The organism is Moritella sp. F3 (genome assembly GCF_015082335.1).
In the GTDB taxonomy this organism is placed as follows: domain Bacteria; phylum Pseudomonadota; class Gammaproteobacteria; order Enterobacterales; family Moritellaceae; genus Moritella.
Genome location: NZ_BLRL01000016.1, coordinates 57672 through 98132, shown reverse-complemented (window position 1 = coordinate 98132; position 40461 = coordinate 57672). Strand labels below are relative to the sequence as shown.

At 41.0% G+C, this 40461-nt stretch carries 30 protein-coding genes (1 of these 30 cut by a window edge); 14 read left to right on the top strand and 16 right to left on the bottom strand.

The window, feature by feature from the left end:
* The first annotated feature begins 9 nt into the window (after window positions 1-9).
* The 7 genes from JFU56_RS23125 (at window position 10) to JFU56_RS19770 (ending at window position 13259) form a co-directional block, all read left to right on the top strand.
* Window positions 10-4920: a type I secretion C-terminal target domain-containing protein gene (locus tag JFU56_RS23125; protein WP_198438982.1), complete on the top strand. Its 4911-nt coding sequence runs from the start codon at window positions 10-12 to the stop codon at window positions 4918-4920.
* A 52-nt stretch (window positions 4921-4972) separates the two neighbouring features.
* Window positions 4973-7159 carry a type I secretion system permease/ATPase gene (locus JFU56_RS19795; protein WP_198438981.1) on the top strand — a complete coding sequence of 729 codons (2187 nt, stop codon included), beginning with the start codon at window positions 4973-4975 and terminating at the stop codon, window positions 7157-7159.
* Window positions 7156-8523 (top strand): HlyD family type I secretion periplasmic adaptor subunit, encoded by a 1368-nt coding sequence (locus JFU56_RS19790; RefSeq protein WP_198438980.1) that lies wholly within the window; start codon window positions 7156-7158, stop codon window positions 8521-8523. Before JFU56_RS19795 ends, JFU56_RS19790 begins: the two co-directional genes overlap by 4 nt.
* A gap of 34 nt (window positions 8524-8557) precedes the next feature.
* On the top strand, window positions 8558-9949 hold the full coding sequence (locus tag JFU56_RS19785) for a TolC family outer membrane protein (protein ID WP_198438979.1): 1392 nt from the start codon (window positions 8558-8560) through the stop codon (window positions 9947-9949).
* Window positions 9949-10593, top strand: coding sequence for an OmpA family protein (locus JFU56_RS19780; RefSeq protein WP_198438978.1), 645 nt, complete (start codon window positions 9949-9951; stop codon window positions 10591-10593). Before JFU56_RS19785 ends, JFU56_RS19780 begins: the two co-directional genes overlap by 1 nt.
* A 70-nt stretch (window positions 10594-10663) precedes the next feature.
* Complete coding sequence (locus tag JFU56_RS19775) at window positions 10664-11308, top strand: transglutaminase-like cysteine peptidase (RefSeq protein WP_198438977.1); 645 nt, start codon at window positions 10664-10666, stop codon at window positions 11306-11308.
* Between the two features lie 4 nt (window positions 11309-11312).
* Complete coding sequence (locus JFU56_RS19770; RefSeq protein WP_198438976.1) at window positions 11313-13259, top strand: EAL domain-containing protein; 1947 nt, start codon at window positions 11313-11315, stop codon at window positions 13257-13259.
* A gap of 115 nt (window positions 13260-13374) precedes the next feature.
* Here the strand turns inward: JFU56_RS19770 and JFU56_RS19765 are convergent, their stop codons facing one another.
* From JFU56_RS19765 to JFU56_RS19755, 3 genes are all read right to left on the bottom strand, one after another.
* On the bottom strand, window positions 13375-14004 hold the full coding sequence (locus JFU56_RS19765) for an SHOCT domain-containing protein (protein ID WP_198438975.1): 630 nt from the start codon (window positions 14002-14004) through the stop codon (window positions 13375-13377).
* Between the two features lie 147 nt (window positions 14005-14151).
* On the bottom strand, window positions 14152-14946 hold the full coding sequence (locus tag JFU56_RS19760; protein ID WP_198438974.1) for a 2OG-Fe(II) oxygenase: 795 nt from the start codon (window positions 14944-14946) through the stop codon (window positions 14152-14154).
* Window positions 14947-14960: 14 nt separating this feature from the next.
* The gene (locus tag JFU56_RS19755) at window positions 14961-16295 is read right to left on the bottom strand and encodes an aldehyde dehydrogenase (RefSeq protein ID WP_198438973.1); all 1335 of its coding nucleotides are present in this window, start codon (window positions 16293-16295) and stop codon (window positions 14961-14963) included.
* Between the two features lie 110 nt (window positions 16296-16405).
* Here JFU56_RS19755 and JFU56_RS19750 point away from each other — a divergent pair, with 110 nt between their 5' ends.
* The 3 genes from JFU56_RS19750 to JFU56_RS19740 all read left to right on the top strand — a co-directional run bounded on the left by JFU56_RS19750 (window position 16406) and on the right by JFU56_RS19740 (window position 18660).
* Window positions 16406-16762 (top strand): helix-turn-helix domain-containing protein, encoded by a 357-nt coding sequence (locus JFU56_RS19750; protein WP_198438972.1) that lies wholly within the window; start codon window positions 16406-16408, stop codon window positions 16760-16762.
* A gap of 80 nt (window positions 16763-16842) precedes the next feature.
* Window positions 16843-17529 (top strand): DUF1007 family protein, encoded by a 687-nt coding sequence (locus tag JFU56_RS19745; protein WP_198438971.1) that lies wholly within the window; start codon window positions 16843-16845, stop codon window positions 17527-17529.
* Between the two features lie 3 nt (window positions 17530-17532).
* A complete protein-coding gene (locus JFU56_RS19740) occupies window positions 17533-18660 on the top strand; it encodes a nickel/cobalt transporter (protein ID WP_198438970.1) in 1128 nt (375 codons plus the stop codon).
* Between the two features lie 103 nt (window positions 18661-18763).
* On the opposite strand, the gene JFU56_RS19735 is transcribed toward JFU56_RS19740, so the two are convergent.
* The 7 genes from JFU56_RS19735 to JFU56_RS19705 all read right to left on the bottom strand — a co-directional run bounded on the left by JFU56_RS19735 (window position 18764) and on the right by JFU56_RS19705 (window position 26452).
* On the bottom strand, window positions 18764-19924 hold the full coding sequence (locus tag JFU56_RS19735) for a metal ABC transporter solute-binding protein, Zn/Mn family (RefSeq protein WP_198438969.1): 1161 nt from the start codon (window positions 19922-19924) through the stop codon (window positions 18764-18766).
* 111 nt (window positions 19925-20035) lie between these two features.
* Window positions 20036-20896: a metal ABC transporter permease gene (locus JFU56_RS19730; protein ID WP_198438968.1), complete on the bottom strand. Its 861-nt coding sequence runs from the start codon at window positions 20894-20896 to the stop codon at window positions 20036-20038.
* Entirely contained in the window at window positions 20893-21699 is an 807-nt protein-coding gene (locus JFU56_RS19725) for a metal ABC transporter ATP-binding protein (RefSeq protein ID WP_198438967.1), read from the bottom strand. The genes JFU56_RS19730 and JFU56_RS19725 overlap by 4 nt, the downstream gene beginning before the upstream one ends.
* Window positions 21700-21992: 293 nt before the next feature.
* The gene (locus tag JFU56_RS19720) at window positions 21993-23063 is read right to left on the bottom strand and encodes a hypothetical protein (RefSeq protein ID WP_198438966.1); all 1071 of its coding nucleotides are present in this window, start codon (window positions 23061-23063) and stop codon (window positions 21993-21995) included.
* Window positions 23044-24624 carry a Na+/H+ antiporter NhaC family protein gene (locus tag JFU56_RS19715; RefSeq protein ID WP_242066035.1) on the bottom strand — a complete coding sequence of 527 codons (1581 nt, stop codon included), beginning with the start codon at window positions 24622-24624 and terminating at the stop codon, window positions 23044-23046. The genes JFU56_RS19720 and JFU56_RS19715 overlap by 20 nt, the downstream gene beginning before the upstream one ends.
* 138 nt (window positions 24625-24762) lie before the next feature.
* On the bottom strand, window positions 24763-25386 hold the full coding sequence (locus JFU56_RS19710) for a glutathione S-transferase family protein (protein WP_198438965.1): 624 nt from the start codon (window positions 25384-25386) through the stop codon (window positions 24763-24765).
* Window positions 25387-25423: 37 nt separating this feature from the next.
* A complete protein-coding gene (locus tag JFU56_RS19705) occupies window positions 25424-26452 on the bottom strand; it encodes an NADP-dependent oxidoreductase (RefSeq protein WP_198438964.1) in 1029 nt (342 codons plus the stop codon).
* Window positions 26453-26791: 339 nt separating this feature from the next.
* Between JFU56_RS19705 and JFU56_RS19700 the strand changes: the two genes are divergently transcribed.
* Window positions 26792-28231, top strand: a complete 1440-nt coding sequence (locus tag JFU56_RS19700) for a MipA/OmpV family protein (protein WP_198438963.1) — start codon at window positions 26792-26794, stop codon at window positions 28229-28231.
* Between the two features lie 154 nt (window positions 28232-28385).
* On the opposite strand, the gene JFU56_RS19695 is transcribed toward JFU56_RS19700, so the two are convergent.
* Both JFU56_RS19695 and JFU56_RS19690 read right to left on the bottom strand, forming a co-directional pair.
* Complete coding sequence (locus tag JFU56_RS19695; protein WP_198438962.1) at window positions 28386-30314, bottom strand: monovalent cation:proton antiporter-2 (CPA2) family protein; 1929 nt, start codon at window positions 30312-30314, stop codon at window positions 28386-28388.
* 2 nt (window positions 30315-30316) lie between these two features.
* Window positions 30317-30889 carry an NAD(P)H-dependent oxidoreductase gene (locus tag JFU56_RS19690; protein WP_198438961.1) on the bottom strand — a complete coding sequence of 191 codons (573 nt, stop codon included), beginning with the start codon at window positions 30887-30889 and terminating at the stop codon, window positions 30317-30319.
* A 314-nt stretch (window positions 30890-31203) separates the two neighbouring features.
* On the opposite strand from JFU56_RS19690, the gene JFU56_RS19685 reads away from it, so the two are divergent.
* A complete protein-coding gene (locus JFU56_RS19685; RefSeq protein WP_198438960.1) occupies window positions 31204-32235 on the top strand; it encodes a DUF2860 family protein in 1032 nt (343 codons plus the stop codon).
* Window positions 32236-32322: 87 nt separating this feature from the next.
* On the opposite strand, the gene ggt is transcribed toward JFU56_RS19685, so the two are convergent.
* Window positions 32323-34143: a gamma-glutamyltransferase gene (gene ggt, locus JFU56_RS19680; protein ID WP_198438959.1), complete on the bottom strand. Its 1821-nt coding sequence runs from the start codon at window positions 34141-34143 to the stop codon at window positions 32323-32325.
* Window positions 34144-34436: 293 nt separating this feature from the next.
* On the opposite strand from ggt, the gene JFU56_RS19675 reads away from it, so the two are divergent.
* The gene (locus tag JFU56_RS19675; RefSeq protein ID WP_198438958.1) at window positions 34437-35357 is read left to right on the top strand and encodes an aldo/keto reductase family oxidoreductase; all 921 of its coding nucleotides are present in this window, start codon (window positions 34437-34439) and stop codon (window positions 35355-35357) included.
* A gap of 22 nt (window positions 35358-35379) precedes the next feature.
* Here JFU56_RS19675 and JFU56_RS19670 read toward each other — a convergent pair whose 3' ends face one another.
* The gene (locus JFU56_RS19670; protein ID WP_198438957.1) at window positions 35380-35928 is read right to left on the bottom strand and encodes a thioesterase family protein; all 549 of its coding nucleotides are present in this window, start codon (window positions 35926-35928) and stop codon (window positions 35380-35382) included.
* 803 nt (window positions 35929-36731) lie between these two features.
* Between JFU56_RS19670 and JFU56_RS19665 the strand changes: the two genes are divergently transcribed.
* Window positions 36732-37502: an oligogalacturonate-specific porin KdgM family protein gene (locus JFU56_RS19665; protein ID WP_198438956.1), complete on the top strand. Its 771-nt coding sequence runs from the start codon at window positions 36732-36734 to the stop codon at window positions 37500-37502.
* A gap of 113 nt (window positions 37503-37615) precedes the next feature.
* On the opposite strand, the gene JFU56_RS19660 is transcribed toward JFU56_RS19665, so the two are convergent.
* Window positions 37616-39658, bottom strand: a complete 2043-nt coding sequence (locus JFU56_RS19660; RefSeq protein WP_198438955.1) for a diguanylate cyclase domain-containing protein — start codon at window positions 39656-39658, stop codon at window positions 37616-37618.
* 317 nt (window positions 39659-39975) lie between these two features.
* Window positions 39976-40461, bottom strand: partial view of a DeoR/GlpR family DNA-binding transcription regulator gene (locus JFU56_RS19655; RefSeq protein WP_198438954.1) — the 3' portion only. It continues 300 nt past the right edge of the window; only the last 486 of its 786 coding nucleotides appear in the window; its start codon lies off the right edge, out of view — the gene reads right to left on this strand; the stop codon is at window positions 39976-39978.

Below are 40461 nucleotides of genomic sequence, written 5' to 3'. Positions count from 1 at the left end.
TGACCGACAGTGATCGCGCAAACGACAAGTGACACGAGCCCTGTGATTACTGGTTCAGCGGTTATTGCAGACGGTGAATCACTGTCAATTACAGTGAACGGCGCGACATATAACAACGTGACAGTGACCAACGGGAACTGGAGCATTGATACACAAACAGCATCTGTTGATAGTGGCGTTTTAGCGGCATTTGTAGATGGTGAAACTTATGATGTAACAGCGACGGTTACTGATGCAGCCAGCAACACTGCGGTTGATACAACCAGCGGTGAAGTCACGATAGACACCACGGCGCCAAGCGTGCCGACAGTGATCGCGCAAACGACAAGTGACACGAGCCCTGTGATTACTGGCTCAGCGGTTATTGCAGACGGTGAATCACTGTCAATTACAGTGAACGGCGCGACATATAACAACGTGACAGTGACCAACGGGAATTGGAGTATTAATACACAAACAGCATCTGTTGATAGTGGCGTTTTAGCGGCATTTGTAGATGGCCAAACTTACAATGTTGAAGCAACTGTGACTGATAGTGCAGGAAACGAATCTATTGATAGCACCAATAGTGAGTTGATCATCAATGCTGCGCCAACGACTGTCGATAGTATTATTAATTTGGTTGAAGACGTTGCTTATATATTTAATGAAACGGACTTTAACTTTACAGATACCCAAGGCGATACATTAGCTAGTGTGCGTATTGATTCTTTAGCTTCAGAAGGTGACATTCAAGTATTCGTAGGCAATACCTGGGTTAACGTTACTGAAGGACTGGAAATATCAATCAGTGATATTAATGATGGTAATTTAAGGTTTGTTAATGACGAACATGAATCGGGTTCAGATTACAGTAGCTTTGAATTTAGTGTTTCTGATGGTCATGAATGGAGTAATTCAGCTACAGGTTCAGTAAATGTTGAAGCTGTTGCTGATGCACCAACAATTACGCTTTCTAATAACGTCATTGACCCTGCAGATTACATACCACCGCAAGGTTCGGGCTTACTCGTTGAAACATTTAGTAATGTAACTGCTTTTACTATCGCTGAAGTATCCGGCTCAAACGCGGGTTATATGGAACAGGCGCTTGCTAATGAAACACCCACTTCGACAGGTAGTTTATCAGAGTTAACTGATAATGGCGGTCGAATAAATTTACCTACAGATACAGCTGTTCGAGCGACAGGTTTAGTGTATTTGGAAGCGGGAACAAGCTATGAATTTACTGGCTATCGTGACGATACCTTCCATATGGAAATCGGTGGGGATGTCGTATTTTCTCAAGGGTATGACAGCTGGGGTAATTATACATCTTCTGCTTATACGCCTGCTGAATCTGGCTATTATAGTTTTGAAATGTATGGTTATAACGGCTCTGGTGTTGGGTCTTATGATGTTAGCGTTAAAGTTAACGGTGGTTCAGCACAAGAATTATCTGTGTTACCAACTTATAAAGACATCGATGAAATCAACAGTTTAGGTGCGCAACATAGCGGTCATAATGACGTTAATAATGATGGAGGCTTCTATCCAGTTCGCTTAAATGAAGGAATGGAAGGGCAGGATATCCAACTATCGACAGTAACTGCTGCGCTTGTTGATGTCGATGGCTCTGAGTCCCTTGGTCTCGTTGTTAGTGGTGTTCCGATTGGCGCTGTCATAAGCGATGGTACTAACTCAGTGACCAGCGATGGCAGTGACATTGATATCAGTGATTGGAGCCTCGCCGAGCTAACTTTCAATGGCACAGCTACAGGTATCTCTATTACGCATACTTTAAGCTTCACAGCTACGTCAACAGAGACTAACGGTACTGGCAGTAATGAGACGGCATCAACAACTATTCAACTTGATGTTATCGTCTTAGACAGTGAACCTACTGCAGTTGATGATCTTGATAGCGTTGGTTACGGCGGTACTATTTACGGTAATGTTATTACAGGTGCTGGCGGGCAAACTGATGGTGAAGATCAAGTCAGTGTCGATACTGTTAGTTTAACGGAGGTTAATGGCCAAGGTTTCCTTAACGGTGAGTTAACTCTGAATACAACTAATGGCACGATAACATTCCAAGATGATGGTAGCTATGTTTATACTTCTACGCTGTCTGAAACTAAGGTTGCTAGCGGAAATCTTGAATCACCTAGCTGGACTAATGCTGGAATTGATATCCATGGTTTGTATGGAAGTACTGCTGATGCTTATGACGTTTACACTGGCGATGCGATCCATGTCGGACTAAACGTGAATAATTTAGTTGGTACACCTAATAATGCTCACTCTAACTCTAATACCAATGGTATTGGTGTCGCTAGTGGTAGTGGTGCCGTTATTAACGATGATGACTCGCTGATATTGTCGCTAGGCACTAGTACAAACAACATTAGTCTAAGTTTTGGCCAACTCAACACTGTCGAGTATGCAAGGGTTTATGGTTATGACGCGGGCGGCAATGTTATTGGATTCCGTGATGTTCGTGGTTCAGGAAATCAAAATGTCACCGAAACGCTGCAATTTGGTAGCGATGTTAGTTACATTTCAATTACCCCGACAGGTAACTCCAGATTTGTATTAACCGGTGCAACGTTACAAGGTGACTCTGGTAATGTTGATGATGAAACGTTCGATTATGTGATTACCGATTCTGATGGAGATACGAGCGAAGCAACTTTGACGGTTGAGCATGCAGGTGATTCAACAGCATTTGATGATAGTGGCACTGTGTTTGAATCTGGATTAACAGGCGGAACGTCAGAAGGTAGTTCGGTTACAGCCCTTACTGGTAACTTACTCGATAATGATGCTGGCATTGGCGCGTCAACAATGATTACAGCGGTCGATGGTATTACGGCTAGCGCAGGAGCATCAACGATAACTGTGAGTATGGATCAAGGTACACTGGTTGTTTATGTTGCAGATGATGGTAGCAATAGGGCGGGCGATTACACCTACACACTCGATACTGCCGTTAATGTAGCTGGTGATGGAACAACAGACTCGATTACTTATCAATTGACAGATCAAAGCAGTGGCCATCAAACCACTGCACAATTTGACGTGAATATTGTTGATGATGCTCCGGTTGCTAATGATGTCGAATTAACTCTTGAAGCCGCATCCGAAGCATACACAGTTAACTTAATCGTAGTGTTAGACAAATCTGGTTCAATGGGAAGTGCTGCAGCGGGAAATTCTGGACCTAGCCGTATGGATTTAGCTAAAGAAGCTATTGCTAGCATGCTTTCTGAATACGATAAAGTAGGTAATGTGAATGTTCAATTTGTTACTTTTAGTAGTAGTGTTATAGAGTCTGAGTGGTTTGAAGATGATCTTAATGAGGCTAGTAACTACTTAGATGGAATTCAGACCGGAGGCGGTACACACTACGATAAAGCGCTTGATTCCGTGATGGATAATTACCAAGTTCCGCAAGGGAATATCGCAGATAAATCACTTGTTTATTTCATCTCTGATGGTGCTCCTAGTTCAAATCACGGTATTGATACTACTGCCAAAATAGCTTGGGAAAACTTTATTGATAATAACAATATCGATACGTCATTCTCGATTGGCATTGGCGGTTCTACCTCACTAAACGAGTTAAATCCGATTGGCTATCCGAATACTAATGAAAATGGTGATGTTGAACCGAACACAATTAGAATATCGTCAGCTGTGGAGTTATCTGATACTTTATTAAGCACAATTGATAGCGGAATTCTTAGTGGTAATGTTTCATTGTTAGCGGCGAGTGGTAATGCTGGCGCTGCTCTAGGTGCTGATGGCGGCTTTATATCCGAAATTACAATTGATGGCGTTACTTATTACTATCAACCGGGTGATGCAACGTCTGAAATATCAATCGATACAGCTAAAGGTGGCACGCTGACCTTAGATTTAGCGACATTAGAATATAGTTACAAAATTGAGTTAGATAAAAGTATCACTGGCGAACAAGATATTTTCAATATTACTATTGTAGATAACGATGGTGATAGTACGCAGCTTGATATGATTATCAATTTGGAGTATCAAGCCAATCTTGACGCTAACCGTGATTTAATCTTAACCAATCAAAACGGATTAACTATATTAGAAATTCCGACATTGGCATTGCTGCATAACGATACGAAAGGTTTATCAGGTAATATCTCAGCGATTAGCAATGAGACGGACACAACAGTTATTACTCATAATTCGCAGTACGATATGGTTGAAGTAACAGTTACTTCAGGTAATAACCTTGACGACGTTAGTTTCGACTATACATTAAATAATAATGATGCAAACGATCAAGCAACAGTCAACTTTAAAGAAGTTAGTGGTTTAACTATTACCGGTAGTAAACTCGATGAGATTTTACTCGGTAGTGACAGTGCAGATATATTAATTGGTAATGGCGGTGATGACGCTTTAGTTGGTGGTGCTAATAGCGATGATTTAAGAGGCGGTACTGGTGATGACTTACTCATGGGTCAAGAGGGGGGAGATACATTAATTGGTGGTGACGGCGAAGATACGCTAATCGGTGGTAGTGGTGATGATATACTTACAGGTGGTGCTGGTATTGATACAGCAGTGTGGTTTGATGGTGATCAAGGTACAGAGCAAGCTCCAGCTACTGATCACATTACCGATTTTGATATTGCTGAAGGTAAGTTAGATTTGAGTGATTTACTGCAAGGTGTTGGAAGTGATGATCTAAGCAATTATTTAGACATGAGCTTTACAAATGAAAGTGATGGTAGTGTTACGACAACGATCAATATTCACACTGAAGGTAATGGCGCCGGTATCAGCCAAGTGATCATTTTAGATAATGTTGACTTAAGTACTGCTTATAGTAATGTCGACCTTACCAGCCCAGAAGGTATAAATAGTATATTGAATGACTTAGACGACCCATTGGTTTTCTAAACCATTTCAACTTTTAGTCATTGAATGATAGTAGTTAAATTTAAGGGAATAAATGGCAGTGCAGGCAGTAACCAATACAGCGTCAACACCACAGTGGAATATCCATCCTTCTCAACAGGTTGTTGAGGATCCACTGCTGGATTGTTTAATTTTATTGACTGAGCATTTTGGTAACCCATGTTCGGGTGAATCGTTGACGGCTGGCTTATCTATATCGGGCGCCCATTTGTCTCCTGAACTGGTGCCTCAAGCTGCATCTCGAGCTGGCTTAAGTGCAAAATTAAGTCAAAAAGGGTTGAATGAATTACCACGCATGTTATTGCCGTGTATTTTACTGTTAAAAGACCAGCAAGCTTGTGTGTTACAAGAGTTAGATTTTGGCGCTGATAAAGCTGTTATCTCCATGCCTGAAACGGGTGGCGAAGTATTACTGACTATCGTTGAATTAGAAGCCATCTATGTTGGTTATCTGTTTTTAGTTAAACAACAATACCACGGTGATCGTGAATTTGATGTTCACCTGCATGACACTAAAAAACATTGGTTATGGCAAACGGTTAAATCTTCGAGTTCTATTTATCGTGACGTTATTATTGCCTCGGTATTGGTTAACTTATTTGCCTTAGTATCACCGCTATTCGTCATGAACGTATATGATAAAGTCGTGCCTAATTTAGCGTTTGAATCACTTTGGGTTTTAGCTATTGGTGCAACGGTTGCTTATATTTTTGACTTCATCATGAAGCAGTTACGTGGCTATCTTATCGATGTCGCGGGTAAAAAAGTTGATTTAGAAACCTCTGCGAAACTATTTGCTAAAGTGATTGGCATGCCATTAGAAAAACGCGCATCGAGTGTCGGTGGTATGGCCAAACAACTCAGCGAGTTTGATAGTGTACGGGAATTTTTATCTTCCGCGACGATTACAGCCTTAGTTGATTTACCTTTCGCTATCTTATTCATGGCTATTATCTGGCTCGTTGCCGGAGACTTAGCTATGTTCTCGGTTATCGCTACCTTGCTGATAATTGGTTATACCTTAATGATACAACCCCGTTTACGTAATGCGATTGAAGAAAGCAATAAATTTTCTAGCCTACGCCATGGCCATTTAGTGGAAAGCCTCTCTGTTCTAGAACTGATTAAAGCCAACGGCGCTGAAGGTGTAGTACAACAAAGCTGGCAACAAATGCTTGGGCACATATCTACTTGGCAGCTTAAAGCGAAAGTGATCACTAATTCTGTTGCAAATGTGGCGAGCTTGATTGTGCAAGTGTCTGTGATTGGGGTTGTCGTATTAGGGGTATATCGCGTTGCTGAAAACGAGATCTCGATGGGGGCAATCATTGCCGCAGTGATGTTATCTAGTCGTGCTATTTCACCAATGGCTAAGATTGCTTCACTAATGACTCGTTCTAATCAAACCATCAGTGCAATGCGTCAACTCGATGCGATCATGGAGCAAGTTGATGAGTTTGAAGATAAAGCACATCTCCCAAGTCGCAATAAACTCGAAGGTAGAATAGGTTTAGAACAACTTGGTTTTAGTTATCCAGACATTGATAAACCGAGCTTATACCCTCTGTCTTTACAAATTAAACCAGGTGAGAAAGTCGCGATCATTGGTCGTAACGGCTCGGGGAAAAGTACCTTAGCTAAATTATTATTAGGCTTATACCAACCAACCACAGGCAGTTTGCAGTTTGATGGCATGAGTCAACAACAGATCCACCCGAGTGATCTACGCCGTAACTTCGGCTATTTACCACAAGATATCACCTTGTTCCACGGTACGATTAAAGAAAATATTTTGTTTGGTGCGAAACAAATCACTGAATATCAATTGATCCGAGCAGTGCAGTTCTCTGGTGTGAATATGTTTACCGATCTTGACTCTCAAGGCCTAGATCAACAAGTCGGTGAAGGCGGTAAAGCCCTATCTCGTGGTCAGCGTCAGTCTATTGCGTTGGCGCGAGCAATCTTAAATGACCCACAGATTCTGTTATTAGATGAACCGACAGCCAGCCTTGATGCACGCTCTGAGAAGCAATTTATTAACTCAATGCAACTCATTGCTAAAGATCGTACACTATTGTTGATTACACATAAAATGCATTTATTACAATTGGTTGACCGAATAATTGTATTAGATAAAGGTCGCTTAGTCGCTGATGGTCCAAAAGCACTCATTCTTGAAAAGCTTAAAAGTGGTGCTTTAGTTCCAGGAGCGACACAATGAAAATAAGTAAGCAAGATCTCGAGATGGCAGATGACGTTTATGGTGCGTTGTTAACGCAAAGCCCGCGTATTCATCGATTAACAATATGGGCCGTGACCGCTTTTGTATTTAGCTTTATCGTTTGGGCTTATTTTGCCAAGTTAGATCGTGTTACCACAGGTATGGGAAAGGTGGTTCCTTCTTCTCAAATCCAAATAATCCAGAGTTTGGATGGTGGTATTTTACAAGAACTATATGTACAAGAAGGTGCATTAGTGACGAATAACCAAGCTTTAGCGCGTATCGATGATACCCGTTTTAGAGCAGATCTAGCGCAACAACGTCAGGAAGTTGATAGTTTACGTGCTGACATTATTCGGTTGCGTAGCGAATTGAGCAGTATCTTGGTAGCCGATGTACCGAATTGGAAATTACAAATTAAGATAACGAAAACGGCACTTATTTTCCCTGATGATTTACAAAAAAACTTACCGTATTTAGTGACGCGCCAGCAAGATGAATATCGCGCTCGATTAGATAGCTTAACGAATCTGGTCGCGATTCAAGGGCAACAGATCCAACAACGTGTTGAAGAAAAACAAGAATTAAAATCGAAGATTAAAACCCTTGAAATAAGTTATAAACTCGCCGCTCGTGAGTTAGAACTAACGCGGCCATTAGCGAAAAAATTTATCATTTCTGAGGTTGAACTACTTAAGTTAGAGCGCAGCGTTAATAGTATTAAGGGTGAATTAAATTCAATTAAGTTGATGGTACCAAAGTTAAAGTCAGAGATGGCCGAAGCGGTGCTTAAGCGACGTGAGGCTGTGCTAAATTATCGCGCGGATGCCAGAGCACAACTAAATGAATTACAAAGTAAGTTTTCTCGCATAACAGAAGCTAAAGTGGGCGTGGAAGATAAGGTTAATAAAGCCCTGATTGTCTCACCAGTCGTTGGCACAATTAAAACAATCCATATTAGGACTCTAGGTGGTGTGGTTCAGCCTGGTCAAGCTTTGCTAGAGATAGTACCAACAGAAGATAAGTTATTAATTGAAGCCAAGATTAAGCCTAAGGATATTGCCTTTGTTCATTTAGGTTTAGCTGCGGTGGTAAAAATAACGGCTTATGATTTCACTCGCTATGGCGGTTTAAAAGGGGTTGTTGAGCACATCAGTGCTGATACGACGCAAGATGAAGACGGTAATAGCTTTTATATTATTCGCGTTAGGACGGATATTTCTGATATTCAGGGCAATCATGAAATGCCGATTATTCCAGGAATGATGACCTCTGTTGATGTCATCATCGGTAAACGAACTGTACTTGAGTACATACTAAATCCAGTGTTGAGAGCCAAAGCAGTGGCGCTCAGGGAGCTTTAAATTGCACATGAATACATATTATAAGGACAACAAGATGCCAATTAGCGACACTTTATGTCAGCCTAAATTGTTCACTAAAGGGTTATTTTACCCAGCGCTTATGTGCTCTGTGATTGGCTGGTCTGCAGCTGTTAATGCACAGTCTGTAGAAGAAGCGGTAGCGATGACATTAAGCACTCATCCAGATATTCGCATTGCTTTTACTAAATTTAAAGTGCGCGAAGAACAAGTCCAGCAAGCTGAAGCGGGTTATTTACCTAGCATTGATGTGACCGCTGGTTATGGTTATGAATATACTAATAGCCCTGGGACACGTGCTACAGCAGATGAAACTAAAGATCTTAATCGCGGTGAGTTTGGTGTCAGCCTTAAACAAAGTTTATTTAGTGGTTTCCAAACCAGTAGTGATATTAGCCGTACAAGTTATGCGACGAGTGCAGAACAATGGCGTTTATTTAGCACCGCTGAAGATGTCGCATTAGATGTTACTAAAGTGTATACCGACCTACTAAAGAGTCAGCGCATTTTAGAATTATCTGAGCGTAATTTATCGACGCATAAAACTATTTTTGGTCAAATCGAAGAACGTACCAGCTCGGGTTTAGGCAGTATTGCTGATTTATCACAAATCACAGGCCGGTTGGCGCGTGCACAGTCTAATGTTATTTCAGCAAAGAATAATTATTTGGATAAGCAAGCGCAATTCATTCGAGTGACAGATCAGCGACCGGATAATTTAGTCGTCCCTATTCCTGATATAGAACTGTTACCAGTCAATCGTGAAACGGGTTTACGTGATGCCCTCGTTAATCATCCTGTCGTTAAATCATCGAATAATGATATTACCTCGGCGCGTTATCAGCATGATGCTGCCAAGTCGAATTATTACCCGAAAGTGACGTTTGAAGTCGATGCCAATTTTAATAATGACCTTGATGGTGTCGATGGTAATGGCGTCGGTGGCCATAGTAATGATGTCACTGCGATGGTGCGTTTGTCTTATAACTTGTATGCGGGTGGTAAAGACAAAGCGTTAGCGAAAGAAACGGCATACAAGATCACCGAAGCGAGTGAGATTAATCGTAGTGTGCATCGTCAAATCACGGAAGGGTTTACGTTAGCTTGGAATGCGCATGAGCTATTAGGTTTGCAGATGCAGTACATTAAAGAGCATGTTATAGCCTCGAAAGACTCTCAAGCGGCTTATGAACAACAGTTTAAACTGGGGCAGCGTAGTCTTCTTGATCTGCTTGATACCGAAAATGAATTATTTGAAGCGCGAAAAGAATTTGTTGATGCTGAGTTTGATGAAATTGTTACTCAATATCGTTTATTAAATGCCACTGGCCAACTATTAGATTCGTTAAGAGTGACCCGACCTGCTGTGTGGCAAGGTGAAAATCAATACGCAGGAGGCGTTGAGTAATGAAATTATTAAGCATTTTTATAATGAGCTTTCTGCTGCTAGGTTGTGAAACTATCGCAGAATTACAAGCGACTGCAGCTGCGCCATCAACGCCAACAGAAACGATCGCGATGCCAGAGCTACAGTTGCAAGAAAATGATCTCAGTGATGATGATGCTGACGGGGTCATTACTTATCGTGAGCAGTGTTTAAACTCAGTACTCGGTTCTCAAGTCGATAATAGCGGCTGTGGTGGTGATACCGTCAATACTGTTAGGCAGGAATTAAGGGTTAATTTTGATAATAACTCTGCGGTTATTTCAGCGCGGTATTTTAGTGATATTAAAGAACTTGCTGACTTTATGTCTCGCTATCCAGACTTGGATGTGATTATTGAAGGTCATTCGAGTAAGCAAGGTAGTGCGGCATTAAATATGGATTTATCACAGCGCCGAGCACAAGCTGTGATGGATTTGTTAGTGAATCGATTTGGTGTATCTACGTCACGCGTATCGTCGATTGGTTATGGTTTTGAACGTTTACTTGATGAAGGTAATAGCAAGTCGGCACATAAGCGTAATCGCCGCATTGTTGCGGAATTAAGCGGTGAAAATTTAACTCAAGATATGAAATGGACTATTTACAGTGTTGATAAAACACTTTAATTGTGAGTGTTATTAGTTTCGTTTTCCATGGGATGGATGTATCCGATTCGTTAAGTTAACAGCTCTGCTGATGTTATTTCTGGTTTTCGGTTTACCAGCGAAATCAGTGCCTAAGCTGAATAATCAAAAAATTGTGGCTGCGCTGACTGATAATTATGGTCAACGAGCCGGGCTACGAGGTCGTGCTTGGTTGACGATTATGGCTAGCGCGAGTGATGCGTCTAACGCTGATAAACTGGCTCAGGTAAATGGTTTTTTTAATCAACTACGGTTTATTGATGATATTAAACTGTGGGGGGTTGAAAACTATTGGGCAACGCCAATCGAATTTATTGGTGTGAACGGTGGTGATTGTGAAGATTTTGCAATCGCTAAATATTTCAGTCTGTTAGAGCTAGGTGTCGCGGATGAAAAAATGCGAATTACCATGGTTAAGTCCTTAACGCTAAACCAGTATCATATGGTCGTTGCCTATTATCCAACACCTGGCTCAGTACCACTGATTTTGGATAATATTGATGGCGAGATAAAACCTGCGGATCAGCGTAATGATTTGCTGCCGGTATACAGTTTTAACGGTAAGCAGTTATGGCTAAACAAAGAAAAAGGCCAAGGTGTTTTGGCCGGTAAATCACAACGTTTAAAACGTTGGAGTAATTTAAATCAGCGCATGGGCTTGCTAAACCTTAAGCAAGCAAAGCTGAGTTTGGAGTAATGGAATGACCTTGTTTAAACAGATCTACTCGTTGTTATTTGGCCTTTTTGTATTAGTGATGGCAAGCTTAGCTTACTTTCAGTTTACTGAAACTCGTCACTTTATGGCCAATCAAATGGAGTCAGAGCTGAATAATGCCAGTACATCGTTAAGTTTGATGCTAAAACCACATTTACAAACAGGTGATATGGTTGCCGCAGAAACTTTAGTTAACGTGATCTTTGAAGGCGGATTTTATCGTAAAGTCAGCTTGACTTGGTTAGCTGATCAGCAGGTTCAAGAGTGGGAAAACCCTGTCTTAGTGGAAGGGGTACCGCAATGGTTTATTGATTTGGATTTGTTTACCAGCCAAAGCAGTGAGACGGTCATTACATCGGGATGGTTACAGCTTGCCAACTTGAAGATTGAAGCACACCCTGGTTTAGGCTACCGCGAGTTATGGCGAGTGATGAATAATACCTTGTTAGTTATATCGATTTTATTTTTAATGTCTATTTTGGTATTACATTTTAGATTGAAGGCATTATTAACACCACTAAACGACATTGCTATTCATGCAAGTGAGATAGCACAGCGGGTATTTAACCCTGATATGGCATTGCCAAAAACAGCTGAATTGAAAACCGTTGTTAAGGCGATAAATTCGATGTCAGGACAGCTTAAGCAAGTGTTTAATACCTTAGATAATGAAGTGGATAGTTTACGTCGTGATAACTTGATCGATGGCGTGTCTAATTTACCTAATCGCCAATACCTCACTGGACAAATTAATAGTTGGTTAACGGAACCCGGTTATGGTGGTTTGTTATTAGTTAAAATGGATTGGCTGGAAGAGATCTACAGTAAATACGGTTATCAAGTTCGTGATGAATCAATCCGAGTATTGGCGCTGCGGATGCAGGAGCAATTACCGCCAATCGCAGAAAGCGTGATTGCACGTATCTCTAACACTGAGTTTGCTTTATTGATCACGAAGGGCGAACGTCAGGATATTAATTTATACTTACAATCATTGATCCGTTTGATCAATCAAGAGATGTCTAAAGCAGGTTGTGCACCAAATCGTGGTTTTGCCATTGGTGTGACAGAGCGTACGCTTGATATGAAAAGCAGTGAGTTATTATCGCAAGCTGACAACGCGTTACAGCAAGCTGTTGCGTCTAATATTGCCAGCAGTTGGTTTGATAGTCGAAATCAACAAGAGTTTAATCGTGAACAGTGGCGTGATCGTTTAGTGACTGCGATTAATAAAAACCAGTTTGTATTTCAGTGGCAGTCTGTGTTGGATAGCGAAAGTCACGAGGTATTACAACGTGAGCTATATTGCCGATTGAACATTGATGGTAAGCAAGTACGCGCAGGCCAATTTATGCCGTATGTAGAGTTGCTGTCATTAGGTAGTCAGCTCGATCGCTGTTTATTAGAGTCGGTTGTTGAGCAGGGGATTTTGGACATTAACAGTGAACCTGTTGCGATAAATTTAACGCACGATAGTTTACAGGATCCTACATTCCATACTTGGTTAACCACATTTTTGCAGAACACGAAGTTTGCCGAGAAAATTTACTTTGAAATTCCTGAGTTCGGTGCGAATAATAATTTAGCTGAATGTACACAGCTAGCAGACTTGATCCGTGCTGGCGGTGCTCAGCTTGGTATTGACCATTGTGGTCGTCAGATGGGCTCATTAAGTTATCTACAGCAGTTAAAACCGCATTATGTGAAATTAGACCAATCGTTGGCTTTTTACAGTAATAACCAACAAAATAACGAGTTATGTCGCGCGTTAGTTAACATTGCTAAAGGGCTTAATATTGAAGTGATCATGACTGCAATTGAAGATCAGCAGCAATTAGAGCAAATACAATCATTACGGGCGGCAGGGTACCAAGGTTATATTTCTGCACCTGAAGATGTGATGAGTATGAATGATGTCGCTAGCATGAATTGAAAATAAGGCTTATGACTGGATTTGAGTAAGGTATTTTAGAGTAGAAGTAGAAAAAACGCCAAAATATCAGCATTGATATTTTGGCGTTTTATTTAGAGCTGTATTTTAAATAAAATTAGATCTTTAAAATAGCTTTCTTCTTCAGGCTATACTCTTCTTCAGTAATAATGCCTTCTTTATATAGCTTGTTTAATGCGCGAATAGATTCAAAGCTGTTCATTAGCTCTTCTTCTTCAGCTGCTTTTTCTGTTTTAATTACTTTTGCTGTTTCAGCCGTAACCGTAATGTTGTCGATACTTGCGTATTCACCAACGGTAAAGCCAGTTTCATTTTTTAATGAATCATAACCCTTACCATCATATACAGTATCGATGTTATTACCTTCAAAACGAACATAGTAATGTGTTAGCTCGTTATTATTGCTTGATAAGTATTTGAAAATAGCTTTACCGGGAATACCAACTTCTGCAACCCAAGCATGCCATTTAACACCACCACCTAAGCCTGCAACTGATGGCTGTGAACGATAAAATTTCATTGGTTCGCTAATAACATACTCAGCCACTTCTGGGTTATTCAACTCTTCAGCAAAATAATCTTTAATGGTTTGTTGGTAAGCTTGCGGTGCAGGACCAAATTCCGTGTCTGCATTTAGCTTTTCGATATTACCTGCACAGCCTGAAGCTAATACGGGTAACGCGATAACCAATAATAATTTACGCATTTTTTGGCTGATAATTTTCATAACTATTCCCTGATATCGTACAAATGGTGTTGATTACAGTGTCTTTTAACTGGCTGCAGTCAATTTATAATTTATTGTGCTTCACCATACAGGAATGGGATTAGTTTTTAAATTGAAATCTAACCCAGCCTATCTTAATTTATATTTTTATAATGCAAATAACACATCACTACGAATGATGTATTTGACGCCATGATAAATTGGCTCTGAGCTGTGGATGCAATGTAATGGGTGCATGCCATGCGGGAAACATAAAATACTCCCTGCTGGCGTACGAATATCTACTTTTGCGACCTGGTCACCGCGGCGAGCCGGTTGACTTGCATCATTGGCATTGACTAAGAACCGAGTCGCACCACCATCAAAATCTTCAGAGAGCAAGATCAGGAAGGTCATTTGGCTATAGCGGTCGCCATAAGAGTCGGCAATTAATTTATTGTTAATGACGCGACTACCAGGCCAAGAACCATCTGAATGAGGCTTAAAGTAATCGCCTTTACTGTAACGATAGAATCGAAAACGAGCGTTAATGCCGACCGCAGGTTTATTATCGAAGATACCTTCATCATCAGTCATTAAATGTTTTACGCGGTTCCAAATGATAGCGTCTGTTTGTTTATCTACAACCCAAGTGAGGCTATCGTTATGGCGTACATCACGGGGCAAGGATACAGCTGCATCGGCTAAGTAACCCATTGCTTCGCTGGTATTGATAAGTCGCTGACATTCCTCTGGTGAAAAGACATTTAATAGTTGAAATGCGCCGGGTACTTGCGATATGGACTTCTTTAATATGCTGTTGGTAGTTAACGATGATAATGTCGCTAAATTATCCTTGCTGCTTGCCCATGTCGGTAGAGCTGGGTGCTCAGCACCGGCTTCATAGGCAGCGACAAAAAAGTCACTTTTACTCATGTCTGTATTACTTGGTTTTAAATTCATTTTATCAACCCTTATTATTTACTGATAACGCGTACTTGGGCAAATTGACGATGGCCTGCCGCGGTACCATGAAAGCCAAAGCCACTTTGTTTCGCGCCAACCCAAGGTGCTGCGCCGCCACCGACGCCTTGATTAACGCCAACCATGCCAGCCTCTAGTTGTTCTGCGACTGCCGCAGCACCTTGGCCACCAAATACTACTGCGCCTAAACCATATGGGCTATCGTTAGCACGGCAGATCGCCTCATCAATATGATTAAAGTGACTAATCGCTACAACGGGAGCAAATGTTTCCTCGCGTTCTAGGCTCATCTCGGCAGTCATGCCCGTGACGACTGTTGGTTGAATAAAAGGTAATGGATAATCATCTCGACCCAAGAGTAATTGCGCGCCTTTTTGCGTCGCATCTTGTAATTGCGCTAATACTTTTTGATGTTGTAATGGATTAACGAGAGGGCCAATATTCACCCGTGGTTTATCCCAAGCCCCGACTTGATATTGTCGTGCTAGCGCCACTACTTTTCGTTCAAATTCTGCTGCTATACGGGCATCAACATAAACGCGTTCGGTAGATGTACACATCTGCCCTGCATTCTCAAAGGAGCTGGCTACCGCAAATTGTACCGCTGCATTAATGTCAGCACTTGCCATCACGATCATTGGATCGTTACCACCAAGCTCCATCACCAATCGTTTCAATGCTGGTGCTGCGCTCGCCATAATATGCTTGCCAGTAGCCATTGAACCAGTAAACGCCACCATATGAATGGCGCTGGCCACTAATGCCTTGCCTGTTTCAGCATCACCATGGGCAAGTTGTAATAGCCCCTTGGGCAGTACTTTATTGAGGGTATTAACAAATAATTCGGCGACTAAGGGGGTTTCTTCCGAAGGCTTTAAGATCACTGCGTTGCCAGCCATTAACGCAGGCATTAACAAATTGTTGGCCATGGCTAAAGGATAATTCCAAGGTGCAATGACGGCAACAATACCTAGCGGTCGATATTGTAATTCGGTATTACGATCTAAACGCTCAGGTGCCAGTGCTTGAGCAATTTCATCAGTAAAATAGTTCGCACTTTGGATGGTACCGCCAGCTTCATAAGTTGCACGACGATAGTCTTTGCCCATTTCTTGGCTGATTAATGTCGCCAACTGATCTTGCACTGGCGTTAGCTGTTGAAATGCGCGGTTGAGTTGTTGTTGACGCATACCTAACGATAACGTTGCCCAGTCTCGTTGTGCTTGTTGAGCAGCACTAACTAACGTGGGTAGTTGTTCTGCAGTAGTCATGTTCACCGTGCCGATAGCAGCACGACTGATTGGTTCATAAGAAGTTAACGTTGGCATCTGGGTCATTCCTGAATATACAATAAGTTTATAAGGTGTTTATGTAGGCTATTTTGATATACTAGGATATAAAAGCAACCAGTATACTTTTAGTAACCTAGTGGTGAATAATGAAAACAATAGTAGAAACAATGGCTAACGGCAAAAAGAAAGTTGTAAATGCATGTGCTGAACCGTGTTCAGTTGAACGTGGGATGCGTATGTTGGGTGGAAAGTGGAAAGCATCCATACTTTGGCATTTACAAGATGAGCCTGTACGTTTTAACGATCTGTCTCGCATGCTCGGTGGGGCAAGTAAGAAGATGGTTGATCAGCGTTTAAAAGAGCTAGAAAGCCAAGGTTTGGTTATTCGTGAAGTCATAAGCGACAGGCCTATTGCAGTCACTTATGAGATCACCGAGTTTGGTCGTACCGCGTTGGATATTTTAAATCGCTTGAAGGATTGGTCAGAAGAACACGGCATATAAATATCTACTTATTGGCTCTGTAATGTTATATTATAACACTTAGTGGTATTTGCTATTTATAGCCGTTTAGAGAGTTTAAAATGAACTTTAATATAAAATTAATAGGTGATAATTTTTATCTATTTAGAAAGATAATGCTGATGTTGTTGGCTTTTACTAGCGTAGCGAGTGTGGCTCACCCACATTCATGGGTAGACATGCAGACTGAAATTCAGGGAGATGGTAAATATATTACTGGCTTTAAGATGTCGTGGGAATTTGATGCCATGACTTCTGCTTATATGCTCGATGGTGAAGATTTATCTGTGGAGAATAAAGCACTAGCATTACAAGATCTTGCAGATTCTATTATGCAGAATATGACCACTAATCATTATCTGACCTATTTTTACGAAGCGGGTAAGCCTGTGAAATACGCGTTAGCTGAAAATGGTACGTTAGTGCAAGATAAGCTTAAAGCGAGGTTAGCGTTTTACTTGCCATTGAAAAAGCCTTTAATTTTATCTGATAAAACGCTTAAATTGCTCATTTATGATCCAAGTTATTACGTGGATATGAGTTGGCCAACCAAAAATGGCATTCAGCTATCGCCGAAGTTGGCACAATACTGTAAGTTGTCGGTTATTGATGCTACACCTACATCTGAACAACTAGCGTATGTGATGTCCTTACCTGTTGATTCTTCACGCGATGATGCGCTTGGGGAGTTGTTTACTCAAACGGCGACAATTAATTGTCAGCCTTCGCAGATATCAATAGAGGGGTAAATAATGGCATCGTTATTTTCTAATCGTCGGGCTACTAAGGAACAGGCTATTAAATCGCATTTGGTTACTAAATTAAGTTTCGCCATATTCATCGTGAGTATTACTATTTTTGGCTATGGTATTTGGACTCTCTGGCCTATGCTTATGACAACCGGTATGCAGTGGCAAAAGCAGATAAATAGTGAACTTAGTGAGTTGTTATATGCGGCGAAACATGAGGGCTTAATGGCCGGTATGTCGCTCATGGTCATGAGTTTTCTATATGGTATTTTGCACTCTGTCGGCCCAGGCCATGGCAAGTTGATCGTGACTACTTATATTGCCACGCAAGATGCTAAAGTTAAGTTAAGCTTGATTATCACTTTGGTATCTTCGCTGATGCAGGCACTCGTTGCTGTGGGGCTGGTGTCGGTATTATTGATGTTATTTGATGCATCGATGCGAGACATTAACCATAAAGCTGAACTGCTTATTCCTTTAAGTTTTTATACTGCTATTTTATTAGGTGTGGTCATTATTTGGCGTAACCTAGTGTTGATGTACCGAGTGGTTAAAGATAATGAAAAAGTAATAAAGAGTCATGATATTGGCGTTATTCAGCGCTTAACACCGCTATCGCATGCATCTAGCAATTCATATAATAATGTGCAGAAAAGTGTGCAGACAAATACGCATAAAGCAGCATTTACGGCGTCAGTGTCAGCTGATCATGTACATGATGATAAGTGTGGTTGTGGGCATCAACATGTCGTGTCTTCAGAACAAATTAACGATGCTTCATCAATGAAAGAGTATTTGGCTATCATCTTGAGTATCGGTATCCGTCCTTGTACTGGCGCTATCATGGTGTTGCTATTTGCCAATATGCTGGATATTTATTGGCTAGGGATTGTGAGTGCGGTAGTGATGGCATTAGGTACGGCGCTAACGACATCGACTATTGCAATTATGACCATTACCGGTAAACAGGTGGTTAGACGTTATTTATCCGCAGGAAAGCAGCGTAAAACACCGAGTAATCAAGTGAGTATTAGCAAATTCATTGTACCGATTGTTGGTGGCCTGGTACTCATATTACTTGGGGTATTATTACTTGAGTCTCGACCTGTTGGTATGTCTCCTATGTTTTAATCATAAACCGTCATCATTAAAAAAGCCCGAAAACCTTGAGCTACGACAGTATTAATTGGCAGTAGCAAAATATGTTTTCGGGCTTTTTTATGTCTTGGTGTTATTACTTTAAGGCGTTAACTATGGTATCTACGTTATATTGCATCATCTCTAGGTAAGTTGCTGCAGGTTGTTCAGCAGAAGACAATGCATCAGAGTATAGCTTGCCACCTACTTTTGCGTCAGTTTCACGGCTAATCTGCTCTATTAGGCGATTATCAGCGATGTTTTCCATGAATACAGCATTCACATTATCATGACGTATTTGTTTTATTAATTTAGCGACATCAGCAGCACTTGCTTCAGATCCTGTACTTGTTCCTTGTGGCGATAAAAAGGTGACATTGAAATCTCGCGCGAAGTAACCAAAAGCATCATGGGGTGTGATCACTTTGCGTTGGGCTTCTGGTATTGTTGCTAGTTGAGCACCTAATGTTAATGCTAGTTGGTCTAGCTCTTGAATATAGTCAGTCGCGTTTTGCTGATAATCAAGGCGGTTTTCTGGGTCAACTTGAATCAGTCCCTTTGCGATGTTTCGTACATAGACTTTTACGTTTTTAATACTGTGCCAAGCATGCGGGTCTATATCACCATGGTCATGATGCGCATGTTCGTCGTTATGTTGCTCGTGATCATGATGTGCATGCTCGTCGTTATGTTGCTCGTGGTCATGATGTGCATGTTCGTCGTTATGTTGCTCGTGATCATGATGTGCATGCTCGTCGTTATGTTGCTCGTGGTCATGATGTGCATGTTCGTCGTTATGTTGCTCGTGATCATGATGTGCATGCTCGTCGTTATGTTGCTCGTGGTCATGATGTGCATGTTCGTCGTTATGTTGTTCGTGATCATGGTGTTCATGTCCGCTGTCATCTTCTTTATTGCTTAGTACATCGATGCCATCTGCAGCGACAACTTGTACGCCCTGGTAGTTGGCCGCTTCAATCAGACGCGGCATCCAACCTTCAAACTGTAATCCATTGATGACAACTAACTGTGCTTTGGCAATCGCTTTAGCATCTTGAGGTGTAGGGCTAAATACATGTGCATCGCCGTCAATGTCCACTAAATTGGTCACTGTGACATGTTCTTGACCTACCTCAGATACCAGATCGCCAAGAATAGAAAAACTACTAACAACCGCTAGTTTTTCTTCAGCTATCGCTGCAGAACTAGCGCCTAAACCAAGTAGTATTATTGATGTTGTCAGGTTTTTTTTAAGCATTTGATTGTCCTTTATAAATTTTAATTTATTTTAAATTTAATTATTTAATAAGTAAGTTCAATGAGCTTACTTATTAAGTAAGCCCAATAAACAGGTTCGAGTCGTTAATAGCTAGTTGTTATTTTTAAACAGTAATCCGCCTTGTCGGCCAAATATTAATGACGTGATATAAAACAGGCCAAGCACTAACACAATGGCAGGGCTCGTTGCTAAGCTAGCGTGATAAGAAAGAAACAGGCCGAAGTAGCCACTTAATACAGCACTGATAAAAGCGACTATCAGCATGCCGCCTAAATGGTTTGACCAAAATCGGGCTATCGCTGCGGGTAGGATCATTAAGCCGACAGCCATCAAAGTACCTAACGCTTGAAAACCCGCGACCAGATTGAGTACGACGAGCAGTAAAAAACCATAGTGGGCAATTGAACTCAGTTTACTGACCGTTTTAAAGAAGTGCGGATCAACACATTCTAAAACTAACGGTCGATAGAGTAGGGCGAGTGCTAACGTCGAAATGGTTGCAATAATGGTAATGAGTGTTAATGCATCGTTATTAAGTGCGAGTGTCGAGCCAAATAGCACGTGTAATAAATCGACATTACTGCCATTGGCAGAAATGATGAGCACGCCAACAGCTAAAGAGAGTAAGTAAAATGCCGCTAAACTTGAATCTTCTTCCGCTTTTGAGTGCCGCGCCACGATACCAGCTAATACCGCGACGATACAGCCAGCGACAATGCCGCCAATGGTCATCGCTGTGACAGATAAACCTGAGATAAGAAAACCAATAGCCGCGCCGGGTAAGATAGCGTGCGCCATGGCATCACCCGTTAAACTCATCCGTCTAAGTGTTAAAAATACACCGACTGGTGTGGCACTAATGCTTAGCACGATAATTCCCCATAAGGCACGTTGCATAAAGACAAAATCAGCAAAAGGGGCGATAAATAATTCGTATAATTGGGCGCTCATGATGCAAGGTTCTCGATGTTAATTGCAGCTGGGGTTACAGTATTGTCAGCCGCGTTATTATTTGCTGTATTTAGAGCTGGGTTATTAAAGCTGTTATGCACTGCGCAGTGCGAAAAATGCTGATAGCCTGCTTGCAGTAAATACTGCTGAGTCAATACGTCTGCTGTTTTACCGGCTGCAATGAGGTTGGTTGCAACAAGTAGTGTGGTGGGAAAGTAGCGTTGTACTAAGGCCAGATCGTGGATCACAGCAATAATGGTTTTACCTTGTTGCTGGCACTCTTGGATCACACGCATTAATAATTCCGTGGTCTGGGCATCAATGCCACCAAACGGTTCGTCAAGTAACAGAATATCAGCGTTTTGTAAGAGCATTCGTGCAAATAGCATACGCTGAAATTGTCCGCCAGATAGTTGGCTAATTTGGCGCTCAGCCATGCCCTCAAGATCTACTTTTGCTAATGCTTGCTTTAATAAGCGCTGTTCATGTCGGCTAAAGACACGCCAAAAACTGGTACGCTGCCAAGCGCCAGCGGATACAAATTCAGTGACTGTGATTGGAAATGAATGATCTATTTGGCTGCTTTGCGGTAAGTAAGCAATATTATTTAAACTTAAATCACCCAGATCGATAGAACCTGATTTGATGGTAATTTGTTGCATGATGCTTTTTAATAATGTTGATTTACCGGCGCCATTGGGACCGACAATAGCGACGAGATCACCATAATCTAAGGTTGTTGATATATTACTAAGCGCGATGTTATGTTGATAACACACATTTAAGTTATTAATCTTAATCATAATTAGTTATCCAGCAAGGTAAGGCAGTGTGATCCAAAGTATGGTAATAATGGCAAGTGAGAGGCCAAGGCGTATAAATATGCTGGTTAATAATAAGGACTTAATTGCGGCTGATTTAGAGTACGACATTTTATTATTCTTTATTGTTGATTATGCATTTCAGTTCGGGGATGTTATAACATAACAATAGCCGCATGCAAGAGTATTGTTATAATATAACAATACAGGGAACGTTGATGATGACCCCGATAGAATCACGGGGTCAGATTTTTATGAGGACTTAGTGGGGGATATTAATAGTCATGTCTAATACGATTAAAGATATCAACCGCTTTTTGCCATACATCGGAGTACACTTCTTCGCTGCCTAATTGCAGGAGGTGTGGTAACAATGCACCAGCAAATTCTTCACTTGATTCTTTTGGTAATAAAGTTGGTAAATGATCAATAGCTTGCACGTAAACTGGATGGTGCTCGCTGTATTTTGCCTGCACAAACGGCTGCTTCATGTTAGTGATCGCATCATAGACAGGTAGTGGGTTATTAGCACTGTTTGGATCGCAACTAACATCACTGATAATACGAAGTTTAGTGTTACCAGCTAACAATGATTGGTCTATCATTGGTGGGATATCGCCTTTTAAATACACACTATTAATAAATACATCTTGGGATAAAATAGCGGTAATTGGTTTAGGCGATGCATCATATTCTTGCTTATCCCAAAGTGTTAATTGCTCAATACCAACAGCTTTCAGCAAATCTGTCGCCCCACTACCACAGCGGCCGAGGGCACCCATGACCATGACACTTAATTCACTCATGTTATTACCAAGCTGTGCTTGAATGGCTGTAATAAAGCTTTCTTTATTCGCAAACGGGGTGATCGCTGGGAACGCTGCTTGTTGCTGTTGATAGTGACCTAAACCCAGTAGTCCTAATCCCGCACCTACAAATCCAGCCCAATAGCCAAATGCAGCAACGCGACGGCTGTCAGAATCTGTTAAAAATTCAATATCAAAAATGCGCCCGCCACCATTGTTGAAGCGCGCGAGTATTTGCGCTGCTTCATCTTGACCTTTAAATGCATGAGCGAAATAAATATGATCATGTGCAATCGGTGCATCACTCATAGGTAATTCTTTTAGGCCTAATATTAACGTATCAGTCGGCATTTCTTGCCAAGGTACAGCGGTGATCTCAATACCTAGGTCACGGTAGTCCTGGTCACTAAAAGTACGTGTAGTAGAGGTTTCTACTAGTACCGTAATACCGGCATCTGTTAATACTTTAGCGCCTTGTGGCGTTAGTGGTGAACGGCATTCGCCTTTTTTAGTTTCACTTCTAAGATAAATTGTTTTCATGCGTTAATTTGCCTTGTTGAGATTTAGAATAGAGAAAGTAGAAACAACCCATTGCGCTAGCCATTATTAATACCGTTAAATTAGAACCACTTATCGAGGCTAGAATAAAACCTATGAAGGTGAAGAACGCTGTCGTCATGGCATAAGGCATTTGGGTTTCGACATGATTGATGTGGTTTACACCGGATGACATCGAAGAGAGTACCGTTGTATCTGAGATTGGTGAACAGTGGTCACCAAATAATCCTCCACTGAGTGCAGCGGCAAAACATAATATAATGCTCGCATCAAGACTATAAGCTATTGGTGCCACAATTGGGATCAGTAACGCAAATGTGCCCCATGAAGAGCCAGTCGCAATGGATAAAAATGCACCAATAATAAAAATGGTGCTAGCAAGTAGCCAAATTGGAAAGTTAAGTTGTTGCAGCATAGTTGCAATAACAGCACCAGTGTCGAGTTCCTTGAGGATATCGCTCAGAGTCCAAGCGAGTAGTAAAATACAAAGAATACTGACAATTTTCCCCATTCCTTGGAAGAACGAATCAGCCGATGCACTCATTTTTCGTATACCGAAGTGACTTAATGCCAAGATAGTGATGACAGATGCGACAGAATAAGAAACGGCTAATGCTGTTCTGATTTCTGAACCGACTAATTTAGCTTCGGCTGAACCAGATGCACCACGCGTAAAGTAAAAAAACAAGCCAGCCATGCATAACGCTAGCGAAGACAGTGCTAACGCAACCGTTTTAGCGCCGTATTGCTGCACTGCATTCATGTTTATTAATGGATTTAGAGTATCGTTTTTAGCGATATCTGATTCTGCAAGATATTCACTTTTACCTTGTTCGCAATCTTGTTGAGCCTGTTTCATCTTACCGAGGTTAACGCCAAATACGATAATAAAAAATAAGCCGATAAGTGTGAGTAGTGGGTAAAGTTGAAATAGCCAAACTTCTTTAAACAACGCTAATCCATCTTTCTCTAAACCGACATTTGTATATGCTTTTTCCATGAGTCCCATGGAGTAAACACCCCAACTTATCACTGGTATTAATACGCATACAGGTGAAGACGTTGAGTCAATAATAAGTGCTAGTTTTTCACGGCATATCTTCATTTTGTCGTATAAGGGACGATAGATAGGACCTAGAATAAGTGAGTTACCTGAATCGGTAAAAAAGATAGCAATACCAGATAACCAAGTTCCTGTTTTTAATTTGGCTGGGGTGCTGACATAACGTGTGATCGATTGTGAGAATGCCGTCATTGCTTTAGATGATTCAAGTAAATAAATGAAGCCAGATATAATCGTGATAACAATAACGATCTGAGCATTACTGCCTTTTAATTGATTGAAAATACCATCTTTATAGACGGCTATTACCGATTCTATTGGTGCATAATCATGTAGGATGAAACTGCCAAGCAGAACAGCACAAAATAGCGATAAGATAACCCTTCGAGTGGTAAAAGCCAAGAAGAGCGCGAGTAAAGAAGGGGATAGTGGTAATAAGTAATCCATGACTAACATATCCATGAGTAAACGAAATATCATATTTAACTTTAAAGATAGGGTCAATGATAAAACGCTAATAAATGGTTTTTTATGCTTTTATTTTAGTTATTTATTCAGTTGTTGAAAATGGCTAAAACATAATAAATTTTAACCATTTTGATGAAGCTACAGTTTTCACTAACTGTTATCGTATTTCGCTTCAATGTCACCAGCTGTTAAGAAACTAGGGTGAGAATGTAATTGTTCATTGTAACGAGCAAGGTTAGGAAAGTTATTGAGTTCATTATTGTTTGCTAAGATCTCAACAATAAACGACATCATAATATCAGCACCGCTTAACTGCTCGCCAACAAGATACGTTTTATCTGCTAATGATTCATTGAAATAACCGATGACTTTCGCAATTTCGACATCAGCATACCCAGCCATAAAATTGGTTTTACAACCGTCTTTGTCGACAAACATTTTTAATAACAGTGGTAAAATTGCAGAGCTTTCAGCGAAATGTAACCACTGTGAATAGGCTATGTATTCTTGAGTTCCAGGTTTTGGTGCAAGGGTATCTGCGGCATATTTGTTTATCAGGTATTCTGTAATGGCGCCTGATTCTGCAATCACTAAACCATCATCTTCAATAACAGGTGATTTGCCCAGTGGGTGGATCGCTTTTAATGATGCAGGTGCTAAGAATGTTTGGTTATCGCGTTGGTAAGCAATGACATTATAATTAACGCCTAGCTCTTCTAATAACCAGATAATACGTTTAGAACGAGACTTATTTAAATGGTGTAATGTGATCATATTCGTTTCCGTTTCCGTTTCCTATATAACTGCTTAATTAGGCTACTTTAATGACAAGCTTTCCGAAGTTTTCACCTTGCAACATACCGGTGAATGCTGCGGGTGCATTTTCTAAACCATCGATCATATGTTCGCGATACTTGATTTTACCTGCTTGTAGCCAATCCATCATATCAACGAAAAACTCATTGTAGCGCGGTGCATAATCATCAAAAATGATGAAACCTTGCATCTTAATACGCTTCACCAATAAGGTGCCCATGAGCAGTGATAAACGGTCTGGGCCTGATGGTAATTCAGTGGCGTTATATTGCGATACTAAACCACAAACAGGAACGCGTGCGCCGGTGTTCAGCTGTGGAAGCACACTATCAAATACTTTACCGCCGACGTTTTCAAAATAAACATCGATACCGTTAGGGCAGGCTGCTTTTAGTAGCGCATCAAAATCGTCAGCTTTGTGGTCAATACATTTATCAAAGCCTAATACATCTACTGCATATTGGCATTTTTCAGCACCGCCAGCGATACCTACGACGTAACAACCTTTTATCTTGCCTATTTGCCCTACGGTTGCGCCAACAGGACCTGTTGCTGCCGCGACAACGAGTGTATCCCCTGACTTTGGTTGACCAATATCCAGCAGGCCCATATATGCAGTAAAACCGGGCATGCCTAAGATACCAAGTGCATAAGAAGGGTTAGTCGGTTCAGTGCCTAGCTTAATCAAACCTTCACCGTCTGAAATGCCATAATCTTGCCAACCAGTGTAGGCGAGCACCCATTCATCCGCTTGATAATCAGGGTGTAAAGAGCTGATGACTTGGCATACTGTTGCGCCAACCATAGTGCCATCAATTGCGACTGGTTCAGCATAAGAGGCACCGTCATTCATACGACCGCGCATGTAAGGGTCTAGTGATAAGTAATTTGTGCGTAATAATAACTCACCAACAGCAGGCGTTGGAATGACTACTTCTTCAAGGCTGAAGTTTACTGATGTAGGCGCGCCAATAGGACGAGAAGCAAGGGTGATGCGGCGATTAACTGAACTTGATTGTGGCATGGAAAATCCTTATGTTAAACCGGTAAGGTGGCTGTGACCGATCTACTTTTAATTAAATGTAAAACGGCTAAATCTATTTTCTATATATAACGATACCCGTTAGTAGACCGGTCGTCTACTAACTTAATTGGTTTGTGGTTAATTAATATTCTAAATCTAAATTTTGCTCGACGAAAAGGCTGCGGAGGGGAATATTGAGGAATATCTGCATCATGTGTGTAATTAGTCAATATTTACTTGGCCACATTGTGATTCAAGTCGTTATTTAGATTGTGATTTCTTATTGTTATAAGTAATATAAAAAACACTAATTATAACTTTTAAGTATTTAGAGAATTTATGTCACGCAGTTTTCACCATATAATGCATTTAGTATGTATTTTTAGCTTATCCTCGAGTCTTGCCTTTGCTCAGAATGTGGCAAGTATTCTTAACTTGCCTCAAGTTCAGCAGGTGCCTGTCGTAGAAACAACGCAGAGTGAAAATGTTGACGTAGAGAGCGATGAATTAAAGGTTGAACAACCTGCGTTAGCTGTCTCTGAGTGGGGTATTGCAATAGGCATACGTCGCGCTGATATTCCTTTTGCCGTTTCTGACGTAAGTGACGACACTGAAGTCTATGATATTTTACCGCTAATACGCTTTAAAAATGACTATGGTTTTATTAACGGCTTAGAAGGTGGCATCCATCTATGGAAAGATACTCAGCATCAAATAAATGTGTATAGCCGCTTTCGATTCCATGACATACCGAAAGAATTCCAGAATGAAGTGTTAGCGCAGTCTTTTGATTTTGGCTTACAGTACCGTTATTTTGATGGACCATGGAAACACGATATTGCCGTATTATCTGACGATTACAAGCGGGTCTATGGCTTTACGAGAACGCAATATAGCTGGCAAAATGCAAGTTGGACATTAACGCCTTTTGCTGAGTTAAAGTGGAAGAGCGCTGATTTTAATGATCACTACTACGGTTTTGATCTGGAAGATGCGGGTGCTGGCGTGTCCATTAGTGGTGGTGTCAAAGGGGCTTATCATGTCACCAGTAATCTACACTTAATTGGCCAATTTGGCGTAACGCGTTTAGAAAATAGTGTTTATGATTTAGAGTCAGTAGAAAAGAATTACCAATTAGAGTCTTTCCTTGGTGTTGCTTTTTATCCCGATCCAGATAAGCCGTTTATAAAAACAGCTAAAAAAGACAGTAATGATGAATATTTACGACTAGCACACGGCTGGGCAACGCCATCGAACATTGGCGACATATTAAAATTCCACACCAAGCGTGATACTGAAAACAACCAAATGAGTTCGGTTTTTTATGGTACCCAGATTGCTGATAGTTTACTTACCTTGCCGATTGATCTTTACTTCACTCCCGGCTTAGTGTGGCATTACAATTCCGATGTGCAGAATGACATTGCCGAAGCGATCATTGCGATAAAGGCTTTTTATACTTTCGAATTTGGTCCTCGCTGGCGTGTAGGTATTGCAGAAGGTTTATCTTATGTATCTGAAGTCACTTATATCGAAGGTAAGGATTTTGAGGGTGAAGACGGTAAGCGTGATTATGAAAACAGCTCTAAGCTACTTAACTATCTGGATTTTTCATTGGATGTGAATGTCGGTGATATTTTTAATAATAAAGCGTTAGCGAAAACCTGGTTGGGTTATAGCATCCATCATCGCTCGGGCATTTTCGAAAGCAGTTCAGTGTTTGGCCGTATTAAAGGTGGCAGTAATTATCAAACTATTTATCTGCAGTGGCACTTTTAACCTAGTCTAAAGCAAGTTTTTAAAACTGGTTTAGACTACCGAATATCGAAAACAGCAACGGCGCAGTGATAATAGCTTAATTATTATCACTGCGCCGTTGTCCTATCTACTTATTACTTATCACGTATCACTTATTAAACCTGAGAAGATAGAGTTAGGTTTGCTCACTGGTTGATTTATTATGCTTGTGTGCTGCTGCTAAGTTACCTACAGTATTCTTGTCTTGGTTACTGTGGGCTTCTGTTGACCACGCATCATTTAAGTTGTCGTAATAAGTTAGTGCGTCTAAGCCTAGTAGTTTTTTCAATATCCTGCGTTCTGTCAGACTGCGATTAACAAATTCTGGCTCTTGTTCGTGTATTCGCTTAGCTTCTTCATGTAAAACAGCTTCATCATGGCGACGAAATACTTGTCCTGCACGGTGGGCCTGATTCGCACGCATACCGAGGGCTTTTAACGTTTCAACTCCTAAGCTGATGCCTGAATCAAGGGATTCTCGAAACACGTGGTCAGCACCTAAGCGAATTAATTGCTGCGCATGGTTACGGTCGGTAGCACGGACTAATACGTTTAAATGCGGGAAGTGTTTCTTTACTTGAATTAAAATACGTTTGGTGCGACTGGCACTTTCAACGGCAATAATAAACAGTTTGGCATTATCCGCGCCCGCAGCGTGTAATAAATTAAGCTGCTCGGCATCGCCATAAAATACCTTGTATTTGAATTGCTGTAATAGTTCAATCTGACCAACATCGTTTTCTAGTATGGTGGTATTAATATGATAGCCATGCAGTAAGCGACCAACAACTTGTCCAAATCCACCAAAACCAGCAATGATCACTGAGCTGTCGGTATCATCGGGGATCTGATGTTCTGGTGCCGCTTTATCTTTATTTTCACTCTGTGGCAGTTTTCGTTTAAATGTCGGGGCTATGATTTTATCGTTAATAATCAATAATAGCGGGGTGAAAACCATCGATAACGTCACCACTAATACCAATAAACTCGCTATTTCATTATCAAGCACTTGGCGTTGTAATGCGAATGAAGTCAGTACAAAAGCAAACTCACCGCCTTGCGCCAACGCACATGAAAATAACCAATTTTGGCTGCGTTGGATCTTGAAGACAATACCGGTGATAAACAGCACGATGAATTTAACGGCGATAAGCCCAGTTACTAACATGGCAACTAACATCGGTTGATCAAGTAACAGAGTAAAATCAATACTGGCACCGACCGAGATAAAGAAAATACCGAGTAATAAGCTCTTAAACGGTTCTATATCACTTTCCAGTTCGTGGCGATATTCACTGTCAGCTAAAACGACGCCCGCTAAGAAGGTGCCGAGTGCTGCTGATAAGCCGACAGCTTCCATCGCGAGTGCAATACCAACAACCAAGGCGAGTGCGGTAGCAATAAAGATTTCACGTGAACGTGAACTGGCAATAACACGTAATAATGGCACCACGAGGAAGTGACCACCGATGATGATGCCTGCGATCACACCGGCAATCATTAACGCACTGAGCCAGCCTGATGTTGTCGACTCTACAATCGCGGTATCTTGTATTACCAGTAGCGGCAATAGAGATAGGATAGGGATCACGGCGATATCTTGAAATAGTAATACCGCAAAGGCATTTTTACCTGCCTCAGTTTTCATTAACTCTCGTTCTTGTAAGTTTTGTAACACAATGGCAGTAGAGGACAGGGCCACAATCAAGCCAATGGCGAGTGCAGTTTGCCATGCAAGACCACAGGCCAATAGAATTAAGAAGATAGATAACGTCGTTGCACAAAGCTGTAAGCCACCCGTGCCGAGAATCGGCATTTTAAGTTGCCACAATAACGCTGGTCTTAGTTCTAAACCGACCAAGAACAACATCATTACCACACCGAATTCAGCCACATGCATCACGTCTTCTTGATTCGATATCAAGCTCAGAGCATAAGGACCGACAATGACGCCTGCAATTAAATAACCCAGTACAGAACCGAGCCCCAAACGTTTGGCGATTGGCACTGCCACTACACCAGCAGCAAGGTAGACGAAGATATTAAATAATACGCCGTGTTCCATTATTAGTTACTCTCCATGTCAGTGGTGGTCGTATCATCATGTTGCTGTTGTAACTTTAATAACAATTGGCGATATTGGTTGGTTTTATCTGTTATGCGCTCAGCGTCATGGCGCTTATGAATGTCATGTACGACAAATGGCGGCAGGTACTCTAGATTACACAGCTTACTCATTTGGCTAAAAGGCAATAAAAATTGGCTAATGTCGTGCTCGTTGTAGCCCGTCGTAGAATATGAGTTTGCACTACCACCTGTAGAGATCGCGAGCATGATTTTTTTGCCCACCAGTTTATCGCCGTTTTCACCATAAGCAAAACCATGCTCTAGTACTAAATCTTGCCATTCTTTTAAAATCGCAGGGCTGGAATACCAGTAAAGTGGAAATTGTAAGATGATGATATCGTGATTGAGTAATAATGCTTGTTCGTGCTTAATATCGATAAATGAATCGGGATAGGTATCATAGAGATCGTGACAAGTGATACCTTCAATACTTTGAATTTCATTGAATAATGATTTATGTGCAATTGATTTTTGTAATGCAGGATGGGCAAATATAACGAGAATTTTGTGCATATGATTTTCAATCATCCTTTATTGAAATAGATCTTTATACTGGTATTCAACAGCTTAGTGTCTAAAGTGTGTTTTTTATTAATTTTCTGGTCTAAGCTTATAATATAAAACAAATTATTTCAGTGTTTATTTAGTTATTCTGGTTTTTCTCACTGAGATATATGCCATTTCCCCATTATTGACCGATACCGGACGGAAATGTGATTAAGCATATTATATTAGAATCTTTGTGTTATTATTTCGTGACTAATTTGATATTGATCAAGAATGATCGACGTTCTTGTTTATGGATTAACTATTGGAGCTATTTTTACATGATATTTAGAAAGCACAGTTTACTTGCACTGCCGCTATTATTAACCAGCAGTTTACTTGGCTTTAGTAGTGTGGCAATAGCGAAACCCTTAGCAAAAAGTCCCGGTTTTTCTGGCACTATCGGTATCAATGCCGGCTTCAATAATTCAGATGGCCAATTTAATACCGATGATGATAATGCCAAAACCGATGATCTCACTAACTCTGGAGAGGAAATTTCGACAGGGTTGTTGTTTCCATTTTTCCGTGTGGCTTATACAACGGAAGATTTACAGACTCAATACTTTCTAGGCCAGAGCCCACAAAACATTTTAGACAGCGCCATACAATACGAATTGGGTGTGACGCATAAATTTGATAAACGCCAGAGTATGACGTTTGCTTATATCCCGCATGTGCCGTTTCTAAAAGAAACCTGGTCTGATCCTTTCTTAGTTGGCGCTGAAAGAGAAAAAACGGACATAGATTCAACCGCTGTACGTGTTGCTTATAAATTTATGCCAGTGCAAATTGAATACGCCTATGCATCGTATGATATTGACGACGATCAAAGCGGTGCTCAAAATGGTGTATGTGCTAGTCAAACTCGAGATTGTACTGCAGAAGAACAAGATGAACTTAAACGAGACGCTGATTACCAGCGCTTGAGTTTAGAGAGTCTTATCCCGATGTGGAAAGGCACGTTTGCCAAAGCGAATGTGTATTATGCCAATCAAGATGCTAAAGGTGAGAGTCAAAGCTATGATGAATTACATTATAGTTTAAGCATCATGACAAAATATGAACGTCATTTCTTGTCACTACAAGCAGCATTTAGTGATCGTGAATATAGCGCAGAAAACCCGATTTTCGCACAAACGCAAGAACAAGATGCGGCGCGTTATTCATTAATCTATTCATACGACAAACCATTTGATATTGAAGACAGTAATTTAAACGTGATTTATCAAAACAAAGATATTGATGCAAATATAGATTTTTATGATAGTACGACTAACTTTGTTTCTGTTGGTATGAGTTACAATTTTTAACTAGCACTAAAAATAGAAAAAGGGACGTAATACGCTAAGTATCACGTCCCTTTTTTATTTATAAATAGAACTTATTAACAGTACATATTAATACCCGAGACTAAGTGCACTTGGTCGGCGTGGATCTGATGCGCCATAAACCCCTTCGTCTGTTAACATGATGGTTTGAGTACTGCCCATCGCGGCTTTGACTTCAACCTTGTGTCCTTTATTCTCCAATAAATTAATCGTATCGATATTCAATCCTTTTTCGATACGGATCATGTCTGGTAACCATTGATGATGAAAACGCGGTGCAGCGCTTGCCTCGGCGATATTCATATCATGGTCAATGACGTTCATGATCACTTGCAATGTTGTGGTAATGATACGTGAACCACCTGGACTCCCCGTAACTAAATAAGGCTTGTTATCTTTTAACACGATAGTTGGTGTCATTGAGCTTAACGGGCGCTTTTTCGCTGCGACGGCATTGGCTTTACCACCAATAAGCCCGTAAGCATTAGGGACACCTGGCTTGGCAGAGAAATCGTCCATTTCATTATTGAGTAACACCCCTGTGCCATCGGCGACAAGTCCAGAACCATAGCTGAAGTTGAGGGTGTAAGTATTACTGACAGCATTACCCCATTTATCAACCACGCTGTAATGGGTGGTTTGATTACTTTCGTATGGTAATAATGTACCGGGTGATACCTCACTGCTTGGCGTTGCTTTGGCTGGGTTTATTTGACTGGCTAACTGTTTCGCATATTGTTTGTTAGTCAGGGCTTCAACGGGTACGTTTACAAAGTCTGGATCACCTAAATACAAACTGCGGTCGGCATAGGCTCGGCGCATTGATTCTGCCATGACATGGATTGTCGCAGCACTATTGTGACCCATTTTGTCGATAGGGTATTGCGAGAGCATATTCAGCATTTGTATTATGTGAACGCCGCCTGAAGAGGGGGGTGGCATAGAGACCACTTGATAACCACGATAGTCACCAGTCACCGGTTGTCGTTCTATGGCTTTATAGCTGGCTAGATCTTGCATAGTCATGATGCCGCCAGCATCACGTACAGAGTCACTAATCTGCTTGGCTATAGGCCCTTGATAGAATGCTGGGCTGCCTTTTTTAGCGATGGCTGTTAACGTTTTGGCAAGATCGGTTTGCTTTAATATTTCACCGGGTTGGTAGCTGCTGCCATCTGCTTTATAGAAGATAGCCTGGGTACTTGGCCACTGGCTTAAACGTTTCTGCGTTGCACTAAGCGAATTAGCTAGATCTGGGGTAACGACAATACCATCACTGGCTAATTTTATTGCTGGCGCGATCACCTGCGCTAATGACATCGTGCCATACTTTTTTAACGCTAGCTCAAAGCCAAGAACAGTCCCTGGTACACCAATAGCAAGGCCGTGAAAGCGCGATAAGGTGTTATCTGGATTACCATCTTCATCTAAAAACATGTCTGCGGACGCAGTCTGTGGTGCGACTTCACGATAATCAATGGCAATAGAACGTTGCTCATCTGCTAAGTAGACCAGCATGAATCCCCCACCACCGAGATTACCTGCTCGTGGTAAGGTAACTGCTAATGCGTAACCAACGGCAACAGCTGCATCAATGGCATTACCGCCTCGTTGCATGATATCGACACCAATTTTAGTCGCCAGTGCTTCTTGGCTCGCTACCATGCCATTGGCAGCCCAAACAGGGTGATGAATAGCCATTTGACTATAAATGGCACTGGTTGACGGTTTTATTTTTGCAAGACTCTGATTTACAATAATCTCGTTTGAAAGAACCTGGTTTACAAGAGTCTCGCTGCTGGTGGTTTTAGCAATAGCTGTTGGTAACGTTAAGCTGATGCAGCTAATAAGGCCAAAGCTAAGTCCTTTCATAAGGTGTGTCGTTAACATGAATATTCCCTATTTCATTGTTTGAAATGCTAATACAACTGTGCGTGATGTTAATACAGGTGTCCTAGATGTTAATGCAGCATAGCAAAGACGTGTTATTACTTGTTTTTAGGTAGATGAAACTGCTAGTTCATTCACAGAAATAGCATCGTTATGTATCAAATCGTAACCTTGCGAGTTGTTGAAGAGTATTGATATTAAAAATAATTTATTTTAAAGCTATTTGAATTAACTCTTAAATCTACCTTTAACTAATCTTTCTATTAAGCTTATTTGTTAAATAAAGGACAATTATGACTGGTGTATCTCGCGTTAAAATGGCTCTTGAAGGCCCTGAACTTTCATCGTTAGTACAAGGCTATTGGCGGATGGGCGAATGGGATATGGATCCACAAGCTCGTTTGACCTTTTTAAAGCAGCATGTCGAACTGGGTATTACAACGGTGGATCACGCACATGTTTATGGTTCTGCACAAGCGCCGTGTGAAACCTTATTTGGTGAAGCGCTTAAACTTGACCCGCAGATGAGAGATAGCATCGAAATTATTTCTAAATGTGGTATTGAGGTTATGCACAGTGATGCGCCTAGTCACCATGTTAACCATTACAGCAGTTCACAAAGCAGTATTATTCATTCGGTAGATACCTCTTTGCAGCGCCTCTGTGTCGAACAATTGGATGTGTTATTAATACATCGTCCCGATCTTTTGATGGACGCTGATGGCGTAGCTCAAGCTGCTGAACTGTTAAAGCATCAAGGTAAGATTAAGCACTTGGGCGTATCTAACTTTACTCCCTCGCAGTTTGCGTTGTTACAATCGCGTTGGGACAGTCCATTAGTGACCAATCAAGTTGAAATAAACCCGGTTAATCTCGGGGTGACTGAAGATGGGACCTTGGATCAGTTACAGCAACTAGCGATTCGACCAATGGCATGGTCATGTTTGGCTGGCGGTAGCTTATTTAATACTGATTCAGAGAAAATGCAGCGTTTACTCACTACGTTGGAAGCCATTAAGCAGGAAATTGGCGCGCAGTCGATTGATCAGGTTGTCTTTGCCTGGATATTAAAACTACCATCTAAACCACTACCTATCATCGGCAGTGGTAACATTGAACGCGTACGTAGTGCTGTTGCAGCGACAGCGCTGGTTATGAATAACCAGCAATGGTATCGCATCTGGGTTGCATCAAAAGGGCATGGCGTCGCTTAATATAACGCAGCTCAAATGCTTGCTAAGCGGCTTTATTTACCGGCTCGCTGGTGGTGAAGTTACGCTTAGCTATACCAAGATCCTTCCATATCTGCATATGTTCTGGTAATTGCTGTGGACGTTGCTCCACTGGTAATATCTCCATCACCTTGCTTGGTGTGACGACTTTACCTTTTTGGACAAACACCGCTTTGACTAAGCTGTAATTACACAATTTACCGTCGGCCACACATTTTTGTTCCAGGTAGAAATACTTTTCATCCCAGCCTAAATAAGTCGTTTCCACATCAAACTTTTTAAATAAACGTATTTCGCGAATATAACCAACCTCAACCCCCGCGACGATGAAATTTAACTTCTTCTTCAATAATGGATTGAATGTATTGGTTTGAACCGCATGATCCCAACGCGCTTTCTCAAGAAACATCAGATATTTAGCATTGTTTATATGCAAGTTAAAATCGATATGGCGAAAACCGACTCGAAAAGAACGGGTGATGGTATCAAAAAAGTCTTTTGGGTTAGTTTGCTTATTACGAAGATAAAAACAACGAATCAACTCACTGATCATAACGCCTCAATAATTATTGTTTATGATAAATAGAATAAAGAGTCTACTCAATTCCGTCAGATTGTCACGTTAATTGTAACCAGGATGTTAATTGTGCGACGATTGACATTAAAGACATGGGTTTGATCGATAGACTAATGTGGCCATAGTGTAAACCCGTATTAGTAAGCCTAGACTAGGTCTATTTGATGATATTTCACATTGTAAATTAAGTTAAATGCACTTGATAAGTACGATATTCTAAATTTGATGCTGATTGTATTTTTAATTTGGTATTATGTGCTGTTTGATTCACTCTGGTTTACACCGCTAAATGTTAACCTACTCACAATTATGCAGCAGTTTACAAGCTAAGTGATATTTAGTTCATTTTTATTTATTTTTGTTAACTTGTTAATTATTTTGATGGTGTACGTTATTTTATTTGATGTTTTAAATTAGATTGTTGATTTTAAAGTAAAACTAAAGGGTTTAATCTGCATGCTATATGGCTTTTTGTTTGTTAAATGTTAATGGACTTGATTACGTTAATTATCGGTGTGAATTAAGTTGTGAGCCAAGTCTATGAAATCAGTCAATAGCATTATCAACTGCCTATAAAGTGTTATATTTGTTTCATCTTCTGGCAACAAGTCAGCCAGTCCTGAGTGTAAGGTAAGTGCGATATTATATTCTACTTCGCCAACATTAAACCCAGCGATTGCTCCTGGCGCCATTTACCTGATTTCACCCTAAAGAACTCATATGGAGTTCGTTAGGTTTACATATCATTTGACTCTTTATTAAAAGTTAAGGCAAACATAATGAAAAAATCAACACTAGCACTAGCACTCGCTTGTACTTCTATTACACTTTCTCCTCTTGCATTTGCAAATACAGACACTGAAGTACCACAAGAAGCAGCAGGATCTTCTTACGTAACTGGTAATGTTCAAATGCATGACCGTGCTGATTTTAACGGGTCAGATGTGACATCTACTATTGAAGCTGGCCATACGTTTACAACGGGCACTACACTGTTAGTGGAGATTGACGGTATTCAGCTTGGTAACACTGACTATGGCATAAGTGGTGAGCAAGGTAGTTCAGCAGCTTCTGCTTACACTACGTTAGGTGTTGAACAATCATTCAGCATTAACGAAAACTTATGGGTTGCAGCTGGTTACCACCATCTATTACACGACGGTGAAGCAGTTCAATACCGTCCATTAGTAAAAATTGGTTACAACTTTGATAATGGTCTTTCTATCTCTAACCGTACTCGTATGCAAATCCAAGCAAATGATGCAATCAATGCTGATAGTGGCGTAAATGAAACAAACGATCAAGTTCGTTTAGATAACAACATTGCTTACCAATTTAAAGATATGCCAGTGAATGTTAAATACAACAATGTTTATTACGTAAATGATGGTGTTACTAAAGATAACTCTATGGAGCATGAATTACGTGCAACTTGGACACGTGCTGGTGTTCAACCATACGTAGAGTACCGTAACCAAGAGTCTTCAGCGAAATCAAATCCTGGTCACAACAATAACGTGCTTGTTGTAGGTGCATCTTACGGTTTCTAAGTCGTAATGAATAACGAATAAAAAATAGTAAATCCTTTATGTAAAATCCCGCTTATTTGCAGTAAGCGGGATTTTTGTTATTGGTCTTTTAAAGTATTAAGGATTAATACAAATCAGGATACGAGGTCGATATTCTTATTTTTATACATCGCGAGATCGGCTTTACGCAATAGTTCATCAACGTTGCTATCATCCTGTGGGTACATACTTACGCCCATACTGGCCGATATATCTAGTACCATATCGTTTACCACATAAGGGCGAGATAATTCACTTACCAAGCGGTCGAACGGTACTTTAATACATTCTGGCGTATCGAGGTGATTAAAGATGATTGCAAACTCATCACCGCCTAAGCGTGCAACAGTATCTGTTTGACGGCTTGCATCAACCATTCGCGCGGCAACATCTTTGAGTAATTGATCGCCCACATGATGGCCATAGGTGTCATTGACAGGTTTAAATTTGTTTAAATCTAATAGTAGCAGGCCAACCGATTTGTTGTTTTGTTCTGCGACTTGAATAGCTTCTTCAATGCGTAATTCGAATTGATTACGGTTAGCAACACCGGTTAATGGGTCTGTCATTGCCAGTTTACGTATCTCTGCTTCAGCTGCTTTACGTGCGGTAATATCATGAATAACGGTTGTATACATAAGTTTATCGCCCACAGTCATTTCGTTAACTGATAATTCAATTGGAAAGTGTACGCCGTTAGCGCGCAATGCGTCTTCTTCGTATACTTTACCCTGCACACTGTCGGTAAACGCTTTACTTGCTTGTGGCATGAGCAGTTTTATATTTCGGCCAATAATATCATCCAACTCATAATCAAAAATAGCCAATGCAGCAGGGTTAAAGGCAACAATAACACCGCGTTCATTGGTAGTGACTATCGCATGCACGGCCGTGTTGATGACCGCCTGCACTTGCGCCTCTGAATCTCGGTGCTTTAAAGCATTCGCACTGAATATTTCTAATGCCCGTGCCATTTCACCTATTTCGTTATCACGGTCGGTGGCAAATATCTTGATGTTGAAATTACCTTCGGCCAAGGTTTTCATGGCATGAATAAGTTCTTTAATCGGATTCATTAAACGATTACGCATTAATAAAATGGCTGTAATGATGAATGCGGTGGTAAAGATAATGGTAAACCAAGATAACCAGCTGATCAGTTGGGTGACAAAATCTAACGTCTCACTGACGTTGTCAGCACTTTGCTCTATTTGAATCACGATTTCACGATCCAGTACAGCGAGGCCGCGTAATGCCGAGGTATCGTTGATTTTTACTTGTTGATCAATATATTGTGGGCTGGCGTTCTGACCGATCAATTGGCGGATAGTGGCTATTGCTTGCTTATAGCTAGCTAATGTTCTGGTTATATCTTCAAGTGAGATGAACTCTGCGCTCGTCAATCCTTTACTGCGGTACAGGCTGATCAATTCTTCAGCTTTAATCAAACATGAATCGGCTTCAGTTATGTACTTTTCATCCCCACGCAATACAGCATTTTTAAACTGATGAATAAAACCACCATAACCCAGCGCCGAACGTAACTTAACAGCGAGGTCGGCTTTGGTGATATTAGGGCCATCATCATTTGTGTTACTGATGTGTAATTCACGTTGTAATTCTTGATTTAAGATCTGTAAGCCACGCATCGCGAGCGAGTCATCAATGATTACTTTTTTATCGACATCAAGTGGTTGTAAGCCTTGGCTAAAAAGCAGTTCAGCTTGTATTAATGCAGCGCTATAAGCATCAACCATATTTTTAATATCATTCAAGGCAATCGCTTGTGCGTTAGTCGGCCCGAGCGTATTAAATTGGGTTATAGCCGCATTCACAGCTCCTAACTTTGCCTGAACGCGTTCAATGCGCCACGGTTCTGGGCGTAATAAATAATTTTTGAACTCATGGATCGCACCACCGTAACCTAGCGATGAACGTAGGGCACTATCGATTCTGATTTTTTCAGATTTATTGGCTCTGTATTCAGTCCATACCGACGATGCTAGTGTGACATTACTGTTGATAATAATGCTTGAAGCAATAAAAACGAGCGCGGAGAGGGCGAAGCCACAGGTAAAAAATAAACCCATAGTGCTGAGTTTGATATGCTTGAAGAGAGAAATATTGTGGCTACTCATGTGTGCTTATTGCCTTGTAACGCTAAATTTTAATTGATGGAATAACATCGGATGGAGTTATTATTAGCTGGTACAGTGCTCTAAATTAATCGTTAATTCAATACTATAATTTATATACATGCTCAAAAAGATGGGCCACTTGATATTCAATAAAATAGTTAGTGATAATGGTGATTTTTATTATAAGGTTGCTCTAAAGGTAACCATCTCGAGTCGGTGATGGTTACCTCATATCAGGGGGGCTGGTGGCGATTATTGAGATGATGCTGAGGGCTATTGTGAAAGCGGTGGTGAGCCTGAGTTAGTGCTTTACTCGTTTAGCTTACTGATACTTTCGATTTTGCTGCGATGATAACTTCGATATTTTTTGCCTCGATAGCACAGCGCTGTTCATTGGTAATATCCGCATCGGTAATCAAGGTATGGATATTGCTCCATGCAAGTTCTAGGTTAGGCATTTTTCGACTGATTTTGTCTGACTCAACCATAACCACTACCTCTCTAGATACTTCAGCCATCACGCGGCTTAGTCCAATCAACTCATTAAAGGTCGTGGTACCACGTTCTAAATCAATACCGTCTGCACCGATAAATAGTTGATCAAAATCGTATGAACGCAGTACTTGCTCGGCTATTTGCCCTTGGAATGATTCTGAGTGTGGGTCCCAAGTGCCGCCAGTCATTAATAACGTCGGCTCATTCTCTAAACCGTTAAGCGCTGTGGCAACTTGCAGGGAATTAGTCATGGTGATTAAGCCTTTCTTATTCGCTAGTTGCTCGATTAAACTGGCTGTCGTGGTGCC

What these genes read in the sequence shown, in the direction of transcription:
- JFU56_RS19685 (WP_198438960.1), top strand. Translation starts at nt 31,204, where the DNA reads ATGATATTTAGAAAGCACAGTTTACTTGCACTGCCGCTATTATTAACC.
- JFU56_RS19705 (WP_198438964.1), bottom strand. Translation starts at nt 26,452, where the DNA reads ATGCCACAATCAAGTTCAGTTAATCGCCGCATCACCCTTGCTTCTCGT.
- JFU56_RS19745 (WP_198438971.1), top strand. Translation starts at nt 16,843, where the DNA reads ATGAACTTTAATATAAAATTAATAGGTGATAATTTTTATCTATTTAGA.
- JFU56_RS19750 (WP_198438972.1), top strand. Translation starts at nt 16,406, where the DNA reads ATGAAAACAATAGTAGAAACAATGGCTAACGGCAAAAAGAAAGTTGTA.
- JFU56_RS19695 (WP_198438962.1), bottom strand. Translation starts at nt 30,314, where the DNA reads ATGGAACACGGCGTATTATTTAATATCTTCGTCTACCTTGCTGCTGGT.
- JFU56_RS19665 (WP_198438956.1), top strand. Translation starts at nt 36,732, where the DNA reads ATGAAAAAATCAACACTAGCACTAGCACTCGCTTGTACTTCTATTACA.
- JFU56_RS19710 (WP_198438965.1), bottom strand. Translation starts at nt 25,386, where the DNA reads ATGATCACATTACACCATTTAAATAAGTCTCGTTCTAAACGTATTATC.
- JFU56_RS19715 (WP_242066035.1), bottom strand. Translation starts at nt 24,624, where the DNA reads ATGATATTTCGTTTACTCATGGATATGTTAGTCATGGATTACTTATTA.
- JFU56_RS19770 (WP_198438976.1), top strand. Translation starts at nt 11,313, where the DNA reads ATGACCTTGTTTAAACAGATCTACTCGTTGTTATTTGGCCTTTTTGTA.
- JFU56_RS19755 (WP_198438973.1), bottom strand. Translation starts at nt 16,295, where the DNA reads ATGCCAACGTTAACTTCTTATGAACCAATCAGTCGTGCTGCTATCGGC.
- JFU56_RS19735 (WP_198438969.1), bottom strand. Translation starts at nt 19,924, where the DNA reads ATGCTTAAAAAAAACCTGACAACATCAATAATACTACTTGGTTTAGGC.
- JFU56_RS19730 (WP_198438968.1), bottom strand. Translation starts at nt 20,896, where the DNA reads ATGAGCGCCCAATTATACGAATTATTTATCGCCCCTTTTGCTGATTTT.
- JFU56_RS19690 (WP_198438961.1), bottom strand. Translation starts at nt 30,889, where the DNA reads ATGCACAAAATTCTCGTTATATTTGCCCATCCTGCATTACAAAAATCA.
- JFU56_RS19775 (WP_198438977.1), top strand. Translation starts at nt 10,664, where the DNA reads ATGTTATTTCTGGTTTTCGGTTTACCAGCGAAATCAGTGCCTAAGCTG.
- JFU56_RS19675 (WP_198438958.1), top strand. Translation starts at nt 34,437, where the DNA reads ATGACTGGTGTATCTCGCGTTAAAATGGCTCTTGAAGGCCCTGAACTT.
- JFU56_RS19670 (WP_198438957.1), bottom strand. Translation starts at nt 35,928, where the DNA reads ATGATCAGTGAGTTGATTCGTTGTTTTTATCTTCGTAATAAGCAAACT.
- JFU56_RS19720 (WP_198438966.1), bottom strand. Translation starts at nt 23,063, where the DNA reads ATGAAAACAATTTATCTTAGAAGTGAAACTAAAAAAGGCGAATGCCGT.
- JFU56_RS19785 (WP_198438979.1), top strand. Translation starts at nt 8,558, where the DNA reads ATGCCAATTAGCGACACTTTATGTCAGCCTAAATTGTTCACTAAAGGG.
- JFU56_RS19740 (WP_198438970.1), top strand. Translation starts at nt 17,533, where the DNA reads ATGGCATCGTTATTTTCTAATCGTCGGGCTACTAAGGAACAGGCTATT.
- JFU56_RS19765 (WP_198438975.1), bottom strand. Translation starts at nt 14,004, where the DNA reads ATGAAAATTATCAGCCAAAAAATGCGTAAATTATTATTGGTTATCGCG.
- JFU56_RS19660 (WP_198438955.1), bottom strand. Translation starts at nt 39,658, where the DNA reads ATGAGTAGCCACAATATTTCTCTCTTCAAGCATATCAAACTCAGCACT.
- JFU56_RS19780 (WP_198438978.1), top strand. Translation starts at nt 9,949, where the DNA reads ATGAAATTATTAAGCATTTTTATAATGAGCTTTCTGCTGCTAGGTTGT.
- JFU56_RS19700 (WP_198438963.1), top strand. Translation starts at nt 26,792, where the DNA reads ATGTCACGCAGTTTTCACCATATAATGCATTTAGTATGTATTTTTAGC.
- ggt (WP_198438959.1), bottom strand. Translation starts at nt 34,143, where the DNA reads ATGTTAACGACACACCTTATGAAAGGACTTAGCTTTGGCCTTATTAGC.
- JFU56_RS19790 (WP_198438980.1), top strand. Translation starts at nt 7,156, where the DNA reads ATGAAAATAAGTAAGCAAGATCTCGAGATGGCAGATGACGTTTATGGT.
- JFU56_RS19795 (WP_198438981.1), top strand. Translation starts at nt 4,973, where the DNA reads ATGGCAGTGCAGGCAGTAACCAATACAGCGTCAACACCACAGTGGAAT.
- JFU56_RS19725 (WP_198438967.1), bottom strand. Translation starts at nt 21,699, where the DNA reads ATGATTAAGATTAATAACTTAAATGTGTGTTATCAACATAACATCGCG.
- JFU56_RS19760 (WP_198438974.1), bottom strand. Translation starts at nt 14,946, where the DNA reads ATGAATTTAAAACCAAGTAATACAGACATGAGTAAAAGTGACTTTTTT.